The following is a 57,671-nucleotide window of genomic DNA, read 5'->3' as shown; positions in this document are numbered from 1 at the left end:
GTTTTTCCAGCTGTGTTTTTAATTGCGCCAAAGCGGCCTCAGATTTTTGCATATCCACATCAAACAGCTGGGTTGGATGGCCATACATCGCTGCCAATTGGGCAATACCAATGCCCATGGTGCCGGCGCCAATCACCGCGACACGGGCCTGCTCTAAACAAAGTTGTTCCATGATTAGCATCCTGTATATTGCGGTGTGCGTTTTTGCATAAAGGCTTGGACGCCTTCTTTATAATCACTTGAACGGCCGGCCAGACGCTGTAGGTCACGTTCCAGAATGAGCTGCTCATCCAGATTATTATCGGCTGCGGCATGAATGGCTTTTTTGATTAAGGACAGACCATAGGTGGGCTGTTTGGCTAAATGCTCGGCCATTTTCTCGGCTTCGGCTTTCAGCTGATCATCTTCTACCACCTGCCAGATCATGCCCAGTTGCAGCGCCTGTTCTGCGCTGACTTTATCACCCAGCATGGCCAGCCCCATGGCTTGGGCACGGCCAACCAGACGCGGCAGGAACCAGGTGCCGCCAGAATCCGGAACCAGACCTAAACGGCAGAAAGCCTGAATAAAAGACGCCGATTTTGCCGCCAGTACAATGTCACAGGCCAAAGCAATATTGGCACCAGCACCGGCCGCAACCCCATTGACTGCGCACAGCACCGGTTTGGGCATATCGGTAATCAGCTTGATTAAAGGGTTGTAATATTTTTCAATTGACAGGCCTAAATCTGGTGCATCGGCATTCGGATCGACCACGCGGTCATTCAAATCCTGTCCTGCACAGAAACCACGACCTTCGGCAGAAATGACCACCGCGCGAATCTTGCTGTCTTTGGCCCATGCCTTCATAACCTTGGACACTTCCTGATGCATGGTTTCATTAAAACTGTTGAGCTGCTTCGGACGGTTAAAGGTCAAATAGCCCACTGCATTTTTTTCTTCAACAATAATTGTTTGGTAATCCATTACACACCTCTAAATTCCGGTTTTCTTTTTTCTAAAAATGCCTGAATACCTTCCTGACGGTCCTGGGTCGCGGCCAGCCAGACAAAATGTTGACGCTCCAGTTTGAGTCCCTGACTCAAGGTCACTTCATGAATCGACTTTAAGGACTGTTTGATGGCACGGATGGCCAGTGGCGCCTGCGCTGCAATTTTTGTTGCCAGTTCCAGTGCATATTGCACCGTAAGGCCGCTTGGACAGACCTGACTACTAATACCGTGTTGCAAGGCAGTCGTGGCGGAGACCATCTCTCCGGTCATGGCCCAGCGCATCGCCAGTTGCTGCCCAACCAGACGCGCCAAACGCTGGGTCCCACCGGCGCCTGGTAACATGCCCAAACCAATTTCAGGGAGTGCAAACTGGGCATTTTCACCGGTGATGATCATGTCGCCATGCAAAGCCAGTTCAAAACCTGCCCCCAGCGCATAACCATTGACCGCCATAATCAGTGGCTTGGAAAATTCATCAATACCTTTCCACAGCAATGGACGCTGATCCTGCTGGATGCTCACCACATCCAGTTGTGCCAGTTCATTTAAATCTGCCCCGGCAGCAAAACACTGCGGATTGCCGGTAATCACCACGGCTTTTACACTGGAATCTGCATCCAGCTGCTGCAGATGATCAGCCAGTTCTTTTAAGGTGGCATTGTTCAGGGCATTGCGCTTTTCCGGGCGGTTCAGTTCAATTAACACCACACCCGGCGCGGCCAGACTGCTTTTTAAATAATCCATGGCTTGTGACTCCCTGTCCGCTGCTTATTCGTCAAAACTCAAGCGTACATTGGCACTGGTCGGACGTGCCTGACAGCTCAGCACATAGCCTTTGACCACTTCATCTTCTTCCAGGCTGTAGTTAATGGCCATTTCGACCTCACCTTCCAGCACCTTGCATTTACAGGTCGCACAGACCCCGCCTTTACAGGCATAAGGCAAGTCAGCACCGGCACGCAAGGCGGCATCGAGAATGCTGTCATCCTGCTTGGAAACGTCGACAATCAGTTCACGGCCATCGAGAATAATATTGACCTTCTCTTCGCTGCGGCTCTCAATTTGTGCCGCACTGGCTTTAGCTGCAGTGCCGGTATTAAAACGCTCGGTGTGGATTTTGCTGCGCTCGATGCCCAGTTCTGGTAACACTGTTTCCACCGCATTCATCATCTCTTCCGGGCCACAGGCAAAGCAGTGATCGAACTGGGAATGAATCAGACCGGCCTGAAACAGCTGTTGCAGTTTTTCTGCATCAATCCGGCCATTGAGTAACTGGCTGTCATTCAGTTCACGCGAGAAAACATTGACCAGTTGCAGACGCTCTTTATAACGGTCTTTTAAATCCATGATCTGTTCCGAGAACATGGTCTGTTTCCAGGAACGGTTACCATAAACCAGAGTAAAATGCGCGCCCGGCTGATGGTTCAGCACCGATTTCACAATCGACAAAATTGGGGTAATGCCACTGCCGGCAGCAAAGCCAAGATAATTCTGGCCGCCAGTTTTGGCTGCTTTTTGAAAAAATACGCCTTGTGGTGGCATTACTTCCAGTACATCACCGGCTTTAAGATGCTCATTGGCCCAGGTCGAAAACTGGCCCTGATCAATTTTCTTGATGGCAATGCTCATGTCTTCAGCACGATCACTGCAAATTGAATAGCAACGACGGATTTCACCCTGCTCGGTCAAATGACGGATGGTAAGATGCTGGCCCGGCTGATACTGGAATAAATCGGCCTGTTCAGGTGCCAGATCAAAGGCAATACAGATGGCCTGTTCGGTTTGTGGCTGAATTGATTTAATGGTTAAAGGTATAAATTGGCTCATGTGAAAATCCCTCTTGCATGCCGACGGTGCTTGTCATGCTTATATACATTTAAAATAGTCGAACGGTTCAAGACAGTCCTGACACTTGTATAAGGCTTTGCAGGCTGTGGAACTGAATTCGCTTAATAATTTGGTCTGCTGGCTGTGACAGTGTGGACAGCGAATACCATCACTGAGCGCCACATGCGTGCCACATTGATGTGACTGGCCTTGTGGTGGCGCAATGCCGTACTGCTGCAGCTTCTGCTTGCCACTTTCGCTCATCCAGTCGGTGGTCCAGGCTTCCGATAAATCCACCACCACCTGAACCGGGGTTAGACCTTTACTTTGAAATGCCGCGGTAATTTCATCTTTAAGCAGATCGGTGGCTGGACAGCCGCTATAGGTCGGGGTCAGTCGCACCACAATTTCATCTTGCGCGTTGAGTTCAACGCCGCGAATCATGCCCAGATCCAGCACCGATAGCACTGGAATTTCCGGATCAGACACCTGTGCCAGCGCATCCCAGCATTCATCTAGACAATGTCGAATTAAATTCATGCGACTCACTCCCTGTGATCAAGCTGAATTACCAGGCCATATTTGGATAGGAACGCTGCATATATTGCAGTTCGGCCAGAATAAAGCCCAGGTATTCGGTATGCAGGCCCTGTTTGGCGCCGCTACGATACGCCCCGGTATCTGGCAGGCTCAGACCAAAACGTTGCAGTTCGGTCTGTACCTGTGCCGTCCATGCGGCCTTTAAAGGTGCAAAGTCTGGCAAAATACCCAGTGCGACCAGCTGCTGCTCATCTGCGGTCTGTTCAAACAGCTCTGCGCTAAAGCGCCATAACTGGTTCAGGCCCTGCTGGGTTTTTTCATGCGCTTCGGCGGTGCCCAGACTTAAGCGCTCCATCCAGGTGGTAGAAAAACGCAGATGATATTTGACTTCTTTTAAAGATTTCACCGCAAAAGCGGCGATATCGGCCTGCTGGCTCTGGCTTAAAGCTGTAAACAGTTCCAGGTGATACAGATCCATCAACCATTGACGCACCATGGTCTGGGCAAAGTCACCATTCGGCTGTTCGCATAACAGCAGGTTGCGGTATTCACGTTCGGTGCGGAAATAAGCCAGTTTGTCTTCATCACGGCCCAAACCTTCAATCTCACCAGCCAGACTTAAAGCGGTACGTGCTTGACCGAGCAGGTCCAGACCGATATTGGCCAGTGCAATGTCCAGCTCCAGTTCCGGCGCATGGCCACACCACTCGGCCAGACGGTGCGATAAAATCAGCTGGCTGTCGCCCACATGCAGGAGAAATTGCGCTAATACAGTTTGATTCATTGTACTGCTCCTTACATGTGCTCAATGCCATCTGGAATATTGTAAAACGTCGGGTGACGATAGACTTTGTCCAGTGAAGGATCAAAAAATTCCGGTTTTTCATCTGGTTGAGATGAGGTAATCAGTTCCGATTTCACCACCCAGATACTCACCCCTTCATTACGGCGGGTATAAACGTCACGTGCATTTTGCAGCGCTACTTCATCATCAGATGCACGCAGACTGCCAACATGACGATGGCTTAAACCCTGTTTGCTGCGTACAAACACTTCATATAAAGACCAGTGATTTTTATTGTCCATGAGCGTATTCCTTCTTCATTTCCGTATGTGAGCTGCTTAAGCAACTTTCTGTTGTTGTTGCTGGGTCTGTTGTTTCTGTGCATAAACGGCTGCGGTATCACGCACCCATTTGCCGCCTTCCCAGGCTTTACGACGTGCTTCAATACGTTCGTGGTTACATGGGCCTTTGCCGGCAATCACATCAAAGAATTCGGTCCAGTTAATTTCACCAAACTCGTAATGGCCAGTGTCTTGATTAAAATGTAAGTCCGGATCTGGCACGCTCAGGCCAAGCTGCAACACTTGCGGTACGGTGTTATCGACAAACTTCTGACGCAGTTCGTCATTACTGAAACGCTTGATTTTCCAGGCCATGCTTTGTGCACTGTTTGGCGAGTTGTCATCGCTTGGACCAAACATCATTAGCGCCGGCCACCAGAAACGGTTAACTGCATCTTGCGCCATCTGTTTTTGTTCTGGCGTACCGTTGGCCAGTTGCATCATGGCTTCAAAGCCCTGACGCTGATGAAAACTTTCTTCTTTACAGATACGCACCATGGCACGGGCATATGGGCCATAAGAGGTACGGCAAAGCGCGACCTGATTGACAATCGCTGCGCCATCGACCAGCCAGCCAATCGCGGCTACATCGGCCCAGCTCAGGGTTGGATAGTTAAAGATGGATGAATATTTCATGCGACCGGCAATCAGCTTATCCATCATGTCATCACGGTCGGCGCCCAGAGTTTCTGCCGCGCTGTACAGATACAGCGCATGACCGGCTTCATCCTGCACTTTGGCCAGCAGTACGGCCTTACGTTTTAGGCTAGGTGCACGGGTAATCCAGTTGCCTTCTGGCAACATGCCAACCACTTCAGAGTGCGCATGCTGACCAATCTGGCGAATCAGGGTTTTACGGTAAGCCTCTGGCATCCAGTTTTTAGGTTCAATTGAAATGTCCTTTTCAATTGCCTGCTCAAAGCTGTGAAGTTGATTTGTCATTTTATCCTCACTTATCCCAAGTGTTCTGGCATTAAAATTAAAACGATACATTTTAAAAATCAATATTAATTTTTAAGTATCAAATAAAATAATTCACAAAATTAAATCAATTTATTGTTTTTTAATATTTTTATTTTTTAAAAAATTTTTTATTGCAAAATTTGAGCAGAAATATGATTGACAAAAGCGCGTTAAAGTCTGAAATTATGAAACATCAAAACTAAAATATTAATCAAAACGTATCATAAAAGGAGTTATATCATGCTTGAGTTAGACACCCAGACAGCGCAGACGGAATCGCAAGCGACTGATTATTCAAGCGTTCGCCCGGCACTGAAGACCTTAAGCTCACTGGTATGCGGTCAGGAATTTGTTGCGAGTCAAGATTTCCGTCCGGTACAGCATGCCATTACCGGTGAAACCATTTATCAGGTCAGCAGCTTTGGCCTCGATACCCGTGCGGTGGTCGACTATGCCAAACAGCATGGCGCGGCCATTGCTTCCTGGACTTTTCATCAACGTGCCAATGCACTAAAACAGGTGGCCCAATATCTGCTGGAACGTAAAGAAGACTTTTATGAACTGGCCAAAGCCACCGGCTGTACCCGTAAAGATGCCTGGATTGATGTCGAAGGCGGTATTGGCACCCTGTTTGCTTACTCCAGTCTGGTGCGCCGCGAACTGAGTGATGAAACCGCCTGGGTGGAAGACAGCTGGATTCCGCTGTCCAAGCATGGCTCTTTTGGTGCCAAACACGTTTTAAGCCCGAAAGCAGGCGTGGCGGTGCATATTAATGCCTTTAACTTCCCGATCTGGGGCATGCTGGAAAAAATCGCGCCAACCTTGTTGGCCGGTGTACCGTGTATTGTTAAACCGGCGACCGAAGGTGCCGAGCTAACCCATGCGGTGGTCAAAGCCATTCATGCCAGTGGGTATTTACCAGAAGGTGCATTGCAGCTGATTTGCGGCCAGACTTATGACCTGTTTGAGCAGCTGAATCCACAAGATACCGTGACTTTCACGGGTTCTGCGGCAACCGGCCAGAAATTACGTGCACATCCGCACCTGAATCAGTACTCGATTCCATTTAGCATGGAAGCCGATTCCGTCAACAGTGCCATTCTGACGGAACAGGCCAGCGATACGGCGATTGACCTGTTTGTGCGTGAAGTCTTCCGTGAAATGACCAGCAAAGCCGGACAGAAATGTACTGCAATTCGTCGCGCTTTTGTGCCACGTGAACTTTTAGCGACCGTGCAGGAACGTTTGATTGCCAAGCTGCAAAAAGTGGTAGTCGGTAATCCGGAGTTGGATCAGGTCACCATGGGTGCACTGGCCAGCCTCAAACAGAAACAGGACGTGGCGGCCAAGGTGGAACAGTTAAGCCAGGAAGCCCAAATTGTCTTTGGTAGCCATTTACGTCAGGACTTTAGTATTCAGGCCGATCAACCCGAACTCGGCGCATTCTATCCGCCAACTGTACTGGTCTGTGAACAGCCTGAACAGGCCAGCAGCCTGCATCAGATTGAAGCCTTTGGTCCGGTGGTAACGCTGATGGCATATGATCATCTGGCACAACTGGCCGGTCTGGTGGCACGCGGTGAAGGTAGTCTGGTGGCCTCGGTGGTACGTGATTGCGAGCAGAATATTGAACAGCTGATTGCCAAGATTGCCCCGTGGCATGGCCGTGTGCATGTGCTGGATGAGGAAAGCGCCAAAGAAAGTACCGGTCATGGTTCGCCATTGCCGCATCTGGTGCATGGTGGTCCGGGTCGTGCTGGTGGAGGTGAGGAACTGGGCGGCTTGCGCGCGGTAAAACATTATATGCAACGCACCGCAATTCAAGGTTCACCGAATGCCATGACCCAGATTGGACATAGCTGGACCGCCGGTGCTCAGGTGTTTGAAGATCGGGTTCATCCATTTAAAAAGTCGTTTGATGAGTTACGCGTTGGTGAACGTCTGCTCACCGCACGCCGTACCGTAACCGAGGCCGATCTGGTGAACTTCGCCTGCTTAAGCGGTGATTATTTCTATGCACATATGGACAAAATTGCCGCGGCAGAATCGCTGTTTGAAGAACGTGTCGCACACGGCTACTTTGTGGTGTCGGCCGCAGCCGGTCTGTTTGTTGATGCTGCGCCTGGCCCGGTGATTGCCAACTACGGCATGGACAACCTGCGCTTTGTCGAGCCGGTGAAAATTGGTGATACCATTCAGGTCGAGCTGACCTGCAAGCAGAAAACCCCGAAACAGCAACGCGACCCAAGCCAGAAACCACACGGCGTGGTGGTGTGGGATATTAAAGTGAAAAACCAGCGCAATGAACTGGTCGCCACCTACGATATTCTGACGCTGGTAGAGCGCGGCGAAGCTTAAGCTGAACTATTTTGGACCAAGAAAAGGAGTCTTTATGATTCCTTTTTTTATTTATACTTAAAAATATGTATCTTTTTATTCAGAACAGATTGACCCGCTGTGCAGAAAGGAATAAATTGAAGATAGACGATACAAAACAAAAATAACAAGGTTTAAAACGTATCATATTATCTTATACGTTCAGCACAGGAAGTTGCACAATGAATGATAAAACTCTAGAGATAGATGCGGTTGAAAGGAATATTCAACCCGAAAGCAAACAGTTTGAAGCGGCTCATCCCATTGACCTGCCGGCCACGCCTAGTTCGCAGGACAGCAGCAGTACCTATCAGTGGTATGTGGTGATTATCTGTATGGTGGCCTATATCCTGTCTTTTGTAGACCGCCAGATTCTGTCCTTAATGATTGAGCCAATTAAGGCCGATTTAATGCTCAGTGATACCCAGTTCAGCTTATTGCAAGGCCTGGCCTTCTCGCTGTTCTATGCCTTTATGGGTGTGCCCATTGCCGCACTGGCCGATAAAAAATCACGGATTAAAATTATTTCTATCGGCATTGCCTTCTGGAGTCTGGCCACAGCGGCTTGTGGTTTAAGTAAAAACTTCATCCAGATGTTTTTAGCACGTTTAAGTGTCGGCGCCGGTGAAGCGGCCCTGTCACCTGCCTTCTACTCGATTGTGGCTGACCTGTTCCCGAAAGAAAAACTTGGCCGTGCTTTAGGTGTTTATGCGATTGGTGCCTTTATTGGTTCTGGTCTGGCCTTCCTGATTGGCGGCTACGTGATTGGCTTATTAAAAGAAGTCGATTTTGTGGTGCTACCGCTGATTGGTGAATTAAAAACCTGGCAACTGACTTTCTTTCTTGTCGGTTTACCGGGTGTTTTATTGGCCCTGGTGATGATTCTGACCGTACGTGAACCCAGCCGTAAAGGCGTAAAAGTTGGTCAGGATGGTGAAGTGGTTAAAGCCTCATTTAAGAACTCGGTGGCTTTTATTAAATTGCACAAGAAAACCTTCTTCTGTCATTTTATTGGCTTCTCTTTCTACACCATGATGCTGTATTCGCTATTAGGCTGGGCACCGGCCTATTACATGCGTCATTTTGGCCTCGATGCCAGTCAAACCGGTTATGTCTTGGGCTGTATTATTCTGGTGGCGAATACGGCGGGCGCGCTGTTCTGCGGCTGGCTCATCGACTTTTTCTCCAAACGTGGCTATAGCGATGCTGCCATTCGTGCCGGTGCTTTGGGCTGTGCAGCGCTGATTATTCCAAGCGTGCTGTTTACCCAGGTAGATAATCTGTACTTATCGTTTGCACTGATTTTTGTGGCGATGTTCTTCTCGACCTTCCCGATTCCAGCCTCGGCTGCCGCGACACAAATGCTGACCCCCAACCAGCTCCGTGCTCAGGTTTCTGCCAAATTCCTGTTAATCTCCAACCTGATTGCCTTGGGTGTGGGTACTACGGCTGTGGCTTTAATTACCGATAACTATTTTGAAAACACACTGATGGTCGGCAACTCGATTTCAATTGTCAATGCAGTAGCCGGTGTAATCGGTGTATTCCTGCTGTATAAAGGTTGTCGTTATTATCGAGACAGTATCCAGCATGAAAAACTGAACTAAGTACTCCATCCCTAATGAAGAATGAGCCGGTCTCATTCTTCATTTATTTCTGGCAGATCATCCATCCCATCTCTCCTGTTCAAATTGACTTTTCTATCTCCTGATCTGCGCGTTTTCAGCATCTTCAAAATTCATCTGATTTCTGGTGATGAGACTTATACAGTATCACTACCATCTGCAATCTTTTTGCAGCAGCAACTGTGCTACATTCATGTATGTTGATCATCTGATTCCTTATAACGACAAGCTTTGGGAGCGACTCATGGCGAAAATGAAAAAAGCATCGATGCATATTGATATTGGTATTTCTGAAGATAACCGGGCCAAAATTGTTGAAGGGCTTTCCCGACTTCTGGCCGACAGTTATACCCTGTATTTAATGACCCATAATTTCCACTGGAACGTGACCGGGCCACAGTTTAACAGCCTGCACACCATGTTTATGACCCAATATACCGAGCAATGGAATGCGCTGGATGTTATTGCCGAGCGGATTCGTGCGCTGGGTTTTCCGGCACCGGGAACCTATAAAGAATTTGTAAAACTGGCGTCGATTGAAGAAGTCGAAGGTGTGCCAAAAGCCAATGAAATGGTGGAGTTATTGGTTCGTGCCCATGAATCAGTTGCACGTACCGCGCGTAGTATTTTTGATGTGGTGGAAGAAGCCAATGACCAGCCAACTGCGGATGTACTGACCCAACGATTAGAAGTACATGAAAAAACTGCCTGGATGTTAAGAAGTCTGTTAGAAGAATAAATAGATAAAGAATAAAACCGGGGCAATGCTCCGGTTTTATTTTGGGTGTTTCTAAGCTGCCTACATGGGACGAATGCGATTGAATCACTGAATAGCGTAATCCGCCATTCAACAAAAAAGAGAAAGATCTTCTCTTCAGATGATTCAGTAAAAAAGGTCATTTATTTAGCGACATCAAACGCTGCTAAAAAATGGACGATGCCAATCCAAAATTGGCGTTTAGCGATGAATTGGTTTACGATTCATTTCGATGATCGATTAAAAGATCATTTATAAAAAATGGAACTTACATAAAATAATTTACAGGCTCCCAAATCCCCATTTCACGGCTATATTTGATAAATTCTTCTAATATATTCTTAGCATTTCCATAACTGACCTCTGCATTTTCTTCGAATAATTCTGTTATAAATACCAAAATATAGGGCGCATTCTCTGCCCTTAGCAGCTTCCATACGGGGTTCTCGTTATATAAACGCCGGTATTTAGCCTGTAGGCCTTGAATATTCATACCGTTGAATTCCTAAATATTATTTTTATTTATTGTACGTTTTTTAATCCAAAAAACTTATCTATTTAAAAGTAGAACGACGTAACATGGCGCTCAGAATCTTTTTTAGATACTTAATACTCAAAAAGTATAACTAGGATACAGCCCAGCAGTTCTTGAGCTTTTTGAAAGTAAGATTTCTGAGCTATACAAGAAAATTTAATCTGTATAGCAGACTTAAATAACGGAAATTAAATTGCAACTCACTTGGAAATCCGAGAAATCAATCAAGACCACAATAAAAAATGCAAATTTAACTCAAAGCCGAAACCTATCCCAGCTCTCTATAAACTCCTATAGATCAGGATACAACCACATTACTCCAGCGCTTAAATGCCCTTCTAAAATTATGAATATCATTAATATTTAAATAGTCGGCGACCTGCTCATCGTTATAGGCAAATAAGGTCTTTAATTGTATAGACGTAAACAAACGGGCCTGATCCAGCATTTGCTGATAACTGGTATTATGTTTATTCAACCTTCGCTTAAAACTCGCAATACTGATTTGAAAATATTCTGCACATTCTTCCAGATTCGGTGCCTGATGAATGTTACGAATCAGAAAATGATGTACCTCTTGTAGAAAGCTCTGCTCCAGACCGGACTGTTGTTGCAGCACTTTCGCCTGATGATAGTAGGCTTGGCGCATCGCACTGGTCTGATAATTCTGTTTTTGTGTGCACTCCTGAATATCAATCTGTATGGCATTCACCAGACTGTTAAATTGAATATTCTCTCCCAGATGTTCCCAGAACTGCTCAATAAATTCCGGCTCTGCACCGACAAAGTGATAGTTCATCTTCAGCTCTTCTTGGGTACTATTGAGCAAAATTGTCCGGACAGCCGTCATGGCACTAATAACCAGAGAGGTGGCATGACGCTCCTGGCTATTTAGCCAGAACAGAATAATTTTATGATCAGAATAGTAAGCCACCGGCGTCAGCCAAGGGCTTAAATATATATGAAACTCGACATAGCGCTGTATCGCTTCTTTAATATTCTGGCTATACGCAATGGCATTTAAGGCCGGATGCGTTAAAGTTTCAATATAACGCTGACCAAATAAAAATTGCACTTCAGGATGCACAATACTCTCATGCAAATTCCTGATCATCTGTATCAGCTGTTCGACACTAACACACTGATTCACCGAGATCAGCCCCTCAATAAACACCGGTGTTCCTTTTAAAATACGGTTAGGATTTACACCGTACATCTCTGCTAAATCAATCAATAATGCAGGTGCCAGATAAGTCGGCAGAATCAACTGATCATTCTGATAGCTCATACCGACATCCTTGTTCTTAACTTGATAATCTGCTGATGTTTCATCTGTTTATATAATTTCTGGATTTCCGTAGCTGGGCTGTCTTGTTGAACTTCACTGATGGTATAGCGGCAGTCGATGTTAAATTTCTGAAAATCCTGATGTGTATAAAAGATTTGTGACTGAATACATTTCTGCAGTTCTCTAGCCATGATCTCAACCTGTGCATCAGCCAGATCCAGCAGCATCAAAATAAATTTGTCACCGGCCAAACGGCAGACCAGATCACACGGTCGGATATTCAGACTGATGGTTTGTGCAATGACCGACAAGACCTGATTGCCCGTGTCAAAACCAAACTCTCTATTGATGGCGCTTAAATCTTTAATATTGATCATCATCAGATGGATATTTTTTGCCGAATGATGGCGCTGGTTAATTTCATGCTGTAATTGCTGTTTAAAGTATTGAGCATCTGCCAGCGGTGTAATCGCATCAAATAAACGGTGATCCCGAAATACATGCTCTTTGGTTTGCAGTTTTCTGGACAAGACCAGCTGCTCTTTATGCCAGTTCACCATAGCAATGGTCAGCACAATAAAACCGATAGGGGTAGTAAAGGATTCCAGTAAATCATCCCAAACCAATGTTTTGGGAATAGCAATAAATTCATCCAGCACATCCATCCATAAAGCCAGAAAGACAAAGGTCAGTCCCCAATAAAAATATCGGGTCACATAGCCTCTTGGACGGCTTTTCAGAATGAGATAAATCCATAATAAAGTCAGTAAACAGGCCAGCCCCTCCCCAATCACGTCAATAACCTGAATTTCACTGTGTGCTTTAAAATTTCCGGACAGCATAAAAAAAGCCAGACAGGCGATGGCCATGATCAGCACCAGTAAAAAGTGCCGTGGATAGTAGAAGAATGGTTTTAGCATAGCCCGAACATAATTATTGTTTTCATAAGCTAATCAGTATTTTATGACAATTTAATTGCAAGCCGCTTTTGCCCGATTTTCAAATCAGCTCAGGATAAATTTTAAAAAGTCTATCGCTTCACTTTTAATACCACTGCTAACAGGCCCTTATACGCGTTTCTGCTCTTCATGAGCCTCAACTTTTCCATCAAATCAGCTCAAACCGGACTGAAACATCGGTGGATATCATTCCAGCTTTTGTTATTGTCATCATTTAGTCATTGACCAAATTTAAGGTGCTCAACAAACAGCCATTGCGCTCTTTGGGGATAATATAAATGAGAACTCATTGCAGTAATAAAACAGCAGCATTTACCTTTAAGGTCAGCACTTTAGTGTTATGTATGTTGGCCACTGGCCATAGTCTGGCGGCCGAAACCGCAACCGAATACGTCCGTGTAATTGGACAGGCCGCAAGTATCAATGAAGCATTAAAAGAACAGCGCAAATCCGATTCGATTTCCAGCGTGGTGCATGCCGATGCCATTGCAAAACTACCCGATGATAACGCGGCGGAAGCCTTACAGCGCATCCCCGGGGTATCGACTGAACGTGACCAGGGTGAAGGCCGTTTTGTTACAGTGCGAGGTTTGGGCACCGATCTGAATGCGGTTACGATTAATGGCACGCTGGTTCCTGCACCAGAGGCATCGCGCCGTGGTGTAGCGCTGGATGTCTTACCTGCAGAACTGGTGCAGTCTTTAACCGTGATTAAAACCTTAACTCCAGATATGGATGCAAACTCACTGGGCGGGACCATTCAGGTTGAAAGTCTGTCGGCGTTTGATCATGACGGCCTGTTTTATACGGCTGCAGTTGAAGGCGGTTATGATGAAAAACATGAAGAATATAGCCCGAAAGTATCAGGTGCGGTGAGCCAGAAATTCAGTCTCGGTTCCGGCACCGATAATTTTGGTGTCGCTGCAGCCCTGAGCTGGCAAGAGCGTACCTTTGGTTCAGATAACGTTGAAACCGGAGGGAAATGGGAGAATGGCCTGCTCGAAGAAACAGAAATGCGTCAATATGATATTGAACGTGAACGTCTGGGCGCGGGCCTGAATTTCGATTTTCGACCAAATAAGAACAGTGAATACTATTTACGTACCTTATATAGCCGCTTCCAGGACAATGAAACCCGTCAGGCTGCAGGTGTTGAATTTTCCGATCCGCTCGCCATAAATACACCAGGCAGTGCAGAAGTAGTTCGTGAACTGAAAGAACGTGAAGAAACCCAGGAAATTAAATCCTTTGTGCTAGGCGGTAAAAACCGTTTTGATCAGTGGACGCTGGAAGCTCAGCTCGGCTATAGCGAAGCCTCGGAAAAGAATCCGGGCGGTATTGCCGGTGCCGGATTTGTCGGTGAATTTGATGATCTGCAATATTCAAGCACGCGCATTCCTGTCGTGAAAGGCGCGGCCAGCTTTTATGACCCAAGCCGGTATGAACTCGATGAAGTAGAATGGGAAAAAAGCACAGCCAAAGATAAAGAGAAAAATGCCAAATTCGATCTGAGCCGCGATTATCTGCTCAACGATTATGCATCTGTCTTCAAATTTGGGGCAAAAGTCAGCCAGCGCACCAAAACCAATGATACTGAAATCTGGAAAGTTGAAGATTTAGACACATCCCCTGCCCATTTTGGTTCAAACGGTCATTATGAACTGGCACAGTTCGGCCCGACCTTGTCTAGTGGCCCGATCCATAATCAACTGGCCCAGCTCAACCTGAATGACTGGCGAGATGCTGAAGAATCGGTCATCAGCGACTATAAAACTTCGGAAGATATTCATGCCGCTTACGTCATGAATACCATTGATTTTGATCGGTTACGGGTGATTGCGGGTTTACGCTATGAAGATACCGATTTTGAAACACAAGGCTATCGGATTCTGTATGGTGAAAGCACGTCTGTTTCCACCCAAAATGATTATGATCACTGGTTACCGAGCCTGCATCTTAAATATCAATTAAGTAGTGATGCTATTTTAAGAGCCGCATGGACCAATACTGTGGTACGTCCAAACTTTGAACAATCTCGACCGGGGATTTATATTGATGGTGATGAAGCCGAGTTTGGTAATCCAAATCTTAAAGCGCTGGAAGCCTCCAACTTCGATTTAGGCGTAGAGAAATACTTTGGTGATGCCAGCGTAATTTCCATGAATGCGTTCTATAAAGATATTGATCACTTTATTTATAACGCTAACGTTGCAGGCACTGGTGACTGGACTGATTTTGATGAAGCCATGACTTTCAAAAACGGTTCATCCGCCAAAATTTACGGTGTAGAACTCGGCTATAGCCAAAAATGGCATAACTTCATCTTTGGTCTTAACAGCACCTTCAGTCGTGCCAAAGCCAATATTGAAGGTATGGTCGATGGTGAATTGATGACCCGAACCATTAATTTCCCAAGCCAATCTAAAGTGGTCGGTAATGCCATGATCGGCTGGGAAAACGACCGTGTGGGTCTGCGTCTTGCCGCCAACTATAAATCCCGTTATCTGAATGAAATTTCTGGCATTGATGAGCCAGAAAAAGATTTATATACCGATGATCAGGTGTTTGTTGATTTGAGCGGTCATGTGAATTTTAACAAAAATATCCAGCTGTTCTTTAATGCACAAAACCTGACCGATGAAGTGTATTACAACTATAACGGCAATCGTCATTATAACGCGCAATACGAAGAATACGGCCCGAGCTATAAAGTTGGTCTGAAATTCACACATTTCTAAGCCTTTAGCTCACCCAAAGCCACTTTGGCTTTGGGTACTTTTTATTTAGAGAAAAATCATGACAATGCTTTTTAAATTAAGCGCCCTCTGTGCAGCGCTTGTGGCTTTATCTGGCTGTGCCTCCTCTGCTCATACCCAAAAAAACACCATCAGCAGCCCTCTTCATCTGGAACAGACTCTTTCAGCATTGGATCAGCCTGCGCTGCCGGTGGAGCAAATTTTCAAGTTACCCATCACCGTCGAAGATGCACATTGGATTGAGCTTGATGGTTTAAATGCTCAAGTGATCACCAGCAGCAAAACCCAAGGCCTAAGCCTGTGGAATTCAAATGCCCAACGTGTACAGCATATTCCCGGCTCGTTCAGTAAAATTGACTATCGCAGCATTGGCCAACAGCTAATTATCCAGACCACTGATTTACTTCAGCAGCGACCGGTCATTTTCCGTTTTGATTTAAACACCGGAACCTGGGCAAAGCCTGTCTATCTGGCGGCCCGTAGCTTTAAAACCGAAGATAACTGCCTGTATCTCACGCCTGATCAATCTTTATATAGCTTTCTGGTGGGAGAAGAAGGTATCGGGGAGCAATGGATGATTCAGTCTGGAGGCTCAAACCAGATTAGCCCTCGTTTTATTCGTAACATGAGCCTGCCACCCAACAGTGGTTTTTGTGTGGTAGATGACCATCAAGACAAACTGTATATCAATGAAGAAGATGTGGGCATTTGGGCCTATGAGGCAGATCCTGAAGCAGATCTGATCCGCTATCCAGTAGATTTGAATCATCCGCATGGATCAATTCTAGGCAATGTTAGCGGACTAAGCTTGATCGACAATGCACTGGCAGCAATGGATGAATCCAAAGCTGTGCTGTACCGCTATCACATTGAGGGTACTTCATGGCACAAATTACCTCCGCTCTCTCTACAGAATGTAGATGAGCCTGAACGTATCAGCCTGAAAGGTACCCAAGACCAGAAACAGCTGTTACTGGTTGATGATCAGATCAAGCTATTGAACATTGACTGGACCACGCAAGCCCTGCCTCCTAAAAAAGCAGGCTTAGCCATCCCGGCAGATGTCGAAACCGATTTGGTTCCAAGCCGTGGTGATGCGGCTGATGATCCCGCAATCTGGGTCAATCAGGCTAACCCACGTCTGTCACGTGTGCTGGGTACAGATAAACAAGGTGGCCTTGCGGTCTACGACCTGAACGGGAAACAGCTGCAATACTTAAAAGTCGGCCGTCTGAATAATGTTGATATTCGACCGAATTTCAAACTGGGGCAACAGACAGTCGATTTAGCCATCGCCACCAACCGCGATCAGAACAGCCTTCACCTGTTCAGCATCCATCAAAAAACCGGACAGGTCAAAAATTTAGGAGAACTGCCAACAGATCTCAATAACATCTATGGATTCTGTATGTACCAGAACCGGCAAGGTGAAACCTTTGCCATTCCAAACGATAAAAATGGCACTTTTGTGCAATATAAGATTCAAAGCAAGGCAAGCGGCCTAAGCGCAGAGGAAGTCCTCAAGTTTAAAGTGTCTAGTCAGCCTGAAGGCTGTGTGGTGGATGATGAACATGACCGGATCTATGTCGGTGAAGAAGCAAAAGCGGTGTGGACCACCAAGCTGGATGACCCTAAGCAGATTCAGCTACAACCGGTGATCACTGTTGGGGAACAGGTCAAGGCGGACATTGAAGGACTGGCCATTTATAAAGGTCAAGTTCGTGATTATCTGGTTATTTCCAGCCAGGGAGATGACAGTTATGTAATAGTCGATGCTGCCGCCCCTTATCAGCTGCGCGGGAAATTTAAAATCTCAGCCAATCTGAATCACGAGATTGATGCGGTCTCTGAAACGGACGGGCTTGAGGTGACCTCAGCCAATCTGGGAGGTATCTGGAAAAAAGGCATGCTGGTGGTTCAGGACGGACGTAAGCGTATGCCAGAAGGCAATCAGAACTACAAATATGTAGCCTGGGAAAAAATTGCACAAGCCTTGGGTCTGGAATAAGCACTTGCCTCAGGTACAGCCTACGGCGCTGTACCTGTGTTTCATCTAAGAATAATTTTATTGAGGTTTTTATGTCGAATCCATCTGCAGCACAGCTTTCAGTATGGGAATTGATTAGCCATGCCAGCCTGCTGGTTCAAGCAGTAATGCTGATTTTATTACTGGCATCCATTATTAGCTGGTATGTCATTATCAAACAGAGTATTCGCCTGCGTCAGGAAACAGCTGCGAATAAAGTCTTTTTAAGCCAGTTCCGCCAACAGCCTTTTCCGCTTGCCACAACCGAACCATCTGGGCCGAAATCAGGGGGGCTTGGACAGATCTATCAGGCCGGCCTGGATGAATTTCATGCGCTTCGACATGCCAGCACTCGCCTATCTTCGACAGCGGTGACCGATCAAGTTGAACGGCGTTTGCTCACCTGCGTCACCGAACAGGAAGAAAAACTGGAAAAGCACTTGAGTTTTCTGGCGACTGTGGGTTCAGTTAGTCCCTATATCGGTTTGTTTGGCACTGTCTGGGGTATCATGAATTCTTTTATTGGTCTGTCTCAGCTTGAGCAAGCCACCCTTTCTGCTGTCGCACCGGGTATTGCGGAAGCATTAATTGCCACCGCCATTGGTTTATTTGCAGCCATCCCTGCGGTGATCGCCTATAACCGCCTGAGTGCCCGTGCAGAAAAAATTTCTAATAGTTATTACAGTTTCGGCAATGAATTACAAACCCGAATGCTGCGTTTTTTACAGGCAGGGAATTAATACCACATGCAGAAACGTCAGAAAAAGCACGCACTCAACGCAGAAATGAACGTTGTTCCCTATATCGACGTGATGCTCGTGCTGCTGGTGATTTTTATGGTCACTGCCCCCATGCTCACCCAAGGCATAAAAGTGAACTTGCCGAATCTGGAGGCTGAAACTCTGGTCACGCCCAAGGAACAAAAAGTCATTACTATTTCGATTCAGGAAGATGGCCGCTATTACTGGAATGTGGGCGAAAGTGTCGACACTGCACAAGTCACCGATCGGGCAACGAATCTGACAGAAATGAAAGAAAAATTATCTCCACTGCTACAAATCCATCAGGATATTCAGGTGTTTATTCGTGCAGATCGTAGCGCTAATTATGAGCTTGTTGCCCAAACCATTGGATTGCTACAACAAAGTGGCGTTGAGCAATTAGGCCTAGTCACCGAGGAGCAGGATCAGTGAAAAGCATATCACGGATCAATCCAGCCACTGCTGTCGCTTTCTCTGTGACGGCTGTATTGCATGCCACCCTGGTCTACAGCGTGTTCAACCAGAATTTTGACCGTCCCATCCAAGAAGTCACACCCAAGTCAGTACAGGTTAAATTTGTACAGCTTCCAAAAGCTGACATATCACCTCAGCTCCAACCTGAACGTGCGCCAACTCAAGTGCCAGCTCAATCTCAAGTAATGCCCTCAGTCGCTGCACCAGTCCAGTCCGCGCCAACTCAACCCGCTCAGTCGGTTAAAGCAAAGCCCGCTTCCAACCAGCCAACCACAGCCAAACCAGAGCCAAGTCCTCAACCCAAAGTCGCCAGCTCACAAGCAGTGACAGATCATACATCCGCCACCATGCAAACTACTGCAGCAATGACACATGAGGCTCCTCCTGCACCGGTCCAGTCTGCTGCGGCTACACAACCGGCGCCATCTGTCAGCAAACCGATAGTGGCGGAAAATACACAACCCCCGCCTGTATTTGATGAAAAAAACTACAAACCGATTTCAAAAGTGAAACCGGATTACCCAATGCGAGCACTGGAGAATGAATTGGAAGGCAACTGCACGGTCGAATATAGCGTGAATACTCAAGGCCAAGTGGTAAATCCTAAAGCATTATCGGACTGTGATCCGATATTTGTGCGTCCTTCACTCAATGCAGCCCGGCAGTTCAAATACCAGCCACGGATCGTCAATGGTCGAGCTGTTGAAGTTGCTAAAATTAAAAATACCTTTGAATACCGGATTGAATAAAGATGCTTAAATAGGCTCAATTCTTTGTATGGTCTATCTTTATGAAAACATCTAGATCACTGGATTATCTGTCATTCATAGGGGCTGATATGAGTGGTGCAAACATGAAGTCATCTCGATGCGAACAGGAACTCAGGTGGTTGAACTGAAAAATAGCCGACAGCAATATGACACCAAGCCTGTTCACCAGAGCATAACCTTAATGACTTTGATAAAGAAGCTTTGCATTATCCCGATCATTGAATTGAGGTCATCTCTTATAGACTAAGATGCAAAATACCTCCTCTATCCCCCAATTCTTATTCAAAAGCCAATCACTTAACACCAGAACATCCAACCAGAATATTTAAAAGAATATATTGCAATATATTCAAGATGAACTAGCCAGAAATAGCTAATACAGTAACCCCTTATTTTTCCTAAAAATAGCTACCTTCTATCTCACACTTAAGCGCACGACCTCCTAATTTCTCCATGATTTATTCATCTTTCATTCATATTTCCTATGGAATCAGGATTGCTTTGTAATAAATTAACAAATAACATTTATGATAATTATTATCATTTTCATTAACAAAAATGTCCTACCTCATGCACCCATCCTTCAAGCTATCTTTGCTAAGTCTTGCAATTTTAGTGTGTCAACAAGGCTTTGCAGAAGATACGCAGCAGCTCGCCACTATTACCATGACCGCTGAACCCGCTAAGGCAGATCAAAGTTCTGAACACACTCAACGTTATATTATTCAAAACTCTGCAACAGCCTCCAAGCTCGATATTCCACTCAAAGAAACGCCGCAAACGGTCAATGTGGTCACGCGCCAGCAACTGGATGACTTTAGCCTGAACAATACCCGCGATGTCCTGCGCAACTCCCCCGGTATTATGGTGAGCAATCAGGAAACGGAACGAACCTCTTACCTCTCACGTGGCTTTGAAATTTCCAATGTGCTGGTCGACGGCGTTGGGCTGCCGCTTGAAGGCTATAATTATAATAATGACAATCCGGACAGTTTTTTATTTGATCGGATTGAAGTCGTTAAAGGTGCCAATGCCTTGAATAATGGGATTGGCGATCCGGGTGCAACCATTAACCTGATTCGAAAACGCCCGACTCAGGACTTTCAGGCAGCACTCAATGCCAGTTACGGTTCATGGAATACCCAGCGCTATGAAGCCGATGTATCCTCTGCCCTGACGGAAGATGGCAGAATCCGAGGACGGCTGTTTGGTTATCAGCAGACGGGTGACAGTTATCTGGACCGTTATAGCCTGGAGAAAAACGGTGTAGGGGCGGTGCTAGAAGCAGATCTGACTGACTCTACCCTGTTGACCGCCGGTTATAGCGAAACCCAGCATCAACCGAATAGCGTGAATTGGGGTTCCAATCCGCTCATCAACACCGAAGGCGAACAGCTTCATTATCCACAACATTATAATTACAGTCCGGACTGGACCTATTGGGATAGCAATATTAAAAACTATTTTGCCGAGATTGAACAAAAACTCGGGGGTGACTGGACAGCCAAACTCAGCTATGACAAAAAGCGGACAAAACGGGATGCAAAACTTTTATATCTTTCAGGCCGGCCGGGGGCTGATGGCACATCAGGCGTGTTTCTCTATCCGGGCATGTATCTGGATGACAATAAACAGCAGCAAGCCAGTCTGAGTTTCAGTGGTACTTATCTGCTCTGGGGACAACGTCATGAAGCATCTGTAGGGTATATCTGGGCAGAAAACCAGCTGGATGAACTGGGTTACGGAGGTCGTTTTGCCCAGCCTCTCACCACAGATTTAGCCAGTTTTACCCCGGAAGAACCGAGCTGGGATCTATCGAAAACCAGTGGGGAAATGCATATCCGGCAGAAAAATCAGAGCCTGTATGCCGCCACTCGTCTGCATCTGAATGATGATCTCAAAGTACTGCTTGGTGCCAATTATGTACAAGCCAAAAGTACAGGTAGCAGTTATGGAACCGATACCATTTATGATGAAGATAAAGTCCTCCCCTATGCCGGGCTGACGTATAACTTCAGTCCTGAATATATCGGCTATTTAAGCTATACCTCCATTTTCCGTCCGCAAACCAGCAAAGCGGCAGATGGCAATCTCAATAAACCGATTGAAGGTGAAAGTTACGAAGCCGGTATTAAAAGTTCCTGGTTAGATGACAGACTGACTGCCACCATGGCCATCTTCAGGACAGAACAAAGCAATTATCCACTACGTGACTCTGATGGTATTCCGACGTTACGCAAAACCCAGGTCAGCGATTTACGTTCTCAAGGGTATGAGTTCAGTCTTGCCGGGCAGTTAAGCGATCATCTCAATCTCAGTTTTGGTTATACCCAGTTTAGCCTCAAAGATCTGATCAACGGCGGAGATGCCCGTACCTTCAATCCGAACCAGTCTTTTAATCTGTTGACGACCTATCAGGTACCGCAAATTCCAAAACTCAGACTGGGGCTTGGGCTGCAATGGCAGGATAAAACCTATCTGGAAGTACCGGAAAGCTCCACAAATGGCGTGACCCAGCAAGCGGGCATGATTGAACAGGATGCGTATGCACTGGTCAATCTGATGGCCAGTTATGAGCTGAATGAACATATCACCCTGCAGGCCAACGGAAATAATCTGACCAATGAAAAATACCTGTTCAATTTCCCGAACCAGCAAGGCTTCTATGGTGCGCCGGCAAATTATAGCGTTGCAGTGAAATTCAAATATTGATTACTCCCTTGGCCTTGAAACTTTTTCAGGGCCAATCCTTTTATTTAAAAACAGGTAAAAACACATGAAAAAAATGATAGCGTTGACAATGGGATTGTCGATGAGCTTGTCTGCTCAAGCGCATATGCTGTGGCTTGAACGTGGCCCAAATGCTCAAACCTATGCCTTCTTTGGTGAATACAGTGAACAGCTGAAAGAAACTCAGGAAGGTGCCTTAAAGTCATTCAATCAAGCTAAAGTGGTTCAGGCCAAAAAAATCTTCAGTCCTCAGCTTCAGCAGGATCATCTGGTCTATGCCACGCAAGATCAGGCCGATGTAAAACTTAGTCATGAACTGATCTATGGTGAATCTTTACTGAGCTACTATGCCAAAGCCGGACGACAGCATCTGAAAACCGAATCTGCGCTGGATATTGTCCCCGCCCAGCGCAACAGCAATACCTTTACCGTGCTGTATCAGGACAAGCCCGCGGCTGATCTGGAGGTTACGGTGTTTTCTCCTCAATATTGGCTGAAAAAATACACCACCAACAGCCAGGGACAAATTACGATTGCTACGCCATGGAAAGGTCAGTACATGCTTGAAGTGGCAAAAGAATTAGATCAAGCAGGCACCTTTAATCAGCAAGCCTATAAAAAACAATATTTTGTCACCACGCTCAGCTTTGTGCATTAAGCCACTCATTTTTCTTGTCGAGATGCAACTAAAGGTCCTCTATGATTTCGATTTCTGTGATTCAGCCCCTCGCTGTCCTGTATCGCCTGGGGATATGCTTTGGGATGGGCTATCTAGGCAGTGACCTGATAGCACGTGATCTGGCTTATTTTTTACAAGCCTATGTCCCCAAAGCCGAATCGGTCTATCTGGCGGCCTTTACTGCACTGATTTTTTATATCTGCTTCGTGATTGGAACCTTCTGCATTCAAAGTTTAAAAAAGCTTTCTGTATATGGCTTGGTCCCCATCATCCTCTTGTTTATTCTCTCGCACTTCACAGGTTAAATCATGCATAAATCTGTCCGTCAATCTATGGCATGGCTGCATTCATGGCTGGGTTTAAGCTTTGGCTGGCTGCTTTTCGCGATCTTTTTAACCGGTGCAGTGACCTATTATCGTCATGAAATTACCATGTGGATGCAGCCACAATTTGCCTCAATGCAGGTAAATCAGGACACCGCGGTCAAAACGGCCTATCAATATTTACAGCAACATGCAGCGGATGCGCAGCACTGGTACATTGGCGTCGCTCATCCCGCCGCGCCGGTCAATAAAATCTACTGGCAAACACCCGATGGCCACTATGAAATGAGAACTCTAGATGCCTCGACGGGCCGTGAATTAACCCTTTCAGCGACACAAGGTGGAGATTTTTTCTATAATTTTCATTTTCAACTGTATGGTCTGCCCTACACCATCGGGCGTCTGATGGTGACCATTGCAGCATTCATCATGCTGATCACCCTGATTTCAGGAATTATTACCCACAAAAAAATCCTGACCGACTTTTTTACCTTAAGGGCCTTTAAAGGACAACGATCCTATCTGGATTTTCATAATGTCAGTTCGGTAATTGCACTTCCCTTTTTCCTGACTATTACCTTTACCGGATTGGCGATTTTCTTTTATATCATCCTGCCGTCTGGTATGAAAAAGTTATATCCGGAACATCCTTTTCAATATTTTGAAGATATCCAGACTGTAAATGGATCAGCTATTTCTACTGCGCCTGTCAAAAGCAACATGCTGCCTGTTCAGCATTTTACTTCGACGGTACAGCAGCATTGGGGGAAGACGGAATTTGAGAGCATTACCGTTAAACAACCCAATACCCAGCTGGCCCAAATCACCTTCACGGAACTGAAAGATCATTCTATTACCCGAAATCAAGCTCAACTCACATTCAATGCCACCACAGGTAAATTACTAAAAAACACACGTAATGACAGTGCAATTGCCACTTTAAATGCCGGCGTGTATGGCTTGCATATGGCGCGGTTTGCTGACCCTGTGTTACGGTTGGCTCTGTTTTTTTCCGGCCTCTTAGGTTGCGCCATGATTGCATCCGGTTTACTGCTCTGGAGCCTGAAACGTCAGATGCAGAAAAAATCCGCACGTTTTCATCTGGGATACTATCTGGTTAACCGTTTAAATATCAGCATGATCCTTGGCCTTCCGCTGGCCATGCTCGGCTATCTCTATGCCAATCGTTTTGTCAGCATCCCTGCAGGTGCACCGAATTATGAAATTTATAGTTTTTTCAGTATCTGGATTGGCAGTTTCATGCTGGCCTGTTTAACACCACAGCAGTATTTATGGAAAACCCAGCTCAAAATCCTGATTGGGGCTGCGTTTATGCTTCCGCTGATTGATATATATTATATGGTTTCGCAACACGATATTGATTCGTTTAAAAGCTACTGGCCATTTTTACGTATTGATTTGATGCTCTGGCTATTGGCACTGCTTGCTTACTTTTTACACCAGAATATTCACCCTATTCAGCAAAAGGCGGTCCGTAAAATCCAGACCAAACTCAAAACTGTACAGCAAGGACCGTCATCATGATATGGATTGCAGTAATCGGACTTCTCTGGCTGTCCTGTCTTGGTTTTTATACCGTCAGTGAAAAACAGATCATCAAAACCAGAACCTCCAGATATGCCCTACTTTCGGTATTTCCAGTCTTGGTTAAACTCACGTCAGGCACTATTTTATGTATGGTGATGTTGCTATTAAGCACACAGTTTAGCGAGAGTATTAGCTTCGTTTCGCTCTGGGTGCTGCTGAGTCCGGTACTTTTTGTCTTTATTGTAAAAATGAATCATTTAGGGAAAAAGTTATAATTTGGGGTTTAATTATAAATGGCTTAGTTACATAAAGATTTGGCTTTGTTGCATAAATATGTAAGCATCTGATTTAAATAAATTTAATTTTGGATCAAAAAATAATCAAAACCTTTAAAATCATATAGTTATGAAATCTTTGTGCAACAAAGCCCTTGGCGTATAGTAATCAGACCACTGATGGTCTTTTTCCCAGTCATAGTCCAGACCATAAGTCAGTTTTAAATCTCGCTCGGCTACCTGCAGGTCAGATTGAACAGTAGAGCGAATTCCGGCATAGTCCACATTGGATTGGCTTTGTTTCACATTCACGCCATCTTTTGAATAACCATATGGTACGAAACGCGCTTTTTCATTCCGGTAATACGCTTCAACATTTAAGGTTTGTCCCAGGAAATCCTGGTTTTGATACTGGGAATTAAATGCATAGCGTTCTGTAAAGGGTTGTTTATCTAAATTCCACCCTTTAATGGATTTATAAGAAGGCTGTGTCCCGGCTTGCAGATAAGAATAGTCAGGACCATATTCGGTATCCTGTTCATCGTTGTAATATTGTGCACCAAAACTTAAGCTTTGCTTATCGGTTAAATTAAAGTTTAAACGACCATTCACATCCAGCGTATCGGTATCCATCGTGCTACCTTGCCAAGGGCTTAACGAAATACGATCCCCCTTACCATCAAACTGCGAACCCCGACTGGTATAATCTACCCCTAAAAAACCGTCCATCTTTTCATTACTAAATGAAGCAGTCTGCCCCACTTGATAAGCCAAACTATCACGACGGAAATTATCAGCCGATGTCAGGCCTAACTTGGTCTGAAAGCTGACCGGTTTCGATTTGTCCGCACGTTTGGTAATAATATTAATAATACCGCCTGTTGCCCCAGAACCATAAATACTGGTCGCACCCGAAACCACTTCAATGTGATCAATCATATTTGGACTGATACTGTTGAGCTGACGTGCCACATCGCGCGAACCGGTCTGTGAAACTCCATCAATCATAACCAGTACATTCCGTCCGCGCATGGTCTGACCATAGTTACTGGTGGTTCCACTGCTAGGTGCCAGTGAGGGTACCAGCTGCGCTAAAACGTCTGCTACTTTTCGACCCGCTCCAGCCTGTTGAGCAATTTCTTCACCCTGAATGGTCTGCACAGTTCCCGCAACTTCCGCAATTGTTTTAGGGGTACGGGTTGCTGTTACCACAATAGGAGAAAGCTTGAGAGTTTTATCTGAACTTTCCTGTTCCTTAAATGCAGGACTTGGCTTTTGTGCATACAGCTGTGAAGAAATGGCGACACTAAGAAGACACAGGCTGAATTGAGATAGTCGCATTGTTATTCCCTTTACATGAATATTAATATTGGCGCAAATAATAATCATTATTATTATCATTGTAAAACTTTTGTTTAAATATTTGGTGGTGTTTCAAAAAGTATGCTGAAAAAAACAATATGGCTTTTGATAAAATAGAGGTATAAAAATAACGCTACAAATCAAATGTCCTACCTGTCTAAGTAACAATATAAAGAGAAATGGCATCAAAGTAGATTGGAAACAAAACCATCAGTGCAAAGATTGCAAACGTCAGTTTATTGGTGATCATGCATTAAGCTATCAAGGGTGTAACTCAGGTATTACCGGCAAGATATTACATTTAATGGTCAGAGGAAGCGGTGTAAGAGATATTGATGAAGTCGAGCGTATCAGCATTGGCAAGGTATTACGAACCTTAAGTGAATCGATCTATCAGATTCAGCCTAAACAAAGCCACTACGAATGTCTTGAAGTCGATGAACTTTGGACTTTTGTAGGGAATAAGCAAAATAAACAATGGCTTATTTATGCCTACCATCGAGAATCTGGAGAAATTGTTGCTTATGTTTGGGGTAAGCGGGATTTAGCAACGGTTCAACGTCTTAAAGCTAAACTTAAAAAGCTTGGGGTTCAATATGCTCGAATTGCGAGTGATCACTGGGATAGTTTTATCACAGCATTTCTATGTTGCAAGCAAGTGATCGGTAAGTTTTTTACCGTCAGTATTGAAGGTAACAATTGTAGAATTCGTCATCGAATCAGGCGTGGATTTAGGAGAAGTTGCAACTTTTCTAAAAAGCTCGAAAATCATTTTAAAGCCTTTGATTTGACTTTCTTTTACCTTAATAACGGATTTGTTTAACGCCAGCATACTTTTTGAAACACCACCTAATTTTTTAAAACCACATTCCTTAAATATACCTTTTAAGTATTTAAAGATACCAAAAAAAGACTAGATAGGGCTATAACATTTAATTAAGGTATATATAAACCGATATACAATTTAAGAATCAATGCAGTCTTAACTCATACAACGATTGAGTAATTATGAAGTAGACCAGCATTATGGCAACATGAAGGAGATAGCCATGACAGCCGCAAATGTTAAAATTTTTAACACGGAAGAAGTACAAAATTTTATAAATCTACTCAGTGGTCTTGAGCAAGAAGGTGGTAATCCGCGTATCAAACAAATTATCCACCGCGTAGTTTCTGATTTATTTAAATCAATTGAAGATTTAGAAATTACTTCTGATGAATATTGGGCGGCAATTGCATATTTAAACCAACTCGGTACAAGTCATGAAGCTGGATTGCTTTCCCCTGGTTTAGGTTTTGACCATTTTCTTGATATGCGTATGGATGCAATCGATGCTGCTTTAGGCATTGACAACCCAACGCCACGTACCATTGAAGGCCCTCTTTATGTGGCTGGCGCGCCTGTGTCACAAGGCTTTGCACGTATGGATGATGGCAGCGATCCAAATGGCCATACGCTTATTTTGCATGGCACAATTTACAATGCAGATGGTCAACCGATTCCAAATGCACAAGTTGAAATTTGGCATGCCAATACCAAAGGTTTCTATTCACACTTTGACCCAACTGGCGAACAAACACCATTCAACATGCGCCGTACTATTATGACGGATGCACAAGGCCATTATCGTGTACAAACGATTCTGCCATCAGGTTATGGCTGCCCACCAAATGGTCCAACACAGCAATTGTTAAATCAATTAGGTCGTCACGGTAACCGTCCTGCGCACATCCACTTCTTTGTGTCAGCAGATGGTCATCGCAAACTCACTACGCAAATTAACGTTGCTGGCGACCCGTACACCTACGATGACTTCGCTTTTGCAACTCGTGAAGGCCTAGTGGTTGAAGCGATTGAGCATACCGATCCTGCGACAAGTCAAGCCAACGGCGTAGAAGGTCCATTTGCTGAAATGGTCTTTGATCTAAAATTAAGCCGACTTGTCGATGGAGTTGATAACCAAGTGGTAGACCGCCCGCGCTTGCAAGCTTGATGCAACTATAAATCTAATTTTGAATCTTGTAATCAGGCTGTCAGCAATCGCGTAGCCTGATTTGCTTTATGGATAAATAGAAAATTATATGGATATTCGTATTTTTGATGCAGCACAAAATGAAATTTTAACCATTCTTCCAGAGCGAGATAGGAGTTTGGCTCGGCTTCGTGCTATCTTGTTAGCAGGACAATTTCCCACCGTGACGGTGATTGGCAAATATAACCACGGTAAAAGCCGACTTTTAAATGAACTCATTGGCGATGACATTTTCTCTGTTGCAGATAAACGTGAAACGGTCACTTTATCTGAACATTTAAAGCATAATGTCCGCTGGTTAGATGCACCAGGTTTAGATGCTGATGTCGCAGCCATTGACGACCAATATGCACAAGATGCGATGTGGACCGAAGCGGATATCCGCTTAATAATCCATTCTGTTCGTGAGGGTGAATTCGATCCGTATGAATTACAATTATTTCAACAATTCAAACAAGATGAACAGCAAACACGGCGTCAAAGCGTACTGGTCCTGACGCAAATCGATCAAGCACCAGATCAAGATGTTTTAGCACATATTATCGACAGCATTAAAAAACAAGCGCCTGATGCCAATGTTATGCCCGTTTCTGCAACGCGTCATCGCCAAGGCTTAGTCAATTCTAAACCACTACTAGTTCAACGTAGTGGTATTCCAGAACTGCAACAAACCCTCAACGGCATGATTGAAAAAGTTTCCGCAATACGCCAGTTTGAAAAAAATAAAATCTTCACTGAACTTAAATCAGAAATCTCTGAACTGCAAAATTCAACTCAGACCCAAATACAGCAACTGAACACAACGCTTCAACAACAAGCTGAATCCTTTTTGCATGATCTCAATCAAGTGCTAGACAAAGTTCGTGTGGATTTACAGCCCATTCTGCAGATTTCAGGAAAAGACGATTCTTTAGAACCAGATTCCTTTGCCAATATGTATAAAGTGACTGCGGGTAAACGAGATCGTAACCGTATTCAAGTAGCGTATTCGCGCGCTTGTATCGAAATCAACAGTCACTTAGTACGATATGGTGTGATTGGTTTACCTGATACACAAAAAAGTAATGTCCGTAGTTTGGATACTGTGATGGTTGCGGTCATGGGGGTTTCGGTCAAACTGCGTAAGGATTTAAAACTTATTTTTGACGAAGAATCAGGTCGTGATCGTTTGCGACGTGAATTCACACACTATTTTGAAGTCTCGGCCGATCGCATGCAATTGAAAAACCAACTACAGAATCTAGAGCAACGACTTCAACTCATTGTACAAGCCCAACAAGTAACAGAAACTTTGGAGGGAGCATTATGAGTACTGATTTGATTCAAACTTCGATTGAAAGTCCAATTCAACATTTGATCCAAAGTTCTGATACTTTCAATCAGCCTGAGCAAGATATTCTACTGCATTTAAATAAAATGCAGGCTTGGCATCAGCAACTGGCAACCAATCTAAATGAACGACGTTTAAACAGTAACGGATTGAGTTCATCCAGCCAAATATCTACTGCGATTGTGGCTTTAAATACCCAACTTGAACATTATCTGAGTCACTGGGAAACACATCTAGACCGCCTCAAAGATGCACAATCTATTGCTGAACATTTTGAAGATAAAATCATTTTATTAATTTTTGGCAAATTTAATGCCGGTAAAAGTTCATTATGTAATGTCTTGGCTGAAAGTTTCCGCAGACGACAACAAAGCGTTGGTTATTTTTACCTCGATGCTGGAAATATCATCGAAATTGATAAACCTTTAAAAGAAGGTGCCACAGAGACCACCTCGCGTTTACAAGGTGTTTGCCTCGGTCTTAATCTAATTTTATTAGACACGCCTGGACTGCATTCTGTAACTCCCCAAAATGCCGAACTAACTCAACGGTTTTTAGACAGTGCCGATGGTGTTTTATGGTTAAGCAGTTCATCTTCACCCGGTCAGGTCAAAGAACTCATGGCTTTGGGACAGGAGTTACGTAGGCATAAACCCTTACTGCCTGTGATTACCAGAAGTGATTATTTTGAAGAAGACGAGGTGGATGGAGAAATTTGCCAAGTCTTATGCAATAAAAATTCGGATCAACGTAGTTTGCAGGAGCAGGACGTCTATACGCGTGCCACATCGCAACTGGTGGAAATGCAAGTTGATCCTGACTTATTGCAAGTGCCAGTATCGATTTCTTCGCAAATGTTAAAAGATGCAGATTTTAATGATCAAGCTATGCAATCTGCTGGATTTAATAGCCTATTTAATGCTCTTTTTCATTTAATTGAACCCGCCTTAGCCTATAAACAGCGAAAACCTGCCGAAGCCTTGCTTCATCATTTGCAGGAAGAAATATTAGCGCCGTTACAACTTGAAGTTGTGCCGCAGCTTAATCAATTGCAGGTGTGTTTGAACAATGCCAGCAATGCATTAGTGCAGCATAAGTCTCAAATCATGACACAGACTTGGCGCAGCGTTATTGCCACTTTACCAAGCCTATTAGAACAATTTGCCGCGCAGCAAGCCTTGCCTGATTTATATCGCACGCTTACACAGCAAACCAATCAATTACTGGCAGTACACATTTCAAAACATTTGGTTGATTATCAATTGAAATTTATGCCGCTTGAGCATTTAGAGTTTTCGGAGCATTTGGCATACGAAGTCATATATGCAGAGGAGGATAAGGACATCTTAGCCATTGGTCATGAGCTTTTATATACTGAAATTTCGAATGGTTTATTGCAGAAAGTAGACAACTATTTGGATGATGTCATTGAGCAATGTCAAAATGTGCTGAACAACATTGAAAAGCAAATTGAGACCATCCAACAGGGCTTAGCCAATGATGAACAAGAACTGCAATACATTGCCGATTATTTAAGACGGCCAAATTCTGATTCATCAAAAGTGAGGAATCTTTTGAATCTATCCTAATTAGATCCTAAATAGGCACATTAGGAAAAACTTCAGTGCAGCTTACCAACCCTTGTATTAATCATCATTGAGTTGAACGGGCTTCCCCTCTTCGGCGAATACTTCTTTGATGCATTCTAAAATATCAGGAATGTATGAACTTTGATCCATATTTCTGACCGATAATGAAATTGGTGAATAAGCTTCTAGGTCTAAAATTGGAATATAGATTAAGTTTTTCATGCCAATTTCACTGGCACTTTCAGGAATGATTGAAATCCCTTCGCCAGAGGAAACCAAACCGAGTGCTAAATGAATTTCACGAACTTCTATAAGCTCTTTCGGGACTAAGCCTAATTCTGTAAAAATAGACTGGATTAATGTCGAAAAATTAGGTTTAGGCGCAATGGGATAAGAAAAGATGGATTCTTTGACAATTTGTGACAGATAAACGCCAGTATCAATAAATTCTGCCAGATGATGATTTTTATGCACCGCCAGTTTTAAGCGCTCTTTACGTAATAATAAACGTTTGATGGCTGGATCGGATAATCGCAATCGACCAAAACCAATATCAATCTTACCTGCTTTTAGGGCTTCAATCTGATCCCGCGTGCCACACTCGATTAATTTTACATGTGTATCTGGATGCCGCTGACGAAATAAATAAATGATTTGAGGCAACAAAGCATACAGTAAAGAACCGACGTAGCCGATCCGAACTGTCTTATCCACAGCATTGATGCGCTGCGCCATTGAGGTCGCTTGAGCTGTATGCGTCAAAATTTGCACAGCATGTTCATAAAAGAACATCCCTGCCTCTGTTGTTTTAACTGGGCGCGATCCTCGTTCGAATAAGGTAATGCCTAATTCTTCTTCTAATTTTTGAATTTGTCGACTCAAAGGAGGCTGAGCAATACAGAGTTTATCTGCAGCTTTAGTAATGCTTTGCTCTTCAACAACCGTCACAAAATAACGTAAATGTCTTAATTCCATTTATATACCTTTTAAGTATTCAAAAATACCAATTTGTCTCTAGTTTAAGATATTACATTAACTTAGGGTATACAAATAGCTAAACACAGAAGATTTTTTGCAATGTATAAAACTATAGAAACATTGCTTGTTGAGATTCCAACGATCCGTCCACATAAGATGGCTGTTGCAACAATGCAAACTCAGACACTCGTACTGGTTAAAATCAGCACAGAAGACGGTTTTATCGGCTGGGGCGAAGCCACCACAATTGGTGGCTTAGGATATGGCGAAGAAAGCCCTGAGAGCGTCAAAACCAATATTGAAACCTATTTTGCACCTCTACTCAAAACATTGAAAGATGTGAATGTCGCGCAAATTATGCAGGTCATTAATCGCAATATTAATGGTAACCGTTTTGCAAAATGCGCCATTCAAACTGCATTACTCGATATCCAAGCACAGCGTCTGGGTTTGCCTCTTAGTGAGGTTTTAGGTGGTCGCCTAAGAGACAGTATTCCAGTGTTATGGGTATTAGCTTCTGGCAATACTGAAAAAGACATTCTTGAAGCGCAAAAAATGATTGCTAGCAAGCGTCATAATATTTTCAAACTCAAAATCGGTTCACGCCCTGTTGAACAAGATGTTGAACATGTATTGGCAATCAAAAAAGCCTTAGGTGATGACATTTCAATTCGTGTCGATGTCAATCGTGCATGGTCAGAATTAACTGCGATTAAAGGTATTCAAATGCTGCAAGATGGTGGCATTGACCTGATTGAACAGCCATGCGCGATCCATAATATTGATGCTATGGAACGCTTAACACGTAAATTTGATATTGCGATCATGGCAGATGAATCACTCATGGGTCCACAAAGTGCTTATGAACTGGCAAAACGAAGCGCTGCCTCTGTATTTGCAGTAAAAATTGCGCAATCGGGCGGCTTACTTGAGGGCTGCGAAGTTGGAAAGATCGCCAATCTTGCCGGTATAGATTTATACGGTGGCACCATGCTAGAAGGTTCTGTAGGCACAATTGCTTCAGCCCACGTATTTTCAACCTTCAGCAATTTAGCATATGGCACTGAGTTATTTGGTCCACTATTGCTGACTGAAGAAATTTTAAAAACACCACTCAAATATGAAAATTTTGAGCTACAAATCCCTACAGGTTTAGGCTTAGGTATTGAGTTGGACGAAAATAAAATCGACAACCTACGTCGTCAATAATTTAAGGAGACATCATGCTTTTCCAAGTCAAAATGGACGTACATATCCCTTTAGATATGCCAAGCGATAAAGCCAATGAAATTAAAGCTGTTGAAAAAGCTTATTCACAAGATTTACAGCGCCAAGGTAAATGGCGCCATATTTGGCGTATTACGGGTCAATATTCAAATATCAGTATTTTTGATGTTGAAAGCAATGAAGAGTTGCACAACATTTTGCAAGGTTTACCACTCTACCCGTATATGGATATTCATGTAACAGCGTTGAACCGCCATCCCTCTTCAGTTCGTGAAGATGATAGCTGATCAGAAAATCAAACCACTCTAACTTGTTAGAACTCTAATTTTTTGGGGTGGTTTATCTCTCATTTATATACTGAGATGTATTACAGGAGTTTTAAAGGCGCAGCTTGAAATAGGGCCTAATTGTACAGTGATAACAACCCAATAATTTTTATGCATAGGTATTTTAGAAATGATATTTACGCATAGCAATTTAAGCATATACAAATAAGAGTAGTCATATGATTGATAAAAGCTCAACATCCTTAATGGATGCACTGTCCCAAATTAAAAATGGTTCAACTGTCATGATCGGCGGCTTTGGCACAGCGGGTCAGCCTGCTGAACTGATTGACGGACTGATTAAGCTTGGCATCAAAGACCTCGTGATTGTGAATAACAATGCAGGTAATGGCGATTATGGCCTTGCGAAACTGCTTAAAGCAGGCTCTGTCCGTAAAATCATTTGTTCTTTCCCACGCCAGTCTGACTCTTGGGTTTTTGATGAACTTTACCGTGCTGGAAAAATTGAATTAGAACTTGTACCACAAGGCAATTTAGCATGTCGTATTCAAGCGGCGGGGATGGGATTAGGTCCAATCTATACGCCTACAGGTTTCGGTACGCTTTTAGCTGAAGGTAAAACGACACTCAATTACGAAGGTAAAGACTTTGTTTTAGAAAATCCAATCAAAGCAGATTTTGCACTCATCAAAGCGCATCAAGGCGACCGTTGGGGCAACTTGGTTTATAACAAATCTGCACGTAACTTTGGCCCAATTATGGCTATGGCTGCCGATGTGACCATTGCGCAAGTATCTGAAGTAGTTGAACTCGGTGGCTTAGATCCAGAACATATCATCACCCCAGGGATATTTGTTCAACACGTTGTTCACGTTACACCTGCTCAATTGTTGGATACGGAGATTTAAAAATGAGTTATACCAAATTAAGCCGTGATCAAATTGCTGAACGTGTGGCCCAAGATATTCCAGATGGTGCTTATGTGAATTTAGGCATTGGTTTACCGACTAAAATTTCGAATTACCTACCTTCAGATAAAGACATATTTCTACACTCTGAAAATGGTCTATTGGCTTTTGGCCCACCTCCAGAAACAGGTCATGAAGACCCTGAGCTGATTAATGCGGGTAAAGAATTTGTCACCATGTTGACTGGCGGTGCATTTTTCCATCATGGTGACTCATTTGCCATGATGCGGGGCGGTCACTTAGATATTGCTGTACTCGGTGCATTCCAAGTGGCTGAAAATGGCGACTTAGCCAACTGGCATACAGGCGCTCCCGATGCAATCCCTGCAGTGGGTGGTGCAATGGACTTGGCTGTGGGTGCAAAGAAAGTATTTATCACCACAGATCATGTAACTAAAAAAGGCGAGCCTAAAATTGTCGCTGAATTAAGTTACCCTGCCACTGGCTTGAAATGCGTAGACCGCATTTATACCGACCTTTGCGTGATTGATGTGACGCCTACAGGCATGACCGTGATTGAAAAAGTAGACGGTCTGAGCTTTGAAGAGTTGCAGGCAATGACTGGTGCAAAGTTGGTGGATGGGACATCTAAATAAAAAAGGGAGTCCCCTTTTACAAAGGGGGATTTTTCGAATAAATCAACTTTTTAAAATCGCTCTCAACCTCCCTTTAAAAAAGGAGGAGCTTTCAGTTAAGGATTTAAAAATGATAAACGCATACATCATTGACGCTATTCGTACACCATTCGGTCGCTATGCAGGTGGTCTAGCGCCAATTCGTGCAGATGATTTGGGTGCATTACCCATCAAAGCTTTGATGGAACGAAATCCATCGATCAATTGGGAAAACGTCGATGATGTCATTTACGGTTGTGCCAACCAGGCCGGTGAAGATAATCGTAATGTCGGACGTATGTCTGCCCTTTTGGCTGGTATGCCTTATCAAGTGCCTGCAACTACGGTAAACCGTTTATGTGGCTCATCTTTAGATGCTATTGCAATGGCCGCACGTGCAATCAAAGCCAATGAAGCTGATTTAATTATCGCGGGTGGTGTAGAAAGCATGAGCCGTGCGCCTTTTGTAATGGGTAAATCCGAATCTGCTTATGGGCGCAGCCAGAAATTTGAAGACACTACCATGGGCTGGCGCTTTATCAATCCTAAGTTGAAAGAAATGTACGGTGTAGAAACTATGCCGCAGACAGCGGAAAACGTTGCAGAACAATTCAATATCAACCGCACGGATCAAGACATCTTTGCATATAACAGCCAACAGCGCACCGCAGCAGCCCAAGCCAAAGGTTTTTTTAAAAGCGAAATTATTGCTGTCAGCATCCCTCAACGTAAAGGCGATGCTGTAATTGTTGATACAGATGAACACCCGCGCGCGTCAACCACACTGGAAGCATTAAACAAACTCAAACCGGTTGTGAAAGCAGAGGGCACGGTTACTGCAGGTAATGCTTCAGGGATTAATGACGGTGCTGCTGCCCTGCTCATTGCCTCTGATGATGCAGTTGAAAAATATGGACTCAAAGCACGTGCCAAAATTATTGGTGCAACAACGGTTGGTGTTGAGCCACGCATCATGGGCTTTGGTCCAGCGCCTGCCATGAAAAAATTGCTGGCACAAACAGGGTTAACACTTGAACAAATGGACGTGATTGAGCTGAATGAAGCGTTTGCAGCGCAAGCTTTAGCGGTAACCCGCGATTTGGGCTTGGCGGATGACGAAGCGAAAGTTAATCCAAATGGTGGTGCGATTGCGCTTGGACATCCACTCGGTGCATCTGGTGCACGCCTAGTGACCACAGCATTAAGTCAACTTGAAGCAACCAATGGCAAATACGCCTTATGCTCGATGTGTATCGGTGTGGGTCAAGGCATTGCTTTGATTATTGAAAGAGTCTAAATAAGCTCTCTTTGCAGAGCAATCTGCTTTATCCCTGAGGATTAGGCTGAAAATGCTGGATCAAGTTAAAAGATAAGATCAAGGATTGTAAAATGCCAAAATTTATATCGAATGATGCCGAAATTAACTACCAAACCTTCGGCGATACAAATAACCCAGCAATCATATTCTCAAACTCACTGGGCACAAAATATTCGATGTGGCAGCCGCAAATTGATGCGCTACAGAATGATTTTTTTGTGATTTGCTACGATACCCGAGGTCACGGTGCATCTTCTGCCCCAAAAGGCCCATTTACGATTGATCAACTTGGTCTAGATGTTATCCATATATTAGATCATTTAAATATTAGCAAAGCCAGTTTTTGTGGCATTTCAATGGGTGGTTTAACAGGTCAATGGTTGGCCATTCACCACCCAGAACGTTTTAACCATGTCGTGGTATCTAATACAGCAGCAAAAATCGGTCAAGAACTCGCTTGGGATACGCGTGCAGCATTGGTCCGTGAACAAGGTTTGAAACCGATTGCTGACACAGCTGCATCACGTTGGTTTACCGAGCCCTTTATCCAAAGTAACACAGCAATTGTAGAATCTTTAAGTAACGACCTTGGTGCTGGCAGCCCAGAAGGTTATGCAAGCTGCTGTGAAGCTTTGGCTAAAGCGGATCTTCGTGAACAACTTAAAAATATTACTGTTCCAACGCTTGTCGTGGCTGGTTTACAGGACCCTGTAACGACCATTGCTGATGGAGAATATATGGTGGAGCATATTCCAAATAGTCAGTTATTTAAAATTGATGCATCTCATATATCCAATATAGAACAGCCGAGAGTTTTTAATTACATTCTACATCAGTTTTTAAACGCATAATTCTATTGTAGTAATCTACAAAATTTTTATAAAAATGGTCAGTGCATGGCCATTTTTTATTACTATCTCGGCTTCGTTGCACAAATCTATTCATGACGGCTTATTCAGCAGTCTAATGCTCAAATTTAAGCGTCCACTGAACACACCTTATGAATTCAGCCTATAAGCCTTAATTTAGTCCCCACTTAAAAACAAGTGGGGACTAAATTTATGACTACAAATAGGTAAACGCCAACTGAATATTCGTCATATTAAGGCATTGTCTGAGCGGTTTAATGTATCGGCAGATACGTTTTTCTAAAAGAGAGGTGGATCAGGAAATTTGGCTCAATTAGGGGTGCTTTTCCTTTCAAATCTTTGTGCAACAAAGCCCAGAGAATCTATAAATGATAGTGCGTAAGTCCTAATATATCCTTTTCATTAATAAGTCTATACAATTAAGTAGCCTTTAATTCATAGCCAAATATTTTTTTTGATAAATTAATAAAATTTTCAACCGGGGTATAATTTTCTTTTTTTCGGTATCTGAGAATAATTGGGCTAAAAGCAAATGCTTCACTCAGAGGAATAAATACAAGATCTTTACTATAAAGATTAACCACCCCCTCATTCACTATTGTGATTCCAAATCCAGCCAACACTAATCCCAAAGCAGAGTGAATATCACGTACAGGCTCAAATAGATTTGAGGGCGATATCATTTTGACTTCAAAAATTTCAAGAATATTTGAAAGGAAATTTGGTTGTGGAGTATCAGGAAATAAAATTATTGGTTCATCAACGATATCTTCTAAAGAAAGAGACTGATTAACTTTTAGCTGTAACAGTGGATGCTCTTTATATAAAGCAACATAAAGCTTTTCTTCTTTCAGAATAATACGCTCAATCTCGTGATCTATACTTTTAAGTCTACCAATTCCTATGTCAATCTTGCCGTTTTTTAATTTTTCAATCTGTTGAAGAGTATTCATGGCTTCGACATGAATGGCAATATCAGGATACTTTAATCGGTAATATTTGATGCATTCTGCCAGTTCGCTGTGTATGGCAGAACCAATAAATCCAATACGCAGTGTATTATTGGCTCCGCCAATTTGCTGTGTCATCTTCTTAAGATGCATTTCACTCTGCACAATTTTTTTCGAATTTTCGTAGAAGTATTTACCTGCTTCTGTCAATTCTATGGATCGAGTATTACGTACCAATAACGACACGTCTAACTCTTCTTCCAAATTTTGTATAGCACGACTTAATGGTGGCTGAGCAATAAATAATTTTTCAGCCGCTTTTGTGAAACTCATCTCATCAGCTACAGCAATGAAATATTTCATTTGGCGAATATCCATATTGTGTGGCTGTCCTCTTAAAGATCAATAATAAGGTGCTGTGATTTTATTTTTGAACAGCAGGGTGTAAACATAGTCAAATGGTCTGTATCATTTAAAATCATATCCTGATGATGTAACTCACCTCCGGTATAACGCAGCGTACATGTGCCACAAATGCCCTGTTCACATGACATTGGCACTACATAACCTGCCTTATTTAAAACCTCGGCAATATTATCTGTTTGTAATATTGGAATTTTTTGACCTGTAGACGCAATTTCTAAGCTATGTTCATGATGAGATGCTAACAGCAACTCACTCATAGGATTTTTAAAACATTCTTTATGAATAAATTCTTTTGTCCATTGCATAGCTAATGCCTGCGCTTCGACATACTGTATAAAATGTGCAGAACCACATACATAAAGGTGGGTATTAACTTTTTCTTGTTGCAAAACTTTTTTAATATCAAAATTGTTGGTTTGTTTATTGCCAACATAAGTTGTATAACGACTATCTCGATTCAGAATTTGAAACGTATCAATTCGATCAATAAATGGGATATTAGTTTGACGGGTACAATAATGTAAATCACATTTACGTTGATCGATAGCAAGGCTCGACCACATACTCAAAATAGGTGTAATGCCTATTCCACCTGCAATCAACAGAACTTTTTGTTCAGTATCATCGAGTTCAAATAAATTACGTGGTTGACTGATTTGAATCAGGTCGCCCACTCTAAGTTGCTCGTGAATATAACGAGATCCACCTAATGATTTTGGCTCTTTTAATACACCTATTTCATAGTATCTACGGTCTTGTAGTGGACTAATGAGTGAATATTGACGTACTTTGCCATGAGGAAAATGGAAGTCTATGTGTGCACCACTATTAAAGTGTGGTAATAATTTGGTATGAATAGGCGCAAGTTGAATACTGAGGATATTCTCAGATTCATAACGCATTTGCTGTACACGGACATCAATGATGTTATTCAATTTCAACCTATAACTTTAATACAATGCAAGGTTTAAAGTGATGATTAGCATTGTGGCTTGCTTCTCCCCTTTAAACCTTGCATCAAAGATTAAAATGACTTTGCTAATCCAAAAGCCAGCGTATGATTTTCATTCTTCAAGTTTGTACCAACACTGGGTCCTGTACCTTTTTCTGAAGCGGATAAATCATATTCATATGCCAAATTTAGATCAGCAAACGGCAAACGATGACCATAGCCTACTGATGGCTTTATGTGTAATCGCATTAGTGTATGAATATCCTTATTCATTTAATGCACATCGTGCTGTATAAAGTCAATTATTTTAAAGGTCTAATTCCAAGACCGGAGAACGTGATCTAGAAACACAAATCACCATCCGTTGATTGGCTTGTTTTTCACTGTCACTTAAAACCATATCTAAGTGTTCAGGCTCACCACGAAGTACTGTGCATTCACATGCGCCACAAATACCCGCACGACAAGAAAATGGTACCTCTATACCGAGGGATTCAATGGCATCTAAGATGGACTGCTCAGGTTTAACAATAATTTCATGACCTGATTTTGCTAATTTCACAGTAAATTCAGAAATATCCTCTACTGATTGGGTTTCAGATTTAATTGGTTGTGGTGCATTAAACCATTCAAAATGTACTCGTTCTGCAATCGCCACTGAGACTTCTTTTAGGGCAAGCATCAGGGGATTTGGTCCACAGCAATAGATATGGGTATGTTCAGCAACATCTTGTACAATTTGTTGTAAGTCCAACAAATCTGCTTGTTCATCATTAAAATGAAAATGAATATTTTCTGCCTGATTAAGCGTACGCAGACTTTCATAAAATGCAGCACGTTGTCGATTGCGTACAGAATAATACAATGTCCATTTTTTTTGATGTGCAATACACCAATGAATCATTGAAAGAATTGGAGTAATTCCAATCCCTCCTGCAATAAAACAATATTGTTCAGCATCAACCAACTCAAAATGATTACGTGGTGTGCCTACGCTCAGCACATCACCAAGCTTTATTTTTTGATGAATAAACGCCGAACCACCTTGACTATTTAGATCCAAACTCACAGCAACTACATAACGATCACGCTCTGCAGGTGAGTTTAACAATGAGTAATGTCTCGTCAGTCCATTCGCAAGATAAATCTCTAAATGTGATCCTGCTGTGAATGGTGGAAGTACTTGTTTCTTTTCATCTCTAAGTTCTAGGAGTAAGATACCTTTGGCTTCACATTGGATATCTGTCACTTTGAGCTTTAATTTTCCTAATGTCATAACCACCACTTCCTTTTAGTGCGATGAATATGAAGTACTTAACAATAAGCACTTCACGATGGATTGATAATATTTAAGCTTGATTTTGTTGTGTTTCTTGATTAATCAGCTCTAAAAGTTTTTTACGTACACGTACAGGTGCAATATCGTTTGACATTAATACTGGGTCTAAAGAAAAGAAATCTGTAGTTTCCATCTCTGTCTGTACTGCTTCAAGTAGCGGTACATCTTCATCTTCAAATGCACGATGCATATTCTGAATTTTCATCACATTAAAACTTGCATCTTCTTCGATATGATTACGACGTGTCGCAAAGAAATAGTGCGTTGTAGTATCAGTTTCAGGTGTTGTAGTATGTAAATCATATTGATTTAAGTCATCTACGCCAAACTCTCCATTTTGTACAGCAGCAACAGTAAGTTGAATATGCGACGGTGCCGTCCATATGATGTTAAAATATTGTTGAGCTGATTCTTGTGGATCTGGCAACAATGGTGCAAAAATCATCATTGCAGGTTGTTGCTCCCATTCCCAACGTGCAGAAATACTATTATGTGTTTCTGTAACTTGTGGAATAATTGGTGACAGTTTGCCCCGCGTTGTAATAATCTCACCATGTACATGATCGATATGACTTAAATCCATCACGTTATCGGTTAAGAGTTCAAAATTGCATTTCACATGCATATAAGTATGACCAACCGAATTTGGATGTCCTGACACTAGTTCGCTGTAATCCGGGATTAAATTCTCGTCTACTTTTTCTGTATTACCCATCCAAATCCAAATAAAACCATAGCGTTCTACTAAAGGAAAAGCCTGTACTATCGCTGCAGTTGGGATGTGACCTTTCCCATGAGGATTATGTATACATTGACCAGTGCAATCAAATTTTAAAGCATGATATGGGCAAACCAATTGATCACCTTCTCTTCTCCCTAAACTTAAAGGTGCAAAACGATGAGGGCAACGATCATGTAGCGCAACCGGCTTACCATCTTCAGTACGATAAATCACCACGTTGATATTCATAATTTTGCGCTTAAATAGATTAAATGCATCAACATCGGTTGAAAGCGCAGCGACATACCAGCAGTCTTTAAAAAAAACATGCTCAGACTGAGTGTACGTTTTAAAAATCATCTTATTCATCTAGCATCTCCTTGCTATATTTATTGAACTATTTCATTTAACTCATTCCTTTGTAGATGAGTTTAAAAACGCTTTCAAATATCAAATATCTCTGACAGGGATACTCTGAAGGTATTAATTCTAAATTATAGATTTAACTAACTATGAATAATGGGAATTTAAATACTAGACCTTGAATCAATCAGGCTTTATTGCACAAAGATTTGAAAGGCAAAGCGCCCCTAATTGAGCCAAATTTAAGGCGTAACTTGGGTAAGTGGTCGACCTAATTCAGTAAATCTGTTCAGGACAGTTACACATGCATGAATCTCTTTGACTTGGCTTTCAAAACTCCTTGCACTGAGTTTATCTCCTAATAATTTAATGCAGTGCATCTTAGTTTCAACCAAACTTCGCCGATGATAGCTTGACCATTTTTTCCATAGTGTCCTGCCTAAACGTGCAACTGTTCGAAGTAATTCATTTCGCTATCGCGAGCTACTCTTTGTATCTTTCCATGGTTTCGCATTTTTTCTAGGTGGAATCTCCGCATGCGCTTGCCGATCTGCAATGACCTGACGGCATTGCTTGGTGTTATAAGCTCCATCGGTATAAACAGAGTCAATCCGCTCATCTTGTGGAATCTGATTACGTAAATCATCAAGCACCTGTGAATCACTGACATTATTGGTTGTGAGCTGAATAGCACGTATTTGTAAGGTTTTAGCATCTATACCAATATGTAGTTTACGCTGTTAGCGGCAGTGTAAAACTGCCCTCCTTGGTTAATATAACGGTCATTTTGGACTGCTCAACATGTTAACTTTGGAGCAAGCAGTGACAATCCAATGAGTGTTGCCTATCAGCAAGGTAAATTGAAAACCTATATGCTGCGTGCGGTACTGGGATCAAAGTTACTGATTATCGATGAAATTGGTTATTTACCGTTTGGACGTGAAGAAGCGAATCTGTTCTTTAACGTGATTGCCAAGCGTTATGAAAAAGGCAGTACGATATTGACGAGTAACTTACCCTTTAGCCAATGGTCTAAGTCGTTAGCAGATGATGTTAGGTTGACCGCAGCGATGTTAGATCGGCTATTACATCACTGTCATGTGGTACAAATAACGGGTGAGAGTTATCGTTTGAAGGATAAAAAAAGAATTGGGTTCAGCCTCAGGTTGAAACTTAATACGAGATCAAAGGGGGCAGTTTTAGAATGCCGTTGACAGACAGCTTATGCAACAAAGCCTATATTAAATAATCCACGGATAATCTATAAATCTTTTTTCCTCAAATTTTATAATTTTATCTGCATATTCGAGTGTTTTTTCAATATCATCTAAACCATGGATTAAAGTATGTTTAACTGAAGGATCTATATTAAATCCAATAGTCTTTGATAGAGTAATAATGATCATGTTCTCCAAATCCACTGTTATTTCCATTTTTTGTTTTAATCGAATTTCCTCACATAATTCATTAATCACTTCTTTATTAAGAACGATTAAGAGCATGCCATTTTTAATACAGTTAGAATAAAAAATATTCGCAAAACTTTCAGCAATAATGACTTTAAAACCGTATTCTGCTAATGCCCAAGGTGCATGTTCTCGTGAAGAGCCACAATCGAAATTACTACGTGTTATTAGGATACTCGCATTCTTATATTGGGGTAAATTAAGTTCAAAATCTGGATTTAATGGACGATGCTGACAATCTATACCTAGATATCCTTGATCAAGATAACGCCATTCATCAAACAAGAACTGACCTAATCCATTTTTGTTTACAGATTTCATAAACTGTTTTGGCATGATGGCATCAGTATCGACATTATCTCTATCTAAAATTGCAACTATCCCAGATTCAGTCTTAAATGGTTTCATAAATATAACGCCTAGGATCGGTTAAAACACCATGGATTGCAGTAGCTGCTGCCGTTGCTGGACTCATGAGGTGTGTTCTCCCACCTGCACCTTGTCGACCTTCAAAATTACGATTAGACGTTGATGCACAACGCTCCTTAGGATTTAAGTGATCATCATTCATGCCTAAACACATTGAACACCCTGGCGAACGCCACTCAAAGCCGGCTGCCAAAAATATCTTATCAAGACCTTCTAGTTCAGCTTGTGCTTTTACCTTCCCAGAACCTGGAACAATCAATGCTTGCTTAAGCGTCGAAGCAATTTTTTTATCTTTGACAATATTTGCTACGATCCTCAGATCTTCAATTCTAGAATTAGTGCAAGAACCGATAAATACCTTATCAAATTGAAGATCTGATAATTTAGAACCTGACTCTAACCCCATATATTGGAGTGCTCGCACAACACTCTTTTGTTTTACAGGATCAACATAATCTTCAGGATATGGGATTATGCTGTTAACAGAGCATGCCATATCAGGTGAAGTTCCCCACGTAACCATAGGTACAACTTGAGTAGCATCTATCGTAAATATCCGATCAAATTTTGCATTGTCATCGCTATATAAAGTCCGCCAATAGTCAATTGCTTGGTTAAGTTGCTCGTCAATTGGGCTAAATGGTAATGTCCTCAAATACTCAATCGTTACATCATCAACAGCAATAATTCCTGTACGAGCGCCTGCTTCAACTGCCATATTACATAATGTCATGCGAGCCTCGATAGACATTTGATGAACTGTATCACCTAAGTATTCAATCACATGATTAACCGCACCTGCAGATCCAATATTTTGAATAATATATAAAGCAATATCTTTTGAATAAACACCCTGATTTAATTGCCCATTTATATAGATACCATAATTTTTAAACTTCTTTAGCCACAAACTTTGTGTCGCCAGAATATGTTCAATCTCTGATGTACCAATACCGAATGCTAAAGCTGCTAATGCACCATGTGTTGAAGTATGTGAATCGCCACATGCGATCGTCATACCCGGTTGAGTCAGCCCCAGTTCAGGACTGACAACATGCAAAATACCTTGGTTCTTGCTAGCATAAGGAAAAAAATGTCTAGCGCCTGTAAATTCAATATTTTTTGTCAATAAGGCGACTTGCTCTCTAGACAACTGATCAGGAATTTCAGCATGAATATTAAGTGTGGGGGTATTATGGTCCGCTGTAGCAACAACACTTTCAGGTCGCCACAATGAACGCCCAGCTTCATATAAACCCTGATAAGCCTGTGGACTAGTCACTTCATTAATCAATTGACGATCAATATAAATCAGTCCTTCACCATTTTTATCTTGCTCAATCAGGTGGCTGTCCCATATTTTGTCATAGAGTGTTTTTGCCATCATTTATCCTTAAAATTCACAATTAGTCTGATAAATAACCCCTACCCAGCATATTTTTTTCTAATTTCATCATTTGCCTCACCCAATATTGGTGGTGCTGTGACTTCTAATGGACGTTGACCATCAAAACTGATTGGCGATCTGATAGTATGCCATTCGCCACCTTCTGGGTGATTTGCTTTAATCTGAATTTGTAACTGCTTTACTTGAGGATCATTAATTACTTCTTCTGTATCATACATTGGAGAATGTGGTACATCCTCTAATTCCAATCTTTTACACCATTCTTCTCGACTTTTTTTATTAAATATTGATTGTAGATAGCGCATAATCAAATCTTGATTTTTAATGCGTTCACTTCGATCCTGAAATAATGTTTGTGTTAATAATTCAGGCTGATCAATAGCATTCGCCAAACCTTGCCAAAACTTTTCTGGCGATGACATATGTAATGCCAACCATTTTTTGTCAGAACACTCAAGTACATAAGATTGTGAAACCGCAGGTCGACTATACGGCCCCATAACTTCTTGTGCAGAAAACAAATGTGTAAAAGCATCAAGATTAAAGTGACACATTGATTCCAGCATAGACAGTTCAATCGTACGTCCTAGACCCGTATTATGCCGTTCATACAAAGCACCTAATATACCGTAAGCAGCATAAAAACCCGTCAATGAATCAGCAATTGCTGGACCAACTACCCGAGGATTTTCAGGGTTAATCAATAATTTTAAAAAACCACTTGCAGCTTGTGCAACAGTATCATAAGCGGGTCTAGATGCAGCAGGTCCCTCTTTCCCAAAACCACTAATAGCACAATAGATTAACTTTGGATTAAGCTCACGTAATCGTGTCTCACCAACATTTAAGCGCTCTGCTGCATTCGGACGAAAATTTTGAATATAAACGTCAGCATCTTTAATAAGTTGATCGAAAATGGCTAGATCTTCTGGTAACTTTGTATTTAATGTTACGCTTCGCTTATTACGATTATAAGTTTGAAAATGTGGACTATACAAACCCCCTTTGAATGCACGAAATGGATCGCCAGTTTGAGGTTGCTCCACTTTTATCACTGTCGCGCCCAAATCGGCAAGCAACATTCCAGCATTGGGACCCGTAATGAACGTTCCTTGTTCAATGACTGTCACACCATCTAATACACCTTTCATATTAAAAAACTCCTATATTTTTTTAATTTATGACTTAAAGTTTTCAGGAACTGTACCTGTATATTGATATTCGCGTGTCGCCTGATAAGACAATGCAAAACCAACAGGCTGTTCTTGTTCTTCATAAAGATGTGCAATAAGACCTGCGCAACGAGCTAAAATTGGAATGCCACGTAAAGCTTTTAAAGGAAAACCAGCGCCAAGTAATACTGCAGGAATAGCCGCTGATACATTAAGTTTGAGTTGTTTACCTACAATTTCAGGGATCACCCTTTCTACAGCATCTGCAATAGCAATAAATTCTAAATTTGAACCTGCATTTTCTGCGACTTTAAATAATGCTGTTACCCTAGGATCGCGCTCTTTGTGCAATGGATGTCCGTATCCAGGAATAGCTTTCATTTCAATACGATATTGTTTAATAATTTCTGTTGCAGCTTGTTCAGCACTATGACCTTTTAGCATCAGATTTCTTATATCTGTAAAAAATTCTCCAGCATTCGCTGAAGCACCTAATATCACCGAACCACAACCCAGCAGACCTGCTGCAACGGCACCCTGTAATGCTTCTGGCGATGCGGCAAAGGTCATACGTGCTGCTTGTACACTTGGTACAAAACCATGTTCAGCAATCGAAATTAATGTTGCATTGACTACTTCTAGTGTTGCTTGATTTGGTTTTTCACCCGTAAGTAAAAAATAGAAATATTCGGTAAAACTCATTTTACCAATGATGTCATTACACAAGTCAGAACCACGAACAATGATTGTTTCTTCATTCGATGTACAAATAGCACTTGATGGCTGTATCACCTTTCCTATTTTCATTTTCTTTCATCCTTTGTATAGCAAGATGTAAATATTCCTTGAGTCAGATATTAAAATATAGGGTTTACTTATACGATAAAAGTGATTATTTTAGATAAAAATAATTGATAACATCAATGGATTAAAACAGTATGGAATTACGCCACTTACGATATTTTGCAACACTTGCAGAAACGTTACACTTCACCAAAGCTGCTGAACGCTGCCATGTAACACAATCCACCTTATCTCATCAAATTAAACAATTAGAAGATGAATTGGATGTTAAATTATTTGATCGTGTTGGAAAAAAAATCTTTCTAACTGAAGTCGGAGACCGACTATTAACCGAAGTTATTCAGGCATTAAAACAAATTGATTTAGCAGTCAATGCAATACAAACACCTCCTGTACATATTTCAGGTCATATTCGCATAGGTACAACATATAGCGTTAATACCAACCTACTGCCTCGCTGTATTTCTGATTTTCTAGCTCGTCATAAGGATATCCGTGTTAGTGTAGAAGAGCTGCCTCAAAGTGAAATTTTAAAAGCTCTAGAGAATGATCAACTAGACTTAGGAATTGCTTATAAACCTGATGGTGAAAGCACGTTATGGTTTGATCCACTTTATACAGAGGAAATGGTTCTGATTGTTGCCAAAGAGCATTTATTAGCTAAACGAAAAAAAGTTCGTATGATCGAGTTAAATAATGTACGAATGGTATTACTCTCTAAAGTCTTCGGCACACGCCAGAAACTCGATTATTATTTTAAGACGATTGCTGCTGAACCTCTAGTGATTGCCGAAATGAATGCGATTGCTCCAATTGTCGAGTTAGTTAGAAATACTGATTTGGCTGGTATAGTTGCAAAAACAGCAATACATGATAACTCCGATGTATGCGCTATCCCATTAGAAAATCCACGACCAACGAGAACTACAGGATTACTTTGGAAAAAAGGGAAAACTGATGAAACTGTAGTTAAAGAATTTACGAACGTTATTCGCAATGTCTTAAATGGTACTAGCTCAAACCTGATCTGATATTTTACTGAACCGTACCGGGTTTGTCGGAGACCAACTTTCTTGAGAGAATGTCCCAATGACAAAACCAAAATATACCCCTGAAATCGGAGAAAGAGCGGTTCAGCTTGTGATTGAATCTGAAAAAGATTATCCATCGAACTGGGCAGCAGTTTCTGCAATTGCTCCCAAAATTGGCTGTAATCCTGAAACACTACGTATTTGGTATCAAAAATACTTAGATCAACAAAATCCTGTCAAAGTACAACAGATATCTGATCAAGAAAAAAATGAAGCAAATAGAACGTGAAATCAAATTAAAGCATGCTAATGAAATTCTACGTAAAGCAGCCGCTTTTTTCGGCCAGGCGGAGCTCGGCCGCCCACACAAATAATGGTGGATTTTATACATAATAATAAAGAGCTGTTCGGAGTCGAGGCGATTTGTAGAATTTTACCGATTGCCTCTTCAACCTATTACCGGACTTTAGATCTTACAGTAAATCCAGAACATCGAGTGAAACGGGATCTGCATGACCTTCATCATGCTGAACAAATTAAACGAATTTGGAAAGAAAGCTCAGGTCGATACGGTGTGCGTAAGGTCTGGCAAAAACTGAAACGTGAAGGCTATGTTATTGCAGGTTGTACTGTCGTTCGATTGATGAAAAATCTAGCTATACAAGGTGTTTGGCGTGGTAAGAATAAACAAACTACCCGTAGCCGAGATGATCAAAAATGAGCAGATGATTTAGGTGTTTAGTTGTGTGATTCATAGACATCATTTCAATATAATTGGTGTTTATGAACAGAGAAATTCAACAAAGACTCGTATGGGTTAAATTATTTGAAGAGATCAATGATGCTGGCCTAGTCTGTCGGAGATGTGGCATTTCTAGACCAACATTACGCAAGTGGTGGAAACGATATTCTGAGCAAGGTATTGATGGATTAAATAGTCAGAGTAAACGCCCATTAAAATCTCCAAATACTAAAATCAATGCTGAGCTAGAAGCCTTAATATTGGAAATGCGCTCGGCTAGAAATCTGGGTGCTCGACGTTTGCAAACAGAATTGATGAGGCTGCACGGAGTCTCGTTGTCCTTAGCGACTATCCATAAAGTACTCTCCACCCATCAAGTCAAACCGATTAAAAAATTCCGTCGTAAAGCAGATTTCATTCGTTATGAACGCCCATTACCAGGCGATAGAATTCAAATGGATACCTGTAAATTGGTTCCTGGGCTATATCAGTACACATCTATCGATGACTGCACACGATATCGCGTTTTAAGGATATATAAACGCCGAACAGCAGCGAATACGCTCGACTTTTTAGACTGCGTAATTGAAGAAATGCCTTTTCCCATACAGCGAATACAGACCGATCGAGGGCGGAAATTTTTTGCTGAAAAAGTACAGAAAAAATTGATGCAGCATGGAATCAAATTTAGGCAAAATAAACCAGGTTCACCTCATTTGAATGGCAAGGTAGAGCGCTCTCAAAAGACTGATAAATCTGAGTTCTACGCTACTGTCGATATTAATTCTGAAGATATCCAAGACAAGCTAGCCGAATGGCAGCATTACTATAACTGGATGAGACCACATTCAGCTTTGAAAGGTAAAACACCGATGGAAAGGTACTTTGAATTATGTGAAGAAACCCCTTTCTCTGATGAGGTCCAGAAGCAATACAACCCATCCAATGAACGGATTCAACACTCCAATTACAAGATGGATTTAGAGATCGCTAAATTGAAACGATCTCTATGAATCACACAGTTTAGTCCCGGCATTTGATGGATCGGATCAATCTTAAAAAGTTCAGGTTCATCTGTCCACGGCGCAGCGCTCCTGCAAATCCTCTGTTCTTGATCACCTTTAAAAACCGCAATCTAGGCGACTATCATTGACGTTTTGCATAACGGTAAAAGTACTCTCTCCAAAGACAAGAAAAGAAAACTTAAAACTACTAAGTTTAAAGAATTAAGCCAAGTCTAACTTGGCTTAATCTTAAGATCATCGTCTCAGTAAGAACTCTGAGTCGTTAGAATGCCCACACCATTTTTAAGGTGGTGGAATGTCCTTCAGGACGATGCTCCACTTCGGTTTCTTTCAGGAACTTCGCCTCTAATGACCAGTTATCCTGTTTGTATTGAATTGCAGGGCCAAATGCCAACGCCTGTCCTTTATTGCCAATACTGACACCATTCACGTCATCATCTGTGGTTTGTTTAAACACATAGCCTTCTAGTGCCAATTTCACTTGATCATTTAACTGATAACCGATTGCATAATCCCCAGCAAAATAATCGCCCGATTGATAGTTGGTATCGTCATTTTCGGTATTGAAACTATAAGACAGTTTGGTCGAAAACTCCCAACCTTGTGGCTGCAAATACGAGTAAGCCAAAACTGGCCGAATGGTGTGATAATTCTTGCCTAAATTCGCAATTACAGGACGTTGGGGATTGGCATTGTCATAATCTCCGGTAGCAAAAACACCTTCCAGACCTGCAATACTGTGATGGTTACCTTTATGCCAACCGAGCATAGTGCCCATCACTAAATCTCCCAGTCCACTGTTAGAATCCGACGCGCCCATCGCATTTAAACGTAAATTGACTAAAGGCTGTGCTGCATAGAACCCTAATTGCCCGCCTGCAATTTGTTGTGGGGTCATCCACACCAGACGTGGAATAAAGGCATTTACATCGACATGGAAATTGTCGGGACCATCTTTAAACTCACTGGCATGGTAATTTTGGTAGTAGTTCAGCAAATATACCCCAGGTGGTGGCAAAGCACCTGCAGCAATGCCTTCAGCACCCAGTGCAAAAGAGTCTAAACCGTTTTCAGTTGCACAGACATGCGTTGCTATACCGCTCAATAACATGAGTGCGTAGATTTTGTTTTTCATAGAACATCCTATTCAATGCCAATTTTGATGAAGTTTGCTTGCCATGTTGAATCTTTCATACCTTGGCAAGAAACTGAAGTGAGCAGCATCACCAAATGGCTTGATGAGGCTGGGGTACGCTGTGGAAAATTTGGAAAGTAGCGCTAGGGACGGTAAATTATGTGCTTGCGCGGCGACGTTCCACCTCGGTTGATGGTGCGTTATTTAGATCTTTGACCAATTCAAAGTTAAAGGTGATGTGTTTGAATGGCTTGTCTAAACCACGGCGCTGGATTTCTGCAGGATCAGTCACATCTACTGCTGTAACGACTAGGCCTTCACGGGTAGCAAAGGCAAAGTCATTCCAAAGATATTGGTCGCCTTCGATGTTAAATTGAGTGGTCAATTTACGGAAACCCGGTGCAGAAATAAAGTAATGCACGTGAGATGGGCGAATAGCGCGTGCTGTCATGGTCATTCTCCGTATTGAGGTGATTTGAGCCACAAGCGGCTCAAACCAAAATCCTTTTAATTTTTTTTAAAGCTTGAAATCACTTAAACTTTAGATATTAGACCTCTTGCGAAAGTATAGTTTTATCTAATTTTTGAATTTGCTAAAGCCTCATAAAACATAGCTTTTGGCTGCTTAAAATTTGACTAACGCAAGAAGTCTAATTTTTTCTATATTTACACCCACCCATCACCACGCAGGGTATTATTGGTTGCAACATCATCTTCCGCTATCCAACGCTCTAACATTTCATGTGCATTCGTCAACGCTGAACCCATCATCTCATCTGTAGAAGGTACTAATGTTGTCAATTCAACCTGCATACCATTCGGATCATGAAAATAAATCGAATAACAATAACCATGATCCGTTTCAAATGCCGATACGCCTGCTTCTTCTAAGCGCTTTTTGAAATACTGAATCGTTTCCTTCCCCTCTACCGTCAATGCAATGTGATGTGCAAATGGATTAATATCACTGAACTTATTAACTGACTGTGCCAAGGTTGAATCTGCATTCTTAAATTGAAAAAATGCGATACAACTTCCATCAGTCAACTCAAAAAAAGTATGAACATAATTGTCAGGCTCACCTGTTACTGGATTGGTGCGTTCAACCCATGTACCAATCAATGGCATTCCTAAAATATCTTCATAAAAGTGTCTAGTCTCTTCCATATCCTTCGCTAAAAAAGCATGATGATGTAAGCGTCCTACTTTATTCGCCTTACGGATCTCATGTACTGTCGCATCCGTCGCTTTCTCTATAATTTGCATATTCACTTCTTTTCTCCTTGTTTACATTATCCCATCATCACTACATGATTCAGGTGCTTATTTCTAAAAATCTGTTAAACATTTATGCACCCAAGTTTTAACCGCATCGTTCACTTGTTGAGGTGCTTCCATTGTTGGTAAATGACCAACATCTGGAATAATTAATAGTTGACTATCAGTGACTAATTCAGCCATTTGCTGATGAATTGAAACGGGTCTTACAACATCTCGATCACCTACAATTAATAATGTAGGAACGTTGATACTTTTAAGAATTTCGGTAGAATCAGTACGAGTAGAACCAGCATTAATATGCGATGCTAATTGCATAATAGAATGCTCACTAATCATCTTAATAATTTCATCAGTCAATAACGCATCACTTCGTCTAGTTTCAGGAATAAGATGTGGCAACCAAGATTTTGCCATTTCTGTCATTCCTTTTTCTTCTGCTATTTGCAACAATCTTTGTCGATTTAATGATTCTAATTTCCCTTTTTCACCATCTGGTGCTGCGAGATGTTCTGTAGAAATTAGACACATCCCTTTGACTTGATTTGGCGCAAGGTGATATAACTCCATCGCCACACGTGCACCCATTGAATGTCCCATAACCATGAAAGAATCATTCATGTGTTGCTTATAAATATGTGCTGCCATTTTTGGCATTGAATTGTGCAATCCATAATCCACAATGTGGCAATCAATATCTGAAATCAATGCTTGAAACTGCTCTGCCCAAGATCGCTCATTACAAACCATGCCTGGTAAAATTAACAATTTTGGCTTTTTACTATTTTCTCGCCGATCCTGAGCCATTGTGTGATCCATTTTCTTCTCCATGAGCATCCCTAATCGCTCTACACGTTCAATATAAATAGCAGAGACAATTATTAAAAATGATTTTTCCAAATAAGAATCATCTACAACATCAATCATTATTAAAATTTAATAATAATTTTTTATCACTATAATATTGATTTTTAAGTACTTTATTGCACAAAGATTTGAAATGCAAAGCGCCCCTAATTTAGTCAAATTTAAGGCATAACTTGGGTAAGTAGTCGACCTAATTCCGTAAATCTGTTAAGGACTACTACACGTGCATGAATCTCATTGACTTAGCTATCAAAACTCCTTGCACTGAGTTTATCTCCTAATAATTTAATGCAGTGCATCTTAGTTTCAACCAAACTTCGCCGATGATAGCCTGACCATTTTTTCCATAGTGTCCTGCCTAAACGTTTAACTACTCGAAGGGCTTTGTTGCACAAACCTATGTGTAAAGGCTTTTTCAGTAATATAATTTACAAATGAAGAAGCCTACACACAAAATCTACCGCACAACCAATTGGCCGCATATAACCGAGCACTCATGAGTCGCGGAAATATTGCCATTTGGTTTGATCCTGCTACGCAATGGTATGCTCCATCAAAAGGCAAACAAGGGCGAAATCAAACCTACTTCGACGCAGCCATCCAATGCTGCTTAATGATTAAATCCTTATTCCGTCTATCTTTACATATAGTCACTGGCTTTGTGCAAAGTCTGATTAAACTTTGCGGCTGAGCAGCCCCGAATATCAGTGATATTCGTATTCCACCATTTGTAGAAGACAAAAGCATATTGATATTGCAAGCAGCTACCAAAAAAGTAGCGTTGGGCAGCATCTACTCGTAGACTCTACAGGCATGAAGCTTCTAGGTGAGGGCGAATGGAAACGCAAGAAACATGGACCTGAATATCGTCGCCAATGGCGTAAACTACATATTGGTATAGATGCTAAAACCTTACAAATACGTGCTATTCAGCTCACAACCAATAATGTCAGTGATTCACAGGTGCTTGATGATTTACGTAATCAGATTCCACTAGATGAGCAGATTGACTCTGTTTATACCGATGGAGCTTATGACACCAAGCAATGCCGTCAGGTCATTGCAGATCGGTAAGCGCATGCGGAGATTCCACCTAGAAAAAATGCGAAAAAATGGTCAAGCTATCATCGGCGAAGTTTGGTTGAAACTAAGATGCACTGCATTAAATTATTAGGAGATAAACTCAGTGCAAGGAATTTTGAAAGCCAAGTCAATGAGATTCATGCACGTGTAGCAGTCCTTAACAGATTTACGGAATTAGGTCGACCACTTATCCAAGTTACGCCTTAAATTTGACTAAATTAGGGGCGGTGCATTTCAAATCTTTGTGCAACAAAGCCCTTATAAAACTGAATTGAGTGGTCTAACTAACGGAACCACATTAAACAGACACCAAATCAAATGGCAGAGGACTTTTGCAAGTTGGCTGCCTAAAATCTCCCAAGTGAAAGTCTCCTACAAACTCAGCACACATCATACTTTAAAAGATAATTGATCAATGAGTCTATTGATACGATAGATCATATTTATGAAAATTAATCATTTTCATTGCTTAGATAGTTCGATTAAGTTTATTCGTAATGGAATGAATACTAATGTAATGGAATAGAACCGTAGTATTATGTAATTGATGTATTTTCTTCAAAATACTTAGCATTAGCGTACATAGCTAGTCACCTCAATGACTGCAATACCACGTTTTAACATTATATTAATGCTTCCTTTCAAATTATTAATCTGAATGATTTTTATGTACTGTGAATTCTATTTCTTTATTGCGAAGAAATAGGAATATATAACTGTTACAAAGGTTCAAGGAATTTTGTAATAAAGAATGGAGTCAATATGAACAATCTCATTAATGAAGTTTTAATTGTAGGCGCAGGACCAACTGGCTTAATTCTTGCCAATGAATTATTACGCCGAAAAATTCCAGTTCGTTTAATTGAAAAAAGAAATGGACCTTCTCATACTACACGCGCTATGACTATTCACGCACGTTCTATGGAAATGTTTGAACACATGGGACTTGCACATCGTTTAGAAGAAGTGTGTCTTAAATGTCCTGGTAACATCTATCATTTTCCTCATCTTACAGATGATGACTGTCCAAGAACAGATTATCGTGTTTTGCCAACTCGCTTTGCTTTCTATTATAAAATTAATCAGAATGATTTTGAGCAAGTATTACGTGAACATCTTTTTTCTCAATATAGCTTAAAACCAGAATATCAGACTGAATTAACAGCCGTTAATCAACACGAAAATGCCGTCACCGTAAATATTACTTTACCAAACGGAGCCGTTCAAGAAAAAACCTATCCTTGGGTTGTCGGATGTGATGGTGTTCGTAGTTTTGTTCGTGAAGCTGCTGGAATTAAATTTTCCGGTGAAGAAGTCGCTGTTATGGCAATGATGGATGTTGAGTTAGAGAATGTAAACTTTGATGATCGTTGGATGAATTATTATTTTAACGAAACTTTGTTCATGAATTGTACCAAACTACCAGGAAAATATTGGCGCATCTATATGAGTGATGCTACAGGTGAATATGTTCAAGCTGAAAACCAACAACAAGCATTTCAATATGTCGCAGATCAGTTAAATATTGGTTTTAAAGTAGGTAAACCAGAATGGGTTACAGCGTGGTCTGTGCGTAATGGAGTTGCTGATCGTTATCGTGAAGGTCGTTTACTCATCTGTGGAGATGCATCACATGTTCACTCACCATCTGGTGGTCAAGGAATGAATGGCTGTATGCAAGATGCCTTTAATCTAGGATGGAAACTAGCCTCAGTGTACAAAAATATTTCAAAAGAATCAATCCTTAACTCCTATGAGAAAGAGCGCAAACCAATAGGAGAACAAATCAGTGAAGGTGCAATGGCAACACATGAAATAGTCATGGGTTTTGGTATTAAACCAGAAGATCGTCTACATTATACACAAAAGCCAAATTGGGAAGCACATACAATTCGATTAGTCTCAGGTCTCTCACACAATTACTGTGCCGCCTCTGAACTTCCAAAAGGTCTTAGTAAACTCGAAGGACCTCAAGCAGGTGAACGTGCTCCTGATGCATTATTAATGGTTGAACCACAAAAGAGATTATACGATGTTCTTCGTCATCCATTGTTTACCTTGCTATATGTTCCTGGTCAGAACACGAATCAGAACATAGCTCTTGCTAGTCAACTTCGAGATACAGTTGACAACCTTTTTCCAAACATGGTCGTTAATTGTCTGATCTCTCAAACAAGTTCTAATACAGTACCATTTGATGACGACCGGGCGATGAAAGTTACTCAAAATACTCAGCAGATTAATTCACAAGCAAGTTTTGACTTTGATCATCACGTATCCAATGAAACCACAGAGATTTTCGAGCGTTATGCAATCGGAAATGAAGGTCGTTTTATTCTTATTCGCCCAGATCTTTACATTGCTATGACCTGTTTACCTGAGGAAGGAAATAAAATGCTAGAATATCTTGAACAATGGTTTACTATAACTCACACTGATACGCAATCACTATCAGAATCAAGCAGTAGCAATCATTATGCAAGTGCTTAATATACTAGTTCGTTTACATGTTTCTATAAAAGATCTAGGTCAAACTGTCGCTTTTTATGAAACTCTATTGGGTCAACAAGCACGCC

The 57,671-nt window shown here is 42.1% G+C and carries 52 protein-coding genes, 8 pseudogenes and 1 other annotated feature (2 of these 61 running past the window's edge); of the genes and pseudogenes, 32 read left to right on the top strand and 28 right to left on the bottom strand.

The window, feature by feature from the left end; translation table 11 throughout:
- The 8 genes in view from P253_RS03075 to paaA are tightly spaced (at most 39 nt apart) and all read right to left on the bottom strand, a layout consistent with a single transcriptional unit that may run on beyond the window.
- On the bottom strand, positions 1-172 hold the start of the coding sequence (locus tag P253_RS03075) for a 3-hydroxyacyl-CoA dehydrogenase (protein WP_016658264.1). The gene continues 1,382 nt to the left of window position 1, outside the view; 172 of the gene's 1,554 nt are visible here — the first part of the coding sequence; the start codon lies at positions 170-172; the stop codon falls past the left edge of the window.
- Between the two features lie 2 nt (positions 173-174).
- Positions 175-966, bottom strand: coding sequence for a 2-(1,2-epoxy-1,2-dihydrophenyl)acetyl-CoA isomerase PaaG (paaG, locus tag P253_RS03070; protein ID WP_016658265.1), 792 nt, complete (start codon positions 964-966; stop codon positions 175-177).
- Positions 966-1,736 (bottom strand): enoyl-CoA hydratase-related protein, encoded by a 771-nt coding sequence (locus P253_RS03065; RefSeq protein ID WP_016658266.1) that lies wholly within the window; start codon positions 1,734-1,736, stop codon positions 966-968. The genes paaG and P253_RS03065 overlap by 1 nt, the downstream gene beginning before the upstream one ends.
- Positions 1,737-1,760: 24 nt before the next feature.
- Positions 1,761-2,819, bottom strand: coding sequence for a 1,2-phenylacetyl-CoA epoxidase subunit PaaE (gene paaE / locus P253_RS03060; RefSeq protein ID WP_016658267.1), 1,059 nt, complete (start codon positions 2,817-2,819; stop codon positions 1,761-1,763).
- 39 nt (positions 2,820-2,858) lie between these two features.
- Positions 2,859-3,359: a 1,2-phenylacetyl-CoA epoxidase subunit PaaD gene (paaD, locus tag P253_RS03055; RefSeq protein WP_016658268.1), complete on the bottom strand. Its 501-nt coding sequence runs from the start codon at positions 3,357-3,359 to the stop codon at positions 2,859-2,861.
- Between the two features lie 28 nt (positions 3,360-3,387).
- The gene (gene paaC, locus P253_RS03050; protein WP_016658269.1) at positions 3,388-4,143 is read right to left on the bottom strand and encodes a 1,2-phenylacetyl-CoA epoxidase subunit PaaC; all 756 of its coding nucleotides are present in this window, start codon (positions 4,141-4,143) and stop codon (positions 3,388-3,390) included.
- A gap of 11 nt (positions 4,144-4,154) precedes the next feature.
- Complete coding sequence (paaB, locus tag P253_RS03045) at positions 4,155-4,445, bottom strand: 1,2-phenylacetyl-CoA epoxidase subunit PaaB (protein WP_005177351.1); 291 nt, start codon at positions 4,443-4,445, stop codon at positions 4,155-4,157.
- A 36-nt stretch (positions 4,446-4,481) separates the two neighbouring features.
- Positions 4,482-5,426, bottom strand: coding sequence for a 1,2-phenylacetyl-CoA epoxidase subunit PaaA (gene paaA, locus P253_RS03040; RefSeq protein ID WP_016658270.1), 945 nt, complete (start codon positions 5,424-5,426; stop codon positions 4,482-4,484).
- Positions 5,427-5,687: 261 nt separating this feature from the next.
- Here paaA and paaZ point away from each other — a divergent pair, with 261 nt between their 5' ends.
- From paaZ to P253_RS15395, 4 genes and pseudogenes are all read left to right on the top strand, one after another.
- Positions 5,688-7,805 carry a phenylacetic acid degradation bifunctional protein PaaZ gene (gene paaZ / locus P253_RS03035; RefSeq protein ID WP_016658271.1) on the top strand — a complete coding sequence of 706 codons (2,118 nt, stop codon included), beginning with the start codon at positions 5,688-5,690 and terminating at the stop codon, positions 7,803-7,805.
- A gap of 200 nt (positions 7,806-8,005) precedes the next feature.
- Positions 8,006-9,430, top strand: a complete 1,425-nt coding sequence (locus P253_RS03030) for a spinster family MFS transporter (RefSeq protein WP_016658272.1) — start codon at positions 8,006-8,008, stop codon at positions 9,428-9,430.
- A gap of 262 nt (positions 9,431-9,692) precedes the next feature.
- Positions 9,693-10,187 (top strand): Dps family protein, encoded by a 495-nt coding sequence (locus P253_RS03025; RefSeq protein WP_016658273.1) that lies wholly within the window; start codon positions 9,693-9,695, stop codon positions 10,185-10,187.
- 60 nt (positions 10,188-10,247) lie between these two features.
- Positions 10,248-10,463: pseudogene (locus P253_RS15395) on the top strand (transposase); the annotation flags it as partial.
- A 10-nt stretch (positions 10,464-10,473) separates the two neighbouring features.
- Here the strand turns inward: P253_RS15395 and P253_RS03020 are convergent.
- From P253_RS03020 to P253_RS03010, 3 genes are all read right to left on the bottom strand, one after another.
- Positions 10,474-10,698, bottom strand: a complete 225-nt coding sequence (locus P253_RS03020; RefSeq protein WP_016658274.1) for a DUF3375 family protein — start codon at positions 10,696-10,698, stop codon at positions 10,474-10,476.
- 340 nt (positions 10,699-11,038) lie between these two features.
- Positions 11,039-12,028, bottom strand: a complete 990-nt coding sequence (locus P253_RS03015; RefSeq protein ID WP_016658275.1) for a helix-turn-helix domain-containing protein — start codon at positions 12,026-12,028, stop codon at positions 11,039-11,041.
- Positions 12,025-12,948, bottom strand: coding sequence for a GGDEF domain-containing protein (locus tag P253_RS03010; RefSeq protein ID WP_016658276.1), 924 nt, complete (start codon positions 12,946-12,948; stop codon positions 12,025-12,027). The genes P253_RS03015 and P253_RS03010 overlap by 4 nt, the downstream gene beginning before the upstream one ends.
- 317 nt (positions 12,949-13,265) lie before the next feature.
- Between P253_RS03010 and P253_RS03005 the strand changes: the two genes are divergently transcribed.
- The 10 genes from P253_RS03005 (at position 13,266) to P253_RS02960 (ending at position 25,329) form a co-directional block, all read left to right on the top strand.
- Positions 13,266-15,725, top strand: coding sequence for a TonB-dependent receptor (locus P253_RS03005; protein WP_016658277.1), 2,460 nt, complete (start codon positions 13,266-13,268; stop codon positions 15,723-15,725).
- Positions 15,726-15,783: 58 nt separating this feature from the next.
- Positions 15,784-17,751: a phytase gene (locus tag P253_RS03000; RefSeq protein ID WP_016658278.1), complete on the top strand. Its 1,968-nt coding sequence runs from the start codon at positions 15,784-15,786 to the stop codon at positions 17,749-17,751.
- A gap of 71 nt (positions 17,752-17,822) precedes the next feature.
- Positions 17,823-18,509, top strand: coding sequence for a protein TolQ (gene tolQ, locus P253_RS02995; RefSeq protein ID WP_016658279.1), 687 nt, complete (start codon positions 17,823-17,825; stop codon positions 18,507-18,509).
- A 6-nt stretch (positions 18,510-18,515) separates the two neighbouring features.
- Positions 18,516-18,962, top strand: coding sequence for a protein TolR (gene tolR / locus P253_RS02990; protein ID WP_016658280.1), 447 nt, complete (start codon positions 18,516-18,518; stop codon positions 18,960-18,962).
- Entirely contained in the window at positions 18,959-19,753 is a 795-nt protein-coding gene (locus tag P253_RS02985; protein ID WP_016658281.1) for an energy transducer TonB, read from the top strand. Before tolR ends, P253_RS02985 begins: the two co-directional genes overlap by 4 nt.
- A gap of 579 nt (positions 19,754-20,332) precedes the next feature.
- On the top strand, positions 20,333-22,486 hold the full coding sequence (locus tag P253_RS02980; protein WP_035362992.1) for a TonB-dependent siderophore receptor: 2,154 nt from the start codon (positions 20,333-20,335) through the stop codon (positions 22,484-22,486).
- A 64-nt stretch (positions 22,487-22,550) separates the two neighbouring features.
- Entirely contained in the window at positions 22,551-23,162 is a 612-nt protein-coding gene (locus P253_RS02975; RefSeq protein ID WP_016658283.1) for a DUF4198 domain-containing protein, read from the top strand.
- 41 nt (positions 23,163-23,203) lie between these two features.
- Positions 23,204-23,488, top strand: a complete 285-nt coding sequence (locus tag P253_RS02970; protein ID WP_016658284.1) for a hypothetical protein — start codon at positions 23,204-23,206, stop codon at positions 23,486-23,488.
- A 3-nt stretch (positions 23,489-23,491) separates the two neighbouring features.
- Positions 23,492-25,051, top strand: coding sequence for a PepSY-associated TM helix domain-containing protein (locus P253_RS02965; protein ID WP_016658285.1), 1,560 nt, complete (start codon positions 23,492-23,494; stop codon positions 25,049-25,051).
- Complete coding sequence (locus tag P253_RS02960) at positions 25,048-25,329, top strand: hypothetical protein (RefSeq protein ID WP_016658286.1); 282 nt, start codon at positions 25,048-25,050, stop codon at positions 25,327-25,329. The genes P253_RS02965 and P253_RS02960 overlap by 4 nt, the downstream gene beginning before the upstream one ends.
- 156 nt (positions 25,330-25,485) lie before the next feature.
- Here the strand turns inward: P253_RS02960 and P253_RS02955 are convergent.
- Positions 25,486-26,670 (bottom strand): annotated as a pseudogene (locus tag P253_RS02955) (TonB-dependent receptor); the annotation flags it as partial.
- A gap of 142 nt (positions 26,671-26,812) precedes the next feature.
- On the opposite strand from P253_RS02955, the gene P253_RS02950 reads away from it, so the two are divergent.
- The 4 genes from P253_RS02950 to P253_RS02935 all read left to right on the top strand — a co-directional run bounded on the left by P253_RS02950 (position 26,813) and on the right by P253_RS02935 (position 31,643).
- Positions 26,813-27,514, top strand: a complete 702-nt coding sequence (locus P253_RS02950; RefSeq protein WP_035362990.1) for an IS1 family transposase — start codon at positions 26,813-26,815, stop codon at positions 27,512-27,514.
- A gap of 226 nt (positions 27,515-27,740) precedes the next feature.
- Complete coding sequence (gene catA / locus P253_RS02945) at positions 27,741-28,685, top strand: catechol 1,2-dioxygenase (protein ID WP_016658289.1); 945 nt, start codon at positions 27,741-27,743, stop codon at positions 28,683-28,685.
- A gap of 88 nt (positions 28,686-28,773) precedes the next feature.
- Positions 28,774-30,033 carry a GTPase gene (locus P253_RS02940; protein ID WP_016658290.1) on the top strand — a complete coding sequence of 420 codons (1,260 nt, stop codon included), beginning with the start codon at positions 28,774-28,776 and terminating at the stop codon, positions 30,031-30,033.
- Positions 30,030-31,643, top strand: a complete 1,614-nt coding sequence (locus tag P253_RS02935; protein ID WP_016658291.1) for a GTPase — start codon at positions 30,030-30,032, stop codon at positions 31,641-31,643. Before P253_RS02940 ends, P253_RS02935 begins: the two co-directional genes overlap by 4 nt.
- Positions 31,644-31,700: 57 nt before the next feature.
- Here P253_RS02935 and catM read toward each other — a convergent pair whose 3' ends face one another.
- Positions 31,701-32,618 carry a cis,cis-muconate-binding transcription regulator CatM gene (gene catM / locus P253_RS02930; RefSeq protein ID WP_016658292.1) on the bottom strand — a complete coding sequence of 306 codons (918 nt, stop codon included), beginning with the start codon at positions 32,616-32,618 and terminating at the stop codon, positions 31,701-31,703.
- A 102-nt stretch (positions 32,619-32,720) separates the two neighbouring features.
- Between catM and P253_RS02925 the strand changes: the two genes are divergently transcribed.
- The 7 genes and pseudogenes from P253_RS02925 to P253_RS15390 all read left to right on the top strand — a co-directional run.
- Positions 32,721-33,830 carry a muconate/chloromuconate family cycloisomerase gene (locus P253_RS02925; protein WP_016658293.1) on the top strand — a complete coding sequence of 370 codons (1,110 nt, stop codon included), beginning with the start codon at positions 32,721-32,723 and terminating at the stop codon, positions 33,828-33,830.
- Positions 33,831-33,844: 14 nt separating this feature from the next.
- Positions 33,845-34,135, top strand: coding sequence for a muconolactone Delta-isomerase (gene catC, locus P253_RS02920; RefSeq protein ID WP_016658294.1), 291 nt, complete (start codon positions 33,845-33,847; stop codon positions 34,133-34,135).
- 218 nt (positions 34,136-34,353) lie between these two features.
- On the top strand, positions 34,354-35,043 hold the full coding sequence (locus P253_RS02915; protein ID WP_016658295.1) for a 3-oxoacid CoA-transferase subunit A: 690 nt from the start codon (positions 34,354-34,356) through the stop codon (positions 35,041-35,043).
- Positions 35,044-35,045: 2 nt separating this feature from the next.
- A complete protein-coding gene (locus P253_RS02910) occupies positions 35,046-35,699 on the top strand; it encodes a 3-oxoacid CoA-transferase subunit B (RefSeq protein WP_016658296.1) in 654 nt (217 codons plus the stop codon).
- Positions 35,700-35,808: 109 nt separating this feature from the next.
- The gene (gene pcaF / locus P253_RS02905) at positions 35,809-37,014 is read left to right on the top strand and encodes a 3-oxoadipyl-CoA thiolase (protein WP_016658297.1); all 1,206 of its coding nucleotides are present in this window, start codon (positions 35,809-35,811) and stop codon (positions 37,012-37,014) included.
- A 92-nt stretch (positions 37,015-37,106) separates the two neighbouring features.
- A complete protein-coding gene (gene pcaD, locus P253_RS02900; protein ID WP_016658298.1) occupies positions 37,107-37,886 on the top strand; it encodes a 3-oxoadipate enol-lactonase in 780 nt (259 codons plus the stop codon).
- Between the two features lie 223 nt (positions 37,887-38,109).
- Positions 38,110-38,187, top strand: a pseudogene (locus P253_RS15390) (transcriptional regulator); the annotation flags it as partial.
- 136 nt (positions 38,188-38,323) lie between these two features.
- On the opposite strand, the gene P253_RS02895 reads toward P253_RS15390, so the two are convergent.
- The 6 genes and pseudogenes from P253_RS02895 to P253_RS15385 all read right to left on the bottom strand — a co-directional run.
- Complete coding sequence (locus tag P253_RS02895) at positions 38,324-39,232, bottom strand: LysR family transcriptional regulator (RefSeq protein WP_016658299.1); 909 nt, start codon at positions 39,230-39,232, stop codon at positions 38,324-38,326.
- Between the two features lie 17 nt (positions 39,233-39,249).
- Positions 39,250-40,215 (bottom strand): PDR/VanB family oxidoreductase, encoded by a 966-nt coding sequence (locus tag P253_RS02890; protein ID WP_016658300.1) that lies wholly within the window; start codon positions 40,213-40,215, stop codon positions 39,250-39,252.
- 89 nt (positions 40,216-40,304) lie between these two features.
- Positions 40,305-40,505 (bottom strand): hypothetical protein, encoded by a 201-nt coding sequence (locus P253_RS15720; RefSeq protein ID WP_155757082.1) that lies wholly within the window; start codon positions 40,503-40,505, stop codon positions 40,305-40,307.
- 34 nt (positions 40,506-40,539) lie between these two features.
- Positions 40,540-41,508, bottom strand: coding sequence for a PDR/VanB family oxidoreductase (locus tag P253_RS02885; RefSeq protein WP_016658302.1), 969 nt, complete (start codon positions 41,506-41,508; stop codon positions 40,540-40,542).
- 73 nt (positions 41,509-41,581) lie between these two features.
- Complete coding sequence (locus P253_RS02880; RefSeq protein WP_016658303.1) at positions 41,582-42,661, bottom strand: aromatic ring-hydroxylating oxygenase subunit alpha; 1,080 nt, start codon at positions 42,659-42,661, stop codon at positions 41,582-41,584.
- A 236-nt stretch (positions 42,662-42,897) separates the two neighbouring features.
- Positions 42,898-43,392, bottom strand: a pseudogene (locus tag P253_RS15385) (IS5 family transposase); the annotation flags it as partial.
- 96 nt (positions 43,393-43,488) lie between these two features.
- Here P253_RS15385 and P253_RS02870 point away from each other — a divergent pair.
- A pseudogene (locus tag P253_RS02870) lies at positions 43,489-43,832 on the top strand (ATP-binding protein); the annotation flags it as partial.
- Positions 43,833-43,896: 64 nt separating this feature from the next.
- On the opposite strand, the gene leuD reads toward P253_RS02870, so the two are convergent.
- Genes leuD through P253_RS02850 form a run of 4 tightly spaced genes read right to left on the bottom strand, consistent with a single transcriptional unit; the run spans position 43,897 to position 47,937 of the window.
- Complete coding sequence (gene leuD, locus P253_RS02865) at positions 43,897-44,529, bottom strand: 3-isopropylmalate dehydratase small subunit (RefSeq protein WP_016658305.1); 633 nt, start codon at positions 44,527-44,529, stop codon at positions 43,897-43,899.
- On the bottom strand, positions 44,516-45,937 hold the full coding sequence (leuC, locus tag P253_RS02860) for a 3-isopropylmalate dehydratase large subunit (RefSeq protein ID WP_212749372.1): 1,422 nt from the start codon (positions 45,935-45,937) through the stop codon (positions 44,516-44,518). The genes leuD and leuC overlap by 14 nt, the downstream gene beginning before the upstream one ends.
- 38 nt (positions 45,938-45,975) lie before the next feature.
- Positions 45,976-47,109, bottom strand: a complete 1,134-nt coding sequence (locus P253_RS02855; protein WP_016658307.1) for a CaiB/BaiF CoA transferase family protein — start codon at positions 47,107-47,109, stop codon at positions 45,976-45,978.
- Positions 47,110-47,136: 27 nt separating this feature from the next.
- Positions 47,137-47,937 carry a citryl-CoA lyase gene (locus P253_RS02850; RefSeq protein WP_016658308.1) on the bottom strand — a complete coding sequence of 267 codons (801 nt, stop codon included), beginning with the start codon at positions 47,935-47,937 and terminating at the stop codon, positions 47,137-47,139.
- Positions 47,938-48,068: 131 nt separating this feature from the next.
- Between P253_RS02850 and P253_RS02845 the strand changes: the two genes are divergently transcribed.
- The 3 genes and pseudogenes from P253_RS02845 (at position 48,069) to P253_RS02830 (ending at position 50,720) form a co-directional block, all read left to right on the top strand.
- Positions 48,069-48,965: a LysR substrate-binding domain-containing protein gene (locus P253_RS02845; RefSeq protein WP_016658309.1), complete on the top strand. Its 897-nt coding sequence runs from the start codon at positions 48,069-48,071 to the stop codon at positions 48,963-48,965.
- 58 nt (positions 48,966-49,023) lie between these two features.
- Positions 49,024-49,683 (top strand): annotated as a pseudogene (locus P253_RS15380) (IS3 family transposase); the annotation flags it as partial.
- Positions 49,297-49,413, top strand: a sequence feature (AL1L pseudoknot). (Overlaps the previous pseudogene by 117 nt.)
- Positions 49,684-49,748: 65 nt before the next feature.
- On the top strand, positions 49,749-50,720 hold the full coding sequence (locus P253_RS02830; protein ID WP_023274404.1) for an IS481 family transposase: 972 nt from the start codon (positions 49,749-49,751) through the stop codon (positions 50,718-50,720).
- A 274-nt stretch (positions 50,721-50,994) separates the two neighbouring features.
- On the opposite strand, the gene P253_RS02825 is transcribed toward P253_RS02830, so the two are convergent.
- The 5 genes and pseudogenes from P253_RS02825 to P253_RS15375 form a co-directional block, all read right to left on the bottom strand.
- Positions 50,995-51,867: a SphA family protein gene (locus P253_RS02825; protein WP_016658313.1), complete on the bottom strand. Its 873-nt coding sequence runs from the start codon at positions 51,865-51,867 to the stop codon at positions 50,995-50,997.
- 157 nt (positions 51,868-52,024) lie between these two features.
- Positions 52,025-52,351 (bottom strand): dioxygenase family protein, encoded by a 327-nt coding sequence (locus tag P253_RS02820; protein WP_409360279.1) that lies wholly within the window; start codon positions 52,349-52,351, stop codon positions 52,025-52,027.
- A 182-nt stretch (positions 52,352-52,533) separates the two neighbouring features.
- On the bottom strand, positions 52,534-53,133 hold the full coding sequence (locus P253_RS02815; protein WP_042119894.1) for a VOC family protein: 600 nt from the start codon (positions 53,131-53,133) through the stop codon (positions 52,534-52,536).
- Between the two features lie 63 nt (positions 53,134-53,196).
- On the bottom strand, positions 53,197-54,072 hold the full coding sequence (locus tag P253_RS02810) for an alpha/beta fold hydrolase (protein ID WP_016658316.1): 876 nt from the start codon (positions 54,070-54,072) through the stop codon (positions 53,197-53,199).
- A 101-nt stretch (positions 54,073-54,173) separates the two neighbouring features.
- Positions 54,174-54,401: pseudogene (locus P253_RS15375) on the bottom strand (IS5/IS1182 family transposase); the annotation flags it as partial.
- Between the two features lie 45 nt (positions 54,402-54,446).
- Between P253_RS15375 and P253_RS15370 the strand changes: the two are divergent.
- The 3 genes and pseudogenes from P253_RS15370 to P253_RS02795 all read left to right on the top strand — a co-directional run.
- Positions 54,447-55,302 (top strand): annotated as a pseudogene (locus P253_RS15370) (IS5 family transposase).
- Positions 55,303-55,857: 555 nt separating this feature from the next.
- Positions 55,858-57,585 carry an FAD-dependent monooxygenase gene (locus P253_RS02800; protein WP_016658319.1) on the top strand — a complete coding sequence of 576 codons (1,728 nt, stop codon included), beginning with the start codon at positions 55,858-55,860 and terminating at the stop codon, positions 57,583-57,585.
- Positions 57,572-57,671, top strand: the 5' end (the start) of a protein-coding gene (locus P253_RS02795) for a VOC family protein (protein WP_016658320.1). 296 nt of this gene lie beyond the right edge of the window; only the first 100 of its 396 coding nucleotides appear in the window; the start codon lies at positions 57,572-57,574; the stop codon falls past the right edge of the window. Before P253_RS02800 ends, P253_RS02795 begins: the two co-directional genes overlap by 14 nt.

Origin of the sequence: Acinetobacter indicus CIP 110367, from assembly GCF_000488255.1 — a bacterium.
GTDB classification, from domain to species: Bacteria; Pseudomonadota; Gammaproteobacteria; order Pseudomonadales; family Moraxellaceae; genus Acinetobacter; species Acinetobacter indicus.
This window is presented reverse-complemented; position numbering and strand designations above follow the sequence as displayed.

Excerpts from the sequence above, each read along its gene's own strand:
- paaA (WP_016658270.1), bottom strand. The coding sequence starts at position 5,426 with ATGACAAATCAACTTCACAGCTTTGAGCAGGCAATTGAAAAGGACATT.
- P253_RS02815 (WP_042119894.1), bottom strand. The coding sequence starts at position 53,133 with ATGCAAATTATAGAGAAAGCGACGGATGCGACAGTACATGAGATCCGT.
- paaB (WP_005177351.1), bottom strand. The coding sequence starts at position 4,445 with ATGGACAATAAAAATCACTGGTCTTTATATGAAGTGTTTGTACGCAGC.
- leuC (WP_212749372.1), bottom strand. The coding sequence starts at position 45,937 with ATGATGGCAAAAACACTCTATGACAAAATATGGGACAGCCACCTGATT.
- P253_RS02885 (WP_016658302.1), bottom strand. The coding sequence starts at position 41,508 with ATGACATTAGGAAAATTAAAGCTCAAAGTGACAGATATCCAATGTGAA.
- P253_RS02845 (WP_016658309.1), top strand. The coding sequence starts at position 48,069 with ATGGAATTACGCCACTTACGATATTTTGCAACACTTGCAGAAACGTTA.
- paaC (WP_016658269.1), bottom strand. The coding sequence starts at position 4,143 with ATGAATCAAACTGTATTAGCGCAATTTCTCCTGCATGTGGGCGACAGC.
- pcaD (WP_016658298.1), top strand. The coding sequence starts at position 37,107 with ATGCCAAAATTTATATCGAATGATGCCGAAATTAACTACCAAACCTTC.
- P253_RS02925 (WP_016658293.1), top strand. The coding sequence starts at position 32,721 with ATGTATAAAACTATAGAAACATTGCTTGTTGAGATTCCAACGATCCGT.
- P253_RS02830 (WP_023274404.1), top strand. The coding sequence starts at position 49,749 with ATGAACAGAGAAATTCAACAAAGACTCGTATGGGTTAAATTATTTGAA.
- P253_RS15720 (WP_155757082.1), bottom strand. The coding sequence starts at position 40,505 with ATGAATAAGGATATTCATACACTAATGCGATTACACATAAAGCCATCA.
- paaG (WP_016658265.1), bottom strand. The coding sequence starts at position 966 with ATGGATTACCAAACAATTATTGTTGAAGAAAAAAATGCAGTGGGCTAT.
- P253_RS03010 (WP_016658276.1), bottom strand. The coding sequence starts at position 12,948 with ATGCTAAAACCATTCTTCTACTATCCACGGCACTTTTTACTGGTGCTG.
- P253_RS02825 (WP_016658313.1), bottom strand. The coding sequence starts at position 51,867 with ATGAAAAACAAAATCTACGCACTCATGTTATTGAGCGGTATAGCAACG.
- pcaF (WP_016658297.1), top strand. The coding sequence starts at position 35,809 with ATGATAAACGCATACATCATTGACGCTATTCGTACACCATTCGGTCGC.
- P253_RS02855 (WP_016658307.1), bottom strand. The coding sequence starts at position 47,109 with ATGAAAGGTGTATTAGATGGTGTGACAGTCATTGAACAAGGAACGTTC.
- P253_RS02960 (WP_016658286.1), top strand. The coding sequence starts at position 25,048 with ATGATATGGATTGCAGTAATCGGACTTCTCTGGCTGTCCTGTCTTGGT.
- P253_RS02970 (WP_016658284.1), top strand. The coding sequence starts at position 23,204 with ATGATTTCGATTTCTGTGATTCAGCCCCTCGCTGTCCTGTATCGCCTG.
- P253_RS02975 (WP_016658283.1), top strand. The coding sequence starts at position 22,551 with ATGAAAAAAATGATAGCGTTGACAATGGGATTGTCGATGAGCTTGTCT.
- paaD (WP_016658268.1), bottom strand. The coding sequence starts at position 3,359 with ATGAATTTAATTCGACATTGTCTAGATGAATGCTGGGATGCGCTGGCA.
- P253_RS02800 (WP_016658319.1), top strand. The coding sequence starts at position 55,858 with ATGAACAATCTCATTAATGAAGTTTTAATTGTAGGCGCAGGACCAACT.
- paaE (WP_016658267.1), bottom strand. The coding sequence starts at position 2,819 with ATGAGCCAATTTATACCTTTAACCATTAAATCAATTCAGCCACAAACC.
- P253_RS02910 (WP_016658296.1), top strand. The coding sequence starts at position 35,046 with ATGAGTTATACCAAATTAAGCCGTGATCAAATTGCTGAACGTGTGGCC.
- catC (WP_016658294.1), top strand. The coding sequence starts at position 33,845 with ATGCTTTTCCAAGTCAAAATGGACGTACATATCCCTTTAGATATGCCA.
- P253_RS02895 (WP_016658299.1), bottom strand. The coding sequence starts at position 39,232 with ATGGATATTCGCCAAATGAAATATTTCATTGCTGTAGCTGATGAGATG.
- P253_RS03000 (WP_016658278.1), top strand. The coding sequence starts at position 15,784 with ATGACAATGCTTTTTAAATTAAGCGCCCTCTGTGCAGCGCTTGTGGCT.
- P253_RS03065 (WP_016658266.1), bottom strand. The coding sequence starts at position 1,736 with ATGGATTATTTAAAAAGCAGTCTGGCCGCGCCGGGTGTGGTGTTAATT.
- P253_RS02880 (WP_016658303.1), bottom strand. The coding sequence starts at position 42,661 with ATGAATAAGATGATTTTTAAAACGTACACTCAGTCTGAGCATGTTTTT.
- P253_RS03030 (WP_016658272.1), top strand. The coding sequence starts at position 8,006 with ATGAATGATAAAACTCTAGAGATAGATGCGGTTGAAAGGAATATTCAA.
- P253_RS02940 (WP_016658290.1), top strand. The coding sequence starts at position 28,774 with ATGGATATTCGTATTTTTGATGCAGCACAAAATGAAATTTTAACCATT.
- P253_RS03015 (WP_016658275.1), bottom strand. The coding sequence starts at position 12,028 with ATGAGCTATCAGAATGATCAGTTGATTCTGCCGACTTATCTGGCACCT.
- tolQ (WP_016658279.1), top strand. The coding sequence starts at position 17,823 with ATGTCGAATCCATCTGCAGCACAGCTTTCAGTATGGGAATTGATTAGC.
- P253_RS03020 (WP_016658274.1), bottom strand. The coding sequence starts at position 10,698 with ATGAATATTCAAGGCCTACAGGCTAAATACCGGCGTTTATATAACGAG.
- P253_RS03025 (WP_016658273.1), top strand. The coding sequence starts at position 9,693 with ATGGCGAAAATGAAAAAAGCATCGATGCATATTGATATTGGTATTTCT.
- P253_RS02850 (WP_016658308.1), bottom strand. The coding sequence starts at position 47,937 with ATGAAAATAGGAAAGGTGATACAGCCATCAAGTGCTATTTGTACATCG.
- tolR (WP_016658280.1), top strand. The coding sequence starts at position 18,516 with ATGCAGAAACGTCAGAAAAAGCACGCACTCAACGCAGAAATGAACGTT.
- P253_RS02980 (WP_035362992.1), top strand. The coding sequence starts at position 20,333 with ATGTCCTACCTCATGCACCCATCCTTCAAGCTATCTTTGCTAAGTCTT.
- P253_RS03005 (WP_016658277.1), top strand. The coding sequence starts at position 13,266 with ATGAGAACTCATTGCAGTAATAAAACAGCAGCATTTACCTTTAAGGTC.
- P253_RS02810 (WP_016658316.1), bottom strand. The coding sequence starts at position 54,072 with ATGATTGATGTTGTAGATGATTCTTATTTGGAAAAATCATTTTTAATA.
- catM (WP_016658292.1), bottom strand. The coding sequence starts at position 32,618 with ATGGAATTAAGACATTTACGTTATTTTGTGACGGTTGTTGAAGAGCAA.
- paaZ (WP_016658271.1), top strand. The coding sequence starts at position 5,688 with ATGCTTGAGTTAGACACCCAGACAGCGCAGACGGAATCGCAAGCGACT.
- leuD (WP_016658305.1), bottom strand. The coding sequence starts at position 44,529 with ATGAAACCATTTAAGACTGAATCTGGGATAGTTGCAATTTTAGATAGA.
- catA (WP_016658289.1), top strand. The coding sequence starts at position 27,741 with ATGACAGCCGCAAATGTTAAAATTTTTAACACGGAAGAAGTACAAAAT.
- P253_RS02915 (WP_016658295.1), top strand. The coding sequence starts at position 34,354 with ATGATTGATAAAAGCTCAACATCCTTAATGGATGCACTGTCCCAAATT.
- P253_RS02935 (WP_016658291.1), top strand. The coding sequence starts at position 30,030 with ATGAGTACTGATTTGATTCAAACTTCGATTGAAAGTCCAATTCAACAT.
- P253_RS02965 (WP_016658285.1), top strand. The coding sequence starts at position 23,492 with ATGCATAAATCTGTCCGTCAATCTATGGCATGGCTGCATTCATGGCTG.